Genomic DNA, 57,671 nt, shown 5'->3' with positions numbered 1-57,671 from the left:
ACCAGGGACAACTTCGATTACCTTGGTAATTTCAAATTTCTTCAGCATTTTCTTTAAGAAGGGTATCCAGCTTTCAATACATACGACAATTATGCCATCTACATCTGGATGCACATCAAATAATTCCAAGGTATAGATAATAATCGGTTTACCATGAAGCTCCAGAAATTGTTTTGGACGAGAAACCGTATTCATACGTTTTCCTGCTCCTCCCGCAAATATTACAGCTACATTTTTCATTAAGCGATTCCTCCGTATATTTCGTCCTTTCCTAAGATATTCCTAATTGTCTTAGACATTGCTATCTTACGATACAATAACAGTAACAAGTATTTAGGATGATAAGCTGACATACGATATGGTGTTATGTAATCATGTCCTATAAAATTAAATTTCTTGGCAACACGATGATATAAACCAGGTAACTGTTTTAATTTTTGATCTACAGCAAGGATATCTTTGCGATACTTAAAGCCATCAATCAACATATACATATAGAAATAGCGAAGGTACCGCTCTTCTACAACATTTTTTAGAATAGGAAACATTGGGAGTGTGTAATCTACTGTAAGATAGTCATCGACTAAATCATTTACAATGATTTTAAACGAGTCGAAATTTCTTCGTAAACCTACTGCACTTGTTGACTGTTCGTCTTTTCCGATATAATATACATAAAATGGCTCATCGACAAATCTTACAATCTGCACATGTTTCATTGGGAAATAACAAAACTCACTATCTGTGTAGAATATATTCTCATGCCAATGAAAATGAATATCTCTAAGCAACTGAGTACGATAAGTCATACTCATCACCACCATGTTATATGTTAAATTTGGTATCTGCCACAATCCCTTCGAACTATCAACATCAATATTTACAGGAACCTGAGGTGGCAAAGGATAATGTATCGACTTTGAATCACCCTCATAATATTTTATTTTTTCTGTAACAATCAGATCGGCCTTCGTTTCTTTAATCGCCAATAGTAATTGTACCAGTCCCCTCATCTTTACGGTATCATCAGAATCTAATGTTCTGAAATATTTTCCTTGAGCCATCGATAAGCCGATATTCATACAAGAACCATAATTACCATTTTCTTTATCTATCACACGGAATGTGCATGGGTATGCCCTCTCATAAGAATGAGCTATTTCAGACGTATGATCCGTTGATCCGTCGTTGACAACTAAAACTTCTAACTCATCCATGTATTTCTGCTCTAAAACCAAAGAATCTAGACAGCGTGCGATATCGTTCTCGGCATTATAAGCTGGCACTACAATTGTTAGGAGTTTTGAATAATCTGTATTCATATTGATGCTAATTGATAATGTTTTAATGACAAAGGTTCACTCCAGAAGGAGGCTGGACTACACCTTCTTTTTTTTGTAACTCTTCATTTATTTCTGTTCCATACCAATCAATTTCAGCGTCAGATGCAATATCGCATACAGCACTCGAATAGCAAGTAACCAATCGTCGTGGTTTCCATCCCTGCCATGTCAGGAGCTGGGTTGGTATTGGCTTGTTATATATCATAATATGCGGGAATAACGAGCGATAATCAAACTGATCCCGATAATGCACTTTTAACATAATCTGATCAGCAGGATAATTGCTCACTATTTTTTGATAGATTTGGGTATGAATTTCCGTAGAAACCATATCTTTATACAAAGACTGAGTCAGTATTACGATTGGCTTACTATTCAACTTTTGTATATCTTCCTCCTTTAAATCAAAAATTTGATTGATTATCGCTTGTTTCTCAGCAGGAGAATTGCGCCAAATCTTTTGAATATTTATAATCTCTCGCTGTTTGTCTTGAATATAAGGAGCAGGATCATCAATCGTAAGTATTATCTTCTTGATAAAAGGAGAATTTCCCCATTTATAAAGATAGCCCTTTCCAAAAAGATAATTTCTAAACTTGATATTTTTACTGGCTGGTTTCTCTTTTTTATCAGCGCCCTTAGAATATCTCACGGAAAAATTCATGGGACTATCCTCAAACAATGTAAATTCTCGCCCGCAAATATAAGGCGATAGATAAAGGTGGTCTTGAGCAAAAACAACTTCGTCTCCTTCAAATTTTGGGACATAATAATCATAGGTTCTTCTGCAATACCATGCTTCTATCCTACTTCGGAATTTTCCATGCGTATGATTCACTAGATACTGATAGATTTTTCCTTGATACTTTTGATTATTAACTATAATTGCCTGACCTATAAGTTTGTCGGAAATACTATCTGGCATACTACCTTGGTCTATGATAAATAGAGTTTGTCTGATTTCATCTTCTGAAGAGTACAGCAGATACAACATCAGTACATATATGGTAGCAACATAACATACCCGATTATAATCTTTCTTTTTATATTTCATAATACCAACTGCTTATGGTATGTCATAGAAATCTTTATAATTTAGATTTCTAACATGAGCTAATATCTTTTTTGTTGTTTTATAGTATAACTCTGCAGAATTTGAACGATAATATGGAGTATCTATTTGTTTGTTTTTGTGCTGAATAACAAACATCAGAGCTTCCTTGATTAGAGACGTCTGACAGGCTACATCTATGATACTATTGCCTTTAACCCTTCCTGTTTGTCGATTACCTATGTTTATGGTATAGCTGCCCAGAGATGGAACCTCTATAATTCCTGAACTTGAATTTCCAACCAATGCTAAAGACTTTTTGACAAGTTCATGATAAGCATCAGGATGAAGATTTTCTACATACATTGCTTTTTTATGCGCCTTGCAAAAAGTTTTTATCTCCTGACGAATCTGATCTGAACCAGTATCAGCATTAGAACCTATAAAATAAAAATCGTATCTATCGATATAGCTCTCTACTGCTGATAAGACTTGTTGTACCTGTTTCCATGGAGACTGCTCATTGAGCGTTTCTGGATGAAACAGTACTGTAAAACAAGTCTTAGGCTCAATTTTCTTAATGATATCAGGGATGTTAGCCTCATCTATAAACAAACAATTCTCCGCACCAAGAGCACCTAGATTAAAAACGGTAGAAGGAGATTCACCCAACTGAATGACCCGTTTTCGATATTCCTCTGTAGAAGTAAAATGATAACGGCTCATCTTGGTAATACTATGACGAATGAATTCATCATAATTGGCCAAAGTAACTTCCCCTCCATGAATATGCAATATAGACTGATGATGCATAGCTGCTGCTATTGCTACAGAGAATATTTCATATCGATCACCCAATATGATAACCAAATCATATTGGTGATTCTGGAAATAATCACCAAAGGCTTCAAGAACATCGGCCATCACATGTGTTGTATCACTCAATTTTTCATTCCTAAGATGTACTTGATAGGCATAATCTATCTTAAATCCATCCTGAATGATAAGATCTTCTGCATGTCCATACTTTTCTGATAACAGAGCTCCAGTAGCAAGAATGGCAAAATCAATATTCTCATCTAAGTTTAAAAGAGCTATATAACGACGCACGATGCCGTAATCTGCTCTCGAACCTGCTACAAAACAAACTTTATATTTTTCCATGCAATCTCTTGTTCATAATGATTTTTGCCAACTCATAATCGAGCGCATGATCTATATCCACACTATCCACATCACTCATCATATAAGCAATACTTCGAGCTCCAAAAAAATGTTTCTGCTTCAGATAAGCTTCTGGTTTGGCCATAAAGAAGGCTCCATTCGGAGAGTAATCATGGTAAGCCTGTCGACGATAATTCGAAAAATCTTTATCAAAATATTTTAACGACATATCGTCATCTATCATATTCACTAAATCCTTTACATGTTCAGCTTGCTTCACCGAAACAAGAAAGTCAAAATCATCCCAATTAGATTCAAATAATGAAACAGCTTCATGAATATGCTTCACTGTACGCATTGGTGATGTCGGCTGAAGCAAAACAAGTTCATCTGGCATATTGACCTGTCGGTGTAATACATCAGCGATCACCTCAAAAGAAGTGGCGGTATCCGATGCTAATTCTGCACTACGCATAATGACTGATGAACCATATCGTCTAGCGATATCTGCATAATGTTCTGAATCAGTAGACACAATCACTTGATCAAAAAGCCCACTTTCAATGGCTGGTTCTATCGAATAGGCCATCAACGGTTTCCCGCAAAGATCAATGATGTTTTTATCTTTGAGCCCCTTACTCCCAGAACGAGCTGGGATTAATGCCATTCTTTTCATTTCATCTTCCTTTCTATGAGACTTTTTAGCAGTTCGTATCCTTGAGTACTTAGATGCAAGCCATCTACGACATACTCAACCTTAATATCCCCACGCTGATCTTGGAAAGCCTCATTAGTAATCAGTTCTACACCCTTTGGCAAATGTTGACGGATCACACGGTTAACACGTTCTATTTTTGAATTATCACGATCAAGTCTTCCCCGAACGGGTAAAATCTCTACCAGTATGATATGAGCATCCGGTTGAGCATGCTGTATTGTGTTAATAATAGTGTTGATATCATCACAGATTTCATGGTCTGCTAATGGATATATGATATCATTAGTACCTAAAATGAGTACATATTCTTTCTGTGACAAATCCAGCAAACCTGGTTTCAGTATCATATTGATATATTGGCGAGTAGATATGCCATTGATACCTGCATTTTTCACAACTCTTGTTCCGAGATGTTCAATAGACCACTTATCAAATTGAGAATGTCCTATCAAACAGATTTTTTCAGGATCATCATCCTGTAGAATATATTTTTTTTCATCAATTCTCGCCTGTATAGTGTTAACAAGACCTGCTAGCTTTTTCTTTTTTTCCGAGATTAGTATATGCGGATCTATTTCGTTTGACATTACCTGTTCACTCATACTAATGAGTTCATCTTCTTCAAAATTACGGATTGCTTGTGTTCCAAGTACGTCAAACCAATGCATCGGACTGATGCCATTACCTGGTCGCTTGCAAGTTATATTATCTTCAGACAATACTTCACCCTTCTTGATTGCCTTTCTGGCTACAATAGACTTGCGTGCAATCGTTATATTTTTGCGTTCTGACTCCGTAACCTTCTTTCCACCCTCACCTTTGATAATCTCAATTCTACGAACATTATCTACCAATGCTTTCATTTCTTGTGGTGTAGCAGAAGCTTTATGATCAGGTCCTGCCATATTTTTATCAAGCGTAAAATGCTTCTCTATAAGCACGATATCTTTCATAACAGCTCCTATAGCAGCCACATATCCTACTGAATGATCAGAAAAACCGATACGAATGTCAGGAAACTCTTCATGAAGCGTATCTATAGCACTTAAATTTACATCCTCATCAGGTGTAGGATATTCTGTATTACAATGCAGAATTATCAGTTCTTCCCGACTTCCGAAACGAGTCAATAGATTCACGGCAGTCTTGACTTCTTCAATCGTAGCCATACCTGTCGAGAGTATCATCTGTTTATTTTTGCATTTGATTTGCGCAATTCTATCTAAATAGGGTAAATTGGTGATTTCACCAGAAGGAATTTTCCAGATATTCTGACCTTCCTTTTCTAGGAATTCTATCGATTCCAAGTCAAAAGGAGTAGAAAATGTTTCAAGATTCAAACTTTTGGCATAGTCTCGCAACTGAATAAAGTCATTGTGAGATAGTTCTAGCTTACGCGTCATTTCCAACTGATTACCTTCCGCACCTGTCGTTATCTTTTGATAGTCTGCCTTTGGTGCGAACTTGGAAATAAGCTCAGATGAATTAAATGTTTGAAACTTAACGGCGTCAACTCCACAAGCCTTAGCCTCTTTTACCATTTTCTTAGCAAGAGCAGGGTCTCCATTATGGTTGCAACCGATTTCAGCGATAATAAACGTATGATGTGCACTCATAGATGATGCAATAAGTCATTGTTTTTATAATGCATTATATTTTTGCCGAGTAGAAGAGATTTCTTTTGCAGGCACACCCACCACGGTTGTTTTAGGATATATATCATGCAAAACCACAGCACCAGAACCGACCAATGACCAAGCTCCGATAGTCAACTGTCCATTAACCACAGATGAACTACCAACGAAACATCCTTCTTCAGCGACAACGTCACCGTTCAATGTTGCATTCGTTGAAATATTCACATGATTGTGTATGATGCATCCATGTTCCACAAGAGCACGGGTATTGATGACACAATTATTTTCCACCGAGCTGCCATGATTAAGTATTGCCAACTTTCCTATAAAACATCCCTCACCAATTGTTGCACTATGTGATACTAAAGCCGTTCGGTCTATAACATTAATCAGCGAGAGACCTGCTGTTTTCAGTTGGTCATACCATAGTTTCCGCTTGGCGTTATTGCCGATAGCAATGAAATATACATAATGAGAAGGTTGGTCTACATCACTGATATCATTTCCAAGCACCTTATATCCTTGATGCTCAGCACCTACCGGTTTGATATCATCCAAGAATCCAACCATGCGAAAATTAGTATAGTCATAGGAGTCAAGTACCGATTTGGCGTAGCCACCAGCTCCCACAATAATCAAATCTTTCATAGATTTTTACTTGATGAGTATTTAATTCAATCTAAGCTGTAAATGCCTTTCTGTATAAAATAACAGAACGACACAGAACGTATTTTTCATCGTATCCAGCATTTTTAGCTACCTAATATGCAAATAAAAATATAACAGATAAATGCACAAAAAACCCTTTCCCATCATAACGACATTTTAAGCGAATATAATAGGTGCAAGGACTGACTAAATCCCTAACTATCAAAGGGTTTCCACATAAAGTCTTTCGACCGCAGATACAAAAATCAATAGTTTCTTATATGATTGTAAAATTTTACAAGGCAAATATAAGAAAAAAACATCAATTTCCGAAGGGATTATGAGCAAATTATTTCGCAAATTTAGCCTTTAACTCATTGAATTTCAGATAAGCTAAAGCCAAATAATAACTATAGGCTACATAGCGATTGAATCGAGTATTAGGAACTATTTTAAAATGATGCTTTTGAGGAATATCACGATAAACTTTTTTGGTATCTTGATAAAGTTTTAAATTACAAGACAAAACGGCATCGTATAACAACTGAAAGGCATAACGATCGAGATAATGCTCAGCTAAGTCTACATAACGATGTCCCTTGTCATATAAAAATTGATATAGTTGATAAAGAGATTGAAAATCTTGCAAATGTCTAATACGTTGTTTATCAACACCTTCCTCATTCATATATGATTGTTCGTTAGTACAATCATAATGATAAATACGTTGATGTAGGCAAATACTTGAATGCGCATAATATACAAGTTGAGGCACCACTTGCCAGTCCTCACCGATATTCGTTCCTTCCAAGGCTTTTATACCATGTTCCGTATATAAGGATCTACGTATTAGTCGCGACCATATGACATGTTGCAACGTAGGTTTGATATAAGCTAATATTTCGTCTTCTTTTGTATCAAATTCATTTACGTTTACTGTCTCTATATGATCGGAAAAATGACGCCAAGAATTACCTGTAACGATATCTGCATTAGTCATCACTTGCTTTTGTACAAGCCACTCAATAGCTTGTGGTTCCATCCAGTCATCCGAATCTACATGTACAACAAACTCACCTCTTGCGGCAGCTACCGCAGTATTACGTGCTGCAGCCAACCCGCGATTACGCTCATGGCGTAATATCTTAATTTGTCCGTTTCTTTCTGGATAATCTAATATGATTTTTTTTAATAATTCAATACTATTATCTGGCGAACAATCATCCACAAAAATATATTCTAAATTATGGTAAGTCTGATTAAAAAGACTTCTTCCGCAACGTTCGATATAGTTTTCTACTCGAAACACAGGTATCAAAATAGATACGAGATAAGGCTCTTGTAACATGGAGGCGTTATTATTTATTTTCGCTTAACATCTTGCCTCAATATCTTGGTTTTAAATTCATATTTAGGCAGCCAGTAGAAATAGTAAATCCAAGTATACCACTTGGGATATTTTAAACGCAGTCGTTCATCTTCGGGAAGCCAACTTCCTTCAAAATGGTGAATAGCTACCGTTTTATCTGAGAATTGAGAAGGCTTATTGTCCCAGCACAACGGACAGAATACTGTTTTAGGATACACTGTCATTTCATGTGTTATATCTTGGTGTGTATTATCTGCACGCAAACCATACGCCATAAAATACTTCGTTAAGCGCTTTACATTAGTCAGCAAATTCTTTCGACCATCCGGCAATATGAACTGACTATGTAGGTATACTTCTAAATTGTCTTTAACCCAGGTCGTCCCCTTTTCACTTGCCAAAATAGCTGTACCGAGCTCATTTCTGCTCTCATAGCCACAGAAGCCTACATGATACAAGAAAGAATCTAATGGCTTCTTGAGTTCCACATCAATATCCATATAAATTCCTCCTTCATAATAAAGAGCATAAAGCCTCACCACATCAGAAACAAAGGCATAAAACTTATGATCATAAGCCTCCCTTACATAAGGACAAAAATCCAAATCAAAGTTTGATTCGTTCCATTCCTTGATCACATAGTCCGGACACATTTTCTTCCATGTCCGAATACACTTTTTAACAGAACGAGGCAAAACTTTTCCACCAAACCAGCAATAATGTATGACCTTAGGTATCATATGAATATATCTAATATGTTATTGCAAATATAATTAAAAAACTATAACTTCAATACTTTAATCACAAAAAGTTTACCTAAAAAGATACAACCACTTATCATAAAACCCTAAAAGCTGATTGGAAAGAAATTCATACCCTATAGAAACTAAAAAATTTGACAAGAATCGTGTTGAGGATGGGGTATTTGAATTTAAGTATGCCAGAATATCTCAAATACGCAATTCTTGCAGCATATTATTATTCGCTTGAATATGTATTTACCCATCACTGACGATGCCTTTGCGTGAAACTTTTTAACGTTAATATTTTATTTTACAAACCACTCCACATAGACTGTAAAAATCGGCAGACATTCGATAATTATTGCTGTGGCCAAATAATCATAATTAAGAAATATTAACCACAAATAATTATAATAAGGTGAATTTCTTTGTACTTTTGCAGCAAGATTAAACTTATTAATAAGTAGTATACATATTAAAGATTTACTTTTTATACATGAAGAAGAGTTATTTTGTGGATGGAGCTATGGCTTTAGCCTTGGCCTGCACATTAGTAGGATGCTCTAAAGACGACTTAAGTAGTGGTGAAGTTTCAACTAATTCAAGCATTGATGCAGCTTCAGATCAGAATTGGCAAATGCTCAATACTGGCAAAGTTAATATTGGTATTAACAAAGATGCTGGTGAAAGTTATAGTGTTAAATTATACGCAAACGATCCGTTCGTAAATAATGAAGGTACAGTTCTAGCAGAAGGTACTGTAACAAGTGGTAATACCTTTACTTCTACATTTACATATCCAACAGCCGATACCACTTTCTATGCGGCTTACAAGGATAGTAAAGGTTATACTTACGTTAAAGCCGTACGTGTAGACAATAATGCTATCACCACCTCATTTGGTACGGAAAGCAGCGCTAATGCTAAAAGTAATATTTCAAGAGCAACATCATCATCAGAAATGTTACCAGGTGTTGAAACTCCTAATTTTGCATCTTATAAGACAGGTACCGTTGAATTAACCAATAGCAACGCAACTGTAGACTGGGATGGCGACGCTAACTATACTACTAAAATTAAGATTTCTAGTGGTAAATCTTGGTCTGGTGCAATTGATATTCTTGGCCAAGAAGGTGATCACGCTCGAACATTATACATTGAAGGTACTTGGAACTTAGGTAGTGCATTTCAGAAATTAGGTAGCAACGGTGTTATCGTTGTTGCTAATGGTGGCGAAATTGTAATTCCTTCCGGAGCTACTCTTCTAGGTTATGGAGAAGCAAGAATCTATGTCGCTCCAGGTGGCAAGATTTCTGGTAACGGTAATCTTACTTTTGCTAATGGAACTAATTATAGCTACAATGCAGGTGATATTTCTGTAACAACAATCAATAACAATGGTGGACAGTTCTATAACTATGGCACAATGACTTCTGCCAACTTAGAAGGCAGTTCTACAGGTAGCATTTTCGAAAACCATGGTAAGATGTTTATAGAGAACTGTGGTAACAATGCATATAATTCAGAAATCAGAAATGCTTGCTGGTTGGAATGCACCAATATGAAAGCTGTGAACCTATATCTTGGTCCAAATTCATATACACATGGAGAGAACCTTGAAATGGGTAATGGTACAGCAAATATCAGTAGCAATGCCATTCTTGATATGACAGGTAATATCAGCCTTAACAATACGACAATATCGGGCCCTACCTCAGAAGATTTTGCTTTGATACAATTTGGAACTATTTCCTATTGCTACGGAAGTTTAGTAAAAAATAACGTTCATATCAGTGTAGAAGAAGGTAAAACTGATACTCCATATACACCATATTGGAATTTTACTAGTGGCTTTAATCACTATTCTGGGTCAACTGATGTTATTGGTACTGGTAATGCAGATATCATACAGAAGGGTCAGGCACAAGTTGTTATTCCTGGTGGTGAGTACTCTGATGGCAACTGTTCTGTAGGCTATAACTACAATTCCAAAAAGAATGAAGCAGACTATACCCCTGCTACAGAAATTGAGGAAAACAAGCAGACTTATACCTATGCATTCGAGGATACTCAAAACAACACGGATTACGACTTGAACGATGTTGTTATTACCATCAAGGATAACGAACAGAATTCAAACAAGCTGGATATTTCCCTTGTTGCCTTAGGCGGTACAAAGTTTGTTAAAATGTACTTAGGTGGCAATGTTCTTTTCAATGATAAAGAGTTACATTCGGTCTTCGGTGTAAGTCAGGATGTCATGGTCAACACGGGTGCAGAAGGCGGTGTAACGAAATCTGCTGTAACTACAACTATTGACAAGCCTAGTAATTTCGATTTTTCAAACCCAGGTTTAGTGCTATACGCATCAACTACAGGTAACATTTCTTTGGCTACACAAGGACAAGACCCACATGCTATCGCAGTTCCTGGAATATGGGCATGGCCTTTGGAAAAAATTATCATCACTAAAGCTTATGCTAACTTTGAAACATTTGCAAAAGATGGAAGTCATCAGACAGCTAAAGACTGGTACAACTATCCAACGACTGGCAAAGTATATACAGAATAAGTTTAATTTCAAAATATACTAAAAAATCAGCACCTATTTATATGTGAAGTATAAATAGGTGCATTTTTTTTACTATCTTTGCCAACAAGTTAAAATCGACTTATGAAAAAGAAATATAACATAGCTGTAGCTGGTACAGGCTACGTGGGCTTAAGCATCGCAACCTTATTAAGCCAGCACCAACACGTGGTAGCTGTTGATGTCGTTCCACAAAAGGTGGAAATGCTGAAAAGACACATCTCACCTATTCAGGATGAATATATCGAGAAATACTTAGCAGAAAAAGATTTGGATATCGATTTCACAACTGATGGTTCTGTCGCCTATAAGGATGCAGATTTCGTTGTTATCGCAACTCCAACTAATTATGATTCTGAAAAAAACTATTTCGACACACAGCATGTAGAAGAGGTTATCGAATTGGTGATGGATGTTAATCCGAATGCTATTATGGTCATCAAATCAACAATACCTGTAGGATACACCGAGAACATCCGCAAAAAATACAATTCAGACAATATCATCTTTGCACCAGAATTTCTGCGTGAAAGTAAGGCGTTATACGACAATCTTTATCCTAGCCGCATTATCATAGGTCGACCTGAAGATGACGAAAGGATAAATAATGTAGCTCATATCTTTGGCAAACTTTTGAAAGAGGGAGCCATCAAAGAGGATATTGAGACCTTATATATGGGGCTTACTGAAGCAGAAGCCGTAAAACTATTTGCAAATACATATTTGGCTCTTCGAGTTAGTTATTTCAATGAACTCGACACCTATGCTGAAGTAAAAGGCTTGGATACGACGAGTATTATTCAGGGGGTATGCCTTGATCCACGAATTGGAAGTTTTTATAATAACCCTTCATTTGGATATGGTGGTTACTGCTTGCCTAAAGATACCAAGCAACTATTAGCCAACTATAGTGACGTGCCAGAAAATCTGATTCAAGCTATCGTAGACAGTAACCGCACTCGTAAAGATTTTATCGCCGACCAAGTTCTTCATATGGCCGGATATTATGACTATTACCATCGAGGTGATTATGATATCAATGAAGAAAAACATTGTATCATCGGTGTGTATCGACTTACTATGAAAAGTAATAGCGACAACTTTAGACAGAGCAGTATCCAAGGGGTAATGAAACGTATCAAGGCCAAAGGTGCTGAGGTAATCGTCTATGAACCAACTCTGAAAAATGGAGAAACCTTCTTTGGGAGTAAAATTGTTAACGACCTGAAAGTATTCAAATCTCATTCACAAGCCATTATTGCTAATCGCTATGACAAAGTACTCGACGATGTCAAAGAAAAAGTTTATACTCGCGATATTTTCAGAAGAGATTAAAACAATATAAAAATAGCAGAATTTCAAAAGATTCTGCTATTTTTATATTGTTAATAAACAAAAGTAAGTATTTTTATCAAAAAAATTACGATTTATTTGTTTAGTTTGATAAAAATACCTAATTTTGCAACCAACACAGACAGACTAGCAAAGGGGTGCTCGGAGAATTCTCCAGCTGAGAACAGACCCTACCATAACCTGATACGGGTAATGCCGTCGAAGGGATTGCGTAGTTATACTTTCATATTTTTCGACATAGCATCTCCCCTCTTTTTCATAAAACTTCAAAGAAAATTTGATTACACAAGTAGTAATATATATAAGCTAATTCAAACCAAGATCACATACCTTACTGAACTTCTATATATATAAATCTATCCCATGAAAACACGAAAGCAGGGGGCTATTCGTGCATCGGATTGCCATATACTTTAAATGCATATTCTACAAAAGGCAACGAAGCACGCTCTCCCTGCTATTTTTATTATTCCACACGATACTTATCGAAGTCACGATTGCCATTCAAGAAATCCTTAATCAACATTCGCTTCTTTCCAGGCATTTGTAACTCTAATATTTCTAACCAGCTATCAGCAGTAGCAACATATAGGTGAGACTTATCCACCTTAATTGTTCCCACAGGATCATGAACAGGCTGATCAGTCTTTGCAGTTTTAAAAATTTTCAAAACCAAAGCTTTAGCATCCTCATTAGACACCTCTTTCAGATTAGTCCAAGTACCAGGATATGGAGAAAGACCACGTATGAAATCATAAATACGCTTAGCAGGCTGATTCCAATTGATTTCACAAGTCTCCTTAAAGATCTTAGGAGCATGCTTCAATTCAATTTCGCCTTCAGCAGGCTGTGGCATAGACTCAATTTCACCATTGCAAGCTATTATCTGATCAATCGTTTCAATAGCAATATCCGCACCTAAATGCATCAAACCATCATAAACATATTCCACATCAGCCTGATCAGGAATAGGAAAATGTTTTTGCATAATGATGCGCCCAGTATCTATGTCATGATCCAAGAAGAATGTTGTAACACCAGTCTCTGTCTCACCGTTAATTACAGCCCAATTAATCGGAGCTGCCCCACGATACTGAGGCAATAAAGCTGCATGCACATTAAAAGTACCCAATCGAGGCATACCCCACACTATCTCTGGTAACATACGGAAGGCGACGACAACTTGGAGATCAGCCTTATACGAACGAAGTTCTTCTACAAAAGCAGGATCTTTCATCTTCACAGGTTGCAATACGGGTAATCCTACACTAAGTGCATACTGTTTTACCTGAGAAGCCTGCAATACATCCTGATGGCGACCAACAGGCTTATCTGGCTGTGTTACTACAGCCACCACATTATACCCTCCCTCTACGAGAGCTCGAAGAGATTCCACCGCAAATTCCGGTGTTCCCATAAAAACGATACGTAAATCTTCTTTAGTCATAGAACGCAAAGTTATTAAAATTTTGATTTATATTACCGATTAAGGTATAAAAAACAAGAAAAATTTCTCATTTTTTGGAATTTTAGAAAAATTTAGCTACATTTGCTAATCTGATATAATAAAATAATATGACGCAAGAAGAAGATATTAAAAACGCCGTCGCTGTAATGCGTAAAGGCGGTGTTATTCTCTATCCAACAGATACTGTTTGGGGTATTGGCTGTGACGCAACAAATGCAGAAGCTGTTGCTAAGGTATATAAGATAAAAAAAAGGGATGATTCTAAAGCTCTCATTTGCTTAGTTGATAGCGACAATCGTCTACAACGCTATTTCAGAGACATTCCTAACGTCGCATGGGATTTATTTGAATCGATTTCAGAAAACACGAAACCTACTACTGTTATTCTTGACAATGCGAATGGCGTTGCCAGCAACTTGGTAGCAGAAGACGGAAGTCTTGCTGTTCGTATCACGAAGGAAAAATTTAGTCACGAACTCTGCTACCGATTCCAAAAACCAATAGTAAGCACAAGTGCTAATATCAGCGGACAGCCTGCTGCGTCTAACTATCGTGACATTGATCCTGTTTTGCTCGAAGCTGTAGACTATGTTTGCGCATCTCGTCGCAATGAACATAAGCCACATACTCCTAGCAGTATTGTGAAGCTGTCACAAAACGGAGAAATCCAGATTATCAGAAAATAGTAATTTATTATATTTTGCCAACTAGTAAGAGAAAGAGATTACGTGGAAGAGATTAAAGATAATAGTTTAAGCGGAAAAATTATAACTTGGAGACAGGAGCATATTACCGACAGACAGATGACACTTATTTTGTCTTTCGTCATCGGTTTTTTAGCTTCCGTAGCTGCTTATATTCTTCATTCTATTACCCACGAGATTCGACACCTGCTGACGGCTAACTTTAGTGAAGATTCTTTCAACTGGCTTTACCTTTTATTTCCAGTTATAGGTATTTACCTTACATCACTTTTCATTAAATATGTTGTAAGGGATAATATATCACATGGTATCACACGAGTACTTTATGCAATGTCGACCAAGCGTGCCCGACTAAAAGCTCATAACTGCTGGTCGTCTGTTATAGCTTCTGGCATCACCATCGGATTTGGTGGTTCCGTAGGAGCCGAGGCTCCTATTGTTCTCACCGGATCTGCTATCGGTAGTACTCTTGGTCAATTGTGTAAGTTAGACAACAAGACTCTAATGCTTCTGGTTGGATGTGGTGCAAGCGCCGCTATTGCCGGTATCTTCAAAACACCAATAGCCGGATTAGTATTTACATTGGAAATTCTAATGGTAGACTTGAATATGGCCTCACTATTGCCTATTCTAATTAGCTGCGTAACAGCCACACTGTTTTCTTATGTGTTTGTTGGCACAGAGTCTCTCTTCGATTTTACCTTGAATAATCCTTGGGAAATGAATCGTACACCAGCATGTATTCTCTTGGGTATCTGCTGTGGATTTGTTGGCTTATATTTTATGCGTGCCATGTCTTCGTGTGAAGGCATGTTTGCAAAAATGAGCAATCGACCATATCTTAAACTAGCATGTGGCGGATTACTCCTAAGCAGCTTAATTTTCTTTTTCCCATCACTCTATGGTGAAGGATATAGTGACATCAATATATTTCTCTCAGGCAATACTGCAGCAGATTGGGGAACAATAATGAATGGGAGTTTATTCGCTGGCCATAGCAATCTGCTCTTATTATATGTAGGTATCGTATGCTTTACAAAAGTCTTCGCCACATCAGCAACAAATGGTAGTGGTGGCTGTGGTGGTACCTTTGCTCCTTCCCTTTTCATTGGAGGATTCTTTGGTTTCTTCTTTTCACACTTGTGGAACACAGAACAATTTGGTGTTTATATTCCAGAAAAGAACTTTACTCTAATGGGCATGGCAGGTGTTATGACTGCCGTAATGCACGCACCCCTTACTGGAATATTTCTGATTGCCGAATTAACAGGTGGCTATCAGCTTTTCATTCCACTAATGATTGTCTGCATTTCAGCCTATCTTACTACCAACATTTTTGAGACCCATAGTATTTATGCTCTCCGCCTTGCACGTGAAGGTAAATTATTGACTCATCATACAGACCAGGCTGCCCTTACTCTGATGAGTATGCACAGTGTTATCGAGAAAGACTATAGCTATGTTGGTCCAGACTTACCCATGGGCAAATTGGTCAATGCCATTAGTCGAAGTCATACCAACTTTTTGCCTGTACTTGATCAAGACAAGACCTTACTTGGTATCATCGATGTGGCTCAGTTGCGCCATATTATCTTCCGCACAGAACTCTATCAGAAATTTACTGTGCGACAATTAATGATGGAACCTGCAGCAACACTCCACGAACACGAAGCAATGACCGATGTCATGAAACAGTTTGATGCAACCGATGCCCAACAATTACCAGTAGTAGATAATGACGAGAAACTTATTGGCTATATCAGCCGTATGCGCATGTATTCAATGTATCGAAAAATTATCACAGACCTTTCGGCAGAATAAAGAAAATATATCATATTACTAAGGCTTGGTAACATCATTACCAAAAAAATTGGGCATACCATTACGGCATGCCCAATTTCTATAGTATATGATTTACGCATTATATATCCCAACCCACAGCAGAAGCGCCAAGAACAGCAGCACTGCTACCATCAAGGGTAGAAATAAGGAACTTCGCTTTACCCTTGAAAATCTTCATGACATGCTCATCATATGATCGCTTAACATGATTCATAAGGAGATCGCCAGCTTTGGTCAAACCACCAAAGAATACGAAAGCCTCAGGACTACAAAAAGCAGCAAAGTCAGCACAAGCCTCACCAAGCATGTTACCTGTGAACTCATATACACGCAATGCTAAAGCATCACCCTTAGCAGCTGCCAAACTAACCTCAAGACTGGTAATATTCTCTGGCTTTAAAGCACGAAGCAATGAATCTTCATCACTGTTGGCCAAAAATTCACGAGCAGTACGCGCTACACCAGTAGCAGAACAATAGGCCTCAAGACAACCGGTATGGCCACAGCCGCAAGTACGACCCTCTTTACCACGAACCATAGTAACATGGCCCAACTCGCCAGCAAAACCATCACAACCATACACCAACTGACCATTGATGACAATACCAGAACCAACACCTGTACCTAATGTTATATCAATAAAGTTTTTCATGCCACGAGCTACGCCATAAGTCATTTCACCTAAAGCAGCAGCATTTGCATCGTTAGTCAATGCTACAGGAAGACCACCTAAAGCCTTAGAGAAGAGATCTGCTAAAGGAACGATACCATCGTGCGCCCACTCCAAATTTGGAGCAAATTCAATTGTACCTTTATAATAATTACCGTTTGGAGCACCAATACCCATAGCCTTAATGGTGTCCATACCACCAACAGAATCAATAATCGGCATAAGAGCCTCTATACTTGCTTTTACATAATCATTTACATCTTTAAAGCCTTGTGTCTTAATTGCTGTAGTTGCCTTAATCTCGCCACGAGCGTCTACGATTCCAAAGACTGAGTTTGTACCACCCAGATCCAAGCCGATTACATACGGCTTCATAGATTGTTCATTCATCAATTACAAATTTATTAGTTAGAATTATATAAAGCAAAGATAAATAAAAAAAAGGAAAAGAAACAAGAAGATTTCGCTATTTTTTCAAATAACCACTGCGTTATTGTCGCATATCAATTAAATTTTGTAATTTTGCAAATTGAAAAAATATAAATATGCCATTTCAATTTCATATAGATATTCTGGAACTGATTATTAAAGGCATCATTATAGGTGTCGCCGCTTCAGCTCCAATGGGACCTGTTGGCATTCTTTGTGTTCAACGAACCCAGAAAAAAGGCCGTTGGTTCGGTTTCGTAACCGGCATCGGTGCCGCAGCAAGCGATCTCCTTTATGCCCTTTTAACAGGTGCAGGAATGAGTTTCGTGGTCGATCTTATTAATAACCCGGTTAATAAATTCTATCTTCAGTTAGTAGGTGGAATCATGCTCCTTGTGTTTGGACTACTCAGTTTCTTCAGCAATCCTTTAAAAAAAGCACATCAAGGAGGTCAAAAAAAACTGGGTACACTGTGGCATAATGGTGTAACCGGATTTTTAATCACGCTATCCAATCCTCTGATTATGCTTCTATTTATGGCGCTTTTTGCTCAGTTTAATTTTGTGCACCCTCATGAACCTTCACTCATGATCTTAGGGTATGCAGCCATGCTTTTCGGAGCTTTGCTATGGTGGTATGGATTAACATGGCTTATCGATAAGATTCGTACAAAGTTCGACCAGACAGGTGTGATTATCATCAACCGCATTATTGGTAGTTGTGTCATCATTTTCAGTATCGTATCTCTAGTAGGTACAATATTTAATATTTATCTGTTCCCAACTAGTATTTAACACGTTTTTAAAAGGAAATATATGTTTATTGCTCAAGAATTAAGAAAGAAATCTATTGCAGAGTATATGCTCTACATGTGGCAAATCGAAGATACCATACGTGCGATGGGATGCAGTCTGCCAGTGATAAAGAAAATGTATATTTCGAAATTCACAAACCTTACCGAAGAGCAGATGGATGAAGAAATCGACTGGTTCGGTAACCTCATCCGCATGATGAACGAGGAAGGTAAACGTGATTTCGGACACCTAAACGTGAATAATGTGATTATGCAGGATATTATCGACTTGCACAATCGTATGTTGCAGTCTACACGATTCCCTGTTTACAACGCTGAATACTATAAGGTGTTACCATACATCGTGGAATTAAGACACAAGGGCGAAGAGGATGTAAACGAAATCGAAACTTGCTTTAATGCTCTCTATGGTAAAATGATGTTGCAGCTCCAGAAAAAAAGTATTTCGCCAGAAACAGAACATGCCTTCCAAGAGATTACACTCTTCATCGGCATGCTAAGCGATTATTATATTAAGGACAACACTGAAGGTCTTGACTTTGGTGACAATGAATAAACACATAAAAGTAGTCAAAAAATGAATATATTAGTAACAGGCGCCAACGGACAGTTGGGTAACGAAATCAGATTAGTAAGCCAACAATCAACTCAAGATCATTATATCTTTACAGATGTAATAGCATTGGAAGGTGTTGAAACAACTATTCTCGACATCACAAAGTTGGAAGATGTTCGAAAAATTGTAAAAGAACAGGATGTAAAATGCATCATCAACTGTGCAGCCTGGACTAATGTAGACAAAGCTGAGACTGCTGGTGATATTGTTGAGACTCTCAATGCTACAGCTCCAGAAAATCTGGCCAAGGCAATGAAGGAAGTTGATGGGGAACTGGTACATATTAGTACCGACTATGTATTCGGTGGTGATCCTTATAATACGCCATGCAAGGAAGACCAGAAAGGTACCCCTACAGGTGTATACGGCATGACTAAACTACATGGAGAACAGAAAATTCAGGCCTCGGGCGTAAATTATCTTATCATCCGTACAGCATGGCTTTATAGTGAATTTGGTCACAACTTCGTAAAGACTATGCTTAACCTTACCGCAAGCAAACCACAACTGAAAGTGGTATTCGACCAGACAGGTACACCAACATACGCTGGTGATTTAGCTACAGCAATCTTTGATATTATCGAAAATAGAAAATATGAAGGTAATACTGGTGTATATCATTATAGCAATGAAGGCGTATGCAGCTGGTATGACTTTACTGTAAAGATTGCCGAACTAGCAGGTAATACAAACTGCGATATCCAACCTTGTCACAGCAACGAGTTTCCGAGTCCAGTGACACGTCCGGCCTACTCTGTACTTGATAAGACCAAAATAAAAGAAACATTTGGCATTCACGTGCCATACTGGGTAGATTCACTGAAAACCTGTATGCGTAACATGAATGTAATCAAAGCATAATATTAAAACCGTAAAAAGAGAGGCGCGAGCCCCCGTATTTAGTATGACTGAAATAGAAAGACGTCGCACCTTTGCGATTATATCACACCCGGATGCGGGTAAGACAACTTTAACCGAAAAGTTCTTGCTCTTCGGTGGACAAATTCAAGTAGCTGGTGCTGTAAAGAACAACAAGATTAAGAAAACGGCTACTTCTGACTGGATGGATATAGAGAAACAACGTGGTATCTCTGTATCTACCTCTGTCATGGAGTTCGATTATAACGGCTATAAGGTTAATATTCTGGATACTCCTGGTCACCAAGACTTCGCTGAAGATACTTATCGTACTCTTACTGCTGTAGATTCTGCTATCATCGTGGTAGACTCTGCTAAAGGTGTGGAGGCTCAAACGCGTAAATTGATGGAGGTTTGCCGTATGCGCAATACCCCTGTGATTATATTTATAAACAAGATGGACCGTGAAGGACGCGATCCTTTCGACTTGTTGGATGAACTAGAAGAAGAACTGAACATCCATGTTCGTCCGCTCAGCTGGCCTATCAACCAAGGTCAGCGTTTCAAAGGTGTATACAATATCTACGAACAGAAACTAAACTTGTTTACACCTAACAAACAGCGAGTAACAGAAAAGGTAGAAATCGATATTAACAGCAATAACCTTGACGAGCAAGTAGGTGCAGAAAATGCCAGCCAACTTCGTGACGATCTTGAACTTGTAAATGGAGTATATCCGGAATTTGATATCGAAAGCTATCGTAATGCTGAAGTTGCACCTGTATTCTTTGGATCTGCACTCAATAACTTCGGTGTACAAGAGCTACTCGATTGTTTCGTACAGATAGCACCAAGTCCAAAGCCAACCAAGGCTGAAGAACGAATGGTAGAACCAACAGAACCTAAGTTCACTGGTTTCATCTTTAAGATTACTGCTAATATTGACCCTAATCACCGTAGCTGTATTGCATTCTGCAAAGTTTGCTCGGGTAAGTTCGTTCGTAATGCCCCTTATCACCATATCCGTCTGGATAAGACGGTACGATTCAGCAGTCCTACTCAGTTTATGGCTCAACGCAAGAGTACCGTAGACGAAGCATACCCTGGTGATATTGTAGGTTTACCGGATAATGGCATTTTCAAAATTGGTGATACATTGACTGAAGGCGAGAATATTCACTTCCGTGGTCTTCCTTCTTTCTCTCCTCTTTTGTTTAAATACATCGAAAATGACGACCCTATGAAGAGCAAACAGTTCCAAAAGGGTATTGAACAGTTGATGAATGAGGGTGTAGCCCAAATGTTTGTTAATCAGTTTAATAATCGTCGAATCATTGGTACAGTAGGTCAGTTGCAGTTTGAGGTTATCCAGTATCGTCTGGAGCATGAATACAATGCTAAGTGTCGCTGGGAACCTGTTCACTTGCACAAAGCGTGCTGGATAGAAAGTGACGATGAACAGGAGCTAGAGAATTTCAAGAAGCGTAAGTACCAATATATGGCTAAGGATATCGAAGGCCGTGATGTATTCTTGGCTGACTCAGGCTACGTTCTGAGCATGGCAGAACAGGATTTCAAGCATATTAAATTCCACTTTACCTCAGAATTCTAATCGATGAAAATCGACTAAGCATAATCGAAAAACGCCATCATACTATTATAAGTAAGATGGCGTTTTTTATTGACGACTTTAAAAATCTGCAATTATGCCTCCAGCCAGTTATTAATCATACGCTTACCTTCTGGTGTAAGAACAGATTCTGGATGGAACTGAATACCATGAATATTATAGTGCTTATGCTTAAGTCCCATAATTTCTCCATCATCACTTACAGCAGTAATTTCTAGAGAATCAGGAAAATCCTCCTTGTCAACCACCCAACTATGATAACGGCCTATCTTAAAATGACGGTCAATTCCCTTAAAGATCACATCATTATCATAATGCACGCAATCTGTAGCTACACCATGATACACTTCCTTCAGATTAATAAGTTTTCCACCAAAAGCCTCCCCTATAGCTTGATGTCCAAGACAAACACCTAACATAGGTTTAAGACCTGCATAAGAATGAATTACATCAAGCAACAAGCCAGCCTCTGAAGGAATACCAGGACCAGGACTCAATATAATCTTATCAAACGGTTCCAACTGATTCAAGGTAAACTGATCATTACGGAATACCGTAACATCAACTCCCATCTCACGAACAAGATGAACCAAATTATATGTAAACGAATCGTAATTATCGATAATAACAACTTTCATATTTCTTTTACTTTATTGAGGAATCAGAGGTTTTCTGCCATATGAATAGCTTTAACCAAAGCGCCCAACTTATTATTACTTTCTTCCAACTCGTAATCGTCATTACTCTTCACGGTAATACCACTACCTGCCTGAAACCAAAGTTCATTGTTACGACTTATAAATGTGCGGATAACAATAGCCTGATTCAAATCACCATTGAGTCCGATAAAACCAATACATCCACCATATGCTCCACGATTATGAGGCTCCATCTCACTAATTAACTGCATGGCACGAACCTTAGGGGCACCACTCAGCGTACCAGCTGGGAATGTATCAATAAACTCCTTGATACGATCAGCGCCCTCATTCAGTTCACCACTGACACGGCTAACCAAGTGGATAACATGACTATAAAACTGCATGTCCTTATAGAAATCTACCTTAACATTATGACAGTTACGACTTAAGTCATTTCTAGCCAAATCTACCAACATAACGTGTTCAGCATTCTCTTTCGGGTCATTACGCAAGAATTCAGCATTCTTACGATCCTGTTCTGGATTACCAGTACGCTTGGTCGTTCCCGCTATCGGATCAATAAAAGCACGATTGCCTACAATTCGATTATGTGTTTCTGGTGAAGAACCGAATATACGGAAACCACCGAAATCAAAATAGAACAAATATGGACTTGGATTAATACTACGAAGCGCACGATAAAGTTTAAAATCATCACCTTCAAACTTTTGAACAAAACGACGACTGATAACAATCTGAAAGACATCACCACGTTGACAATGCTTGACACATCGTCGGATATTCTCCTTATGTTCTTCGTCTGTCAGTGTAGAAGTTGTATCACCAACAGGATGAAAATCATAAGGTTTAACCGACGCACGATTCATATTCTTCTCCAAAGCTATCAATGTCTCCTCGCCCACAGACTGATGCCCTTGCGGAACAAGCGTGATCAACTGCAAAGTATTATCATAATGATCAAAAACAATAAGATCTTGATACAAAATATACATCAAGTCAGCAGCATCATTTTTACTCATCGTAGTATCCTTAACTGGAATATCCTCAAAGTAACGAATGGCATTAGAAGACGTATACCCATATAAGCCCATATAACTAGCACCTTCACCTATTACTGCAAAATGACTGATAAAATCATTAACAGCAGCAGCAACCTTTTCCTTAGCATTACCTTTAATAATAGGATCTTGAGAATTCGGAGCATACCCCGCAATCTCTTCGGTTTCTACTGTACCATCAGGATAAGTCTTAGTAATAATACCATGCCCCACTTGTATATTTGCAATCGGATGAATACCAATAAAAGAGCGCGAGTTATCATTACCATGATAATCAGAACTCTCCATCAGAGCAGATTGTGGATATAAGTCACGAAGACGCATATACACACCTACAGGAGTATAAAGATCACCAAGAATTTTCTTGGTAACTGTCGTATATTCAAATTGCTTCATACCTTTCATAATTAAAAATTACCATATTCCTTAGCCAATGGCTTATTATTGAGATAAGTCTCAACATCTTTGTCACCACGACCAGAAACAGTAAGTACAACAACATCCTCAGGCTTAAATTTCAACTTCTTTAAAGCGGCAATGGCATGGGCACTCTCAATAGCAGGAATAATACCCTCCATACGAGTTAACTCATAACCTGCATAAATAGCCTCATCGTCATTTACAGCCAACACTTGCTCACGACCCTTAGATGCCAAATCGGCATGCATAGGACCAATACCTGGATAATCCAAACCAGCTGATATCGTGAAGGCTTCCTGAATCTGACCATCTTCGGTCTGCATGACAAGTGTACGAGAACCATGAACGATACCTTCTGTACCTACCTGGATGGTTGCTGCTGTATGATCGGTATCAATACCTTGACCTCCAGCTTCAGCCAAAACAATCTTCACACGCTCATCATCTATATAATGATAGATAGTACCAGCAGCATTTGAACCTCCGCCTACACAAGCGATAAGATAGTCTGGATAATCACGTCCAATCTTTTCCTGTAATTGCTCTTTTAACTCCCTACTGATAACACTCTGCATCTTAGCAACGATATCAGGATAAGGGTGAGGTCCCATAGTACTACCTACGATATAGAAAGTATCCTCTGGATGACAGCACCAGTCACGAATAGCTTCAGAACAAGCATCGCTTAATGTCATGTTTCCAGTAGTTACCGGATGAACTGTAGCACCAAGCATCTTCATACGTTCCACATTCGTATGCTGACGCTCCACGTCTGTTTTGCCCATAAAGATTTCACACTGCATATTCATCAAGGCACAAACGGTAGCAGTAGCAACACCATGCTGACCAGCACCTGTCTCAGCTATGATACGAGTTTTACCCATCTTCTTGGCCATCAGAATCTGCCCTACGGTGTTATTGATTTTATGAGCACCTGTATGGTTCAAGTCTTCACGCTTCAAATAGAGCTGACAGTTATACTTCTCACTCATACGCTTTGCATAATAAAGAGGAGAAGGACGACCTACATAATCTCTTAACAAAGCATAATACTCATCTTGAAACTCCTTAGACTGAATAATAGGCAAATACTGAGCCTGCAAATCATGAACACATTTATACAAGATTTCTGGAACATAAGCACCACCAAACTGTCCAAAGAATCCTTTTTCGTCTACACTATATTTTTTAGTCATCTTATTTTCTCCTTATTTCTTTAAAGCTTCATACAACAAATCTATCGCCTTATCAGGATTCTTTGTTTCATTCAAAAGCGCAACAAACTTAGACCCGATAATAGCGCCAGCAGCATTATCCTGAGCACTTTCAAGGGTCTGCTTATTACTGATACCAAAACCTATCATACGAGGATTTTTCAAATTCATGGCATTGATATGGTTAAAATAAGCTACTTTCGCTTCATTAAAGTTACTCTGTGCACCTGTAATGCTGGCAGAGCTTACCATATAGATAAAACCATCGGTATTATCATCGATAAAACGAATACGCTCATCGCTAGTTTCAGGAGTAATCATCATGATGACACGAATATCATACTTATCAGCAATCGGCTTAACTACCTTTTGATAGTCATCAAATGGTAGGTCTGGTATAATAGCACCTGAAGCCCCACATTCAACACAACTTTGGAAGAATTTCTCAAAACCATAGTGCATGATAACATTAAGATAACCCATCATAACCAGCGGAATATGAACTTCATTCTTAATCGCTTTCAACTGGTCGAATAATTTTTGAAGGGTCATGCCATTCTTTAAGGCTACTGTACCTGCAGCCTGTATAACAGGGCCATCTGCCAAGGGATCACTGAAAGGAATTCCTACTTCTATCATATCGATACCACGACGTTCTAAGGTCTTAATAATTTCGCCTGTACCCTCCAACGTAGGACATCCTGCACAGAAATAGAGCGATAGCAACTTGCGGTCTTGACGCTCACTGAAAAGTTGATTAATTTTGTTCATATCTAGTTTCTTATTTTTTCAATAAATTCTTGTAATTGCTTGATATTTTTCAAGGCTGGTTCAGTTTCAAAGCAACTGTTTACATCTATGCCTGCCCACTTGGGATGATGAAACGATTTGAGCTGCTGCACATCGTCCGGCCCAATACCACCACTCAAAAGGAATGGAGTATCACCTTGATAAGCCTGAAGTACACTCCAATCAAACTGATGTCCACTACCTCCCACTGTAATACATTTCGTATCAAAAAGAAAGAGATCAACATGTCCTTCATAAGCTTTACATTTCATAATATCTGCAACATTAGATATAGAAATGGCTTTTATAATCTTGAGCCCAGGATGAATATCAGGATCTACCGAACGGCGGAGATTATCTATCATGACAGGAGACTCATTTCCATGCAACTGTACATAATCAAGATCATAATTATAAATTTGTGTTATGATATTTTGCGGCATATCGTCTACAAAAACACCTACTTTCTTAATATGTTTCGGAAATATGAAATTAGGCTTTCCACCTTGATCAACAGCATAGACAAAACGCTCAGGACTATAATCGGGTATGATACCTGCACGACTACTGAGCATGCTGACGTAACGTTTACTCTTCGGATAGAAGATAAAGCCCATCAAATTGATATCCAACTGCGATGCCTCACGAATATTTTCGGCTTCACGCATACCACAAACCTTGATAATCATATCGAAATTATTTTGCTAGTTCAGAAATAAACTGTTGAAGAGCCATACCAGGATTATCTTCTTTCATAAAATATTCACCCATCAAAAAGCCACGGAAGCCTACCTCGCGTAACTGCTTGACCGTTTCGACTTTTCCGATACCACTCTCGCTAACCTTACACACATCTGCAGGAAGTTTCTCTGCCAAACGGAAACTGTTTTCTACTTGGGTTACAAAACTACCTAAATTGCGATTATTAATACCATACATATCTGGACCGAGTTCAGCATATTCAAAATCACGGTCATTGTGCATTTCTAACAGCACCTCCAAACCTAATTCATGTGCCAACTTCAACAGATGTGCACATTCTTCCTTACATAAGTCTGCAGCAATCAACAAAACTGCAGAAGCTCCACAATAACGAGCCTGAAAAAGCTGATACTCATCGATCACAAAATTCTTATATAATATAGGTATGGTGACTCCATTCGCACGAGCCTGTTGAATATACTCATCATAACCACCAAAATACTCGGTATCGGTAAGAATGCTGAGAGCAGATGCACCAGCCTCTTGATAAGCCTTGGTTACAACCTCAGCTTTGGCATCACGATGAATCCAACCTTTACTTGGACTTTTACGCTTAAACTCTGCAATAATTCCAGAATCAGACTTCATCAATGCTTGACGCATAGAGGGTACCGATGTGTCAAGCATATTCTCTACCATCGGATAAAGTTTACTAGGAGATATAAAAGCCTTGCGCTCTTCGATTTCTATACGCTTATGTGCAACAATTTCTTCTAAAATATCAGCCATGACAAACTAGGAATTGATTTCAACAAACTTCTTAAATGTAGCTAAAGCCCTACCACTATCAATACTTTCACGAGCTATTTCAATACACTCTTCGATAGATTTCTGTCCCTTCTCTAATACCTGAATAGCAAAAGCAGCATTAGCTAATACGATATTCTTTTGAGCAGGAAGAGCCTTATTTGCCAAAACATTATCAAAAATTTCTGCTGCTTCTTCTTCAGTGGCACCACCTTTCAATTCTTCTGGTTTGGCTATTTCGAAACCAAGATCAGATGGTTTGAATATCTTTTCATAGTTATTTGTTGTCACCTTGAAATCACCAGTCAAACTGATTTCATCATAACCATCAATACTATTGACAATACCAAAATCAATACCAATCTTTTGATAAACTTGTTTATACAGACGCATCCGATCTAAATTAGCAACTCCAAGAAGCTGACAAGAAGGCTGTGCTGGATTTACTAAAGGACCAAGCAGATTAAATACAGTAGGGAACTGAAGAGCTTTACGAATAGGCGCAACAAACTTCATAGCACTCGCAAAAAGCTGAGCATGAAGATAAACGATACCAGCCTCATTAATAGAACGATTTAAAGTATCCAAGTCTGCCGTAAAGTTTACACCATGATTCTTGATGACATTAGAAGCACCACTAACAGAAGTAGCAGCATAATTACCATGCTTAGCCACCTTATAGCCTGCACCAGCAATTACAAAACAAGAAGTAGTAGAAATATTGAAAGTATTCTTACGGTCACCACCTGTACCTACGACATCGATATAACGATCACAATCAAGTAACGCAGGAACACCAGTTGCCAAAATTCCATCACGAAAACCTAAAAGTTCATCAACTGAGACACCTCTCATTTGTAGACCAGTTAGCAGAGCGGTAATTTGTTCTTCTGGAATTTCACCTTGAGTAATAGCAACAATAATCTGCTTCGTTTCCTCACGAGTCAATTCCTCATGATTTAGCATTCTATTCAAAATTTCTTTCATTCCCATTGTATTAGTCTCCTATATTTTTATGTTGTTATAATCTTGAAAAGTGATAAAAAAGGAAAGAGGCCTGTCGTAAGAACGGCAGGCCTCTTTGTGTTATTTTCTAAGTTCAGATATCCACATGGCTTAGCGACTCACGACTTATTTAAATCTTGAGCAACGCCACCACCAAATGTTAAATACTGAATTCATCATTTCTTGCTATTTTGTTTAATTTTTACTTTTGCAAAGATACGGTCTTTTTTGAAATTACCAAAAGATTTAAAGAAAAAAAGAAAAAAAAGTTTTAACCTGCTTATATTTCTTGAGCAAATATATCGTTTTGACATCATTCACATTATTATAATAACGAAAAGAAATATTTCAAATTTATCTCCTTATACCTCATCCACTTACCTCTATAAACATCTTAACTGACGAAGTACACGATTTAACCAATACAAAATCATCTAAAAATTAAAATACGATCACCAAAAAACGAATTCTAATACAAATGGAAACAGTTTTTGCATTTTATTGTATTTTGAGTGTTAAAAAATTTGGAGAAAACAAACTTTTCTTTTACCTTTGCCATTATAAACCTCATTTATGAACAACAAAATTTAGAGCCTATTGATTTAATTCTACCTCAAAAACTCAAAACAATAAAGCAAATGAAAAATCTATCTGATATGACCGACGAAGAGTTGGCCCTATCCTACATCAATGGAAATAATAAGGCTTTTGATTTGTTGTTAACACGCAACCAAACCAAAATATTTTCATATATCATGTTCGTTGTTCACGACCATGACTTGGCTGATGACATCTTTCAAGAAACCTTTATGAAAGTCGTTACTCGATTACAGCAGGGAAAATATATTAACAATGGAAAATTCTCTGCTTGGTGCACACGTATCGCCCATAATATTATTATGGATTGGTATCGTGAACAAAAAAGCAACAAAGTAATAGAATCGGGACAAGAAAATGATTTGTCAAATATAGGTTCAGAGAATACCATCGTAACCAATATAGAAAACGAATACGTCAACAGCCAAGTACTAAGAGACGTTAAAAACATGATGAACCAACTTCCAGCAAGCCAGCGTGAAGTAGTCTACATGCGTTATTATCAGGAATTATCGTTTAAGGAAATTGCTGAAATAACAAATGTCAGCATCAATACCAGTCTGGGACGTATGCGTTATGCTATCCTTAACCTCCGCCGTATGGCAAAGGATAATGACATACAGTTACAACTCCTTTAAATGATGTATTACATCTTCTGGGGTTTGAGCCTTAAAGACATAACTACCACTGACAAGCACATCAGCTCCAGCTTTTACTAGACGAGGAGCCGTCTCGCCATTGACCCCACCGTCAATTTCAATTAGGGCCTTACTACCACTTTTATCTATAAGTTCACGAAGTCGTTTTAATTTACCTATGGTATTTTCGATAAATTTCTGTCCACCAAAACCAGGATTGACACTCATCAATAATACCAAATCCACATCTGTAATAATATCTTCTAAGACTGATACAGGAGTGGCAGGATTCAAAGTTACACCAGCTTTCATACCAGCATCATGAATCTGCTGAATAGTACGATGCAAATGTGTACAAGCTTCATAATGCACATTCATCAACATAGCACCGCTTTTAGCAACTTGATCAATATAATTTTCAGGATGTACGATCATCAAATGCACATCCAGCGGTTTTTGACAATACTTTCCTACAGCTTCAAGGACAGGGAATCCGAAACTGATATTAGGTACGAATACCCCATCCATAATGTCCATATGAAGCCAATCGGCCTCACTGCGATTGATCATTTCCACATCGCTTTTCAAATCAATAAAGTTAGCAGAAAGCAATGATGGAGAAACAATTGTTTTCATTTATTCTTCTTTTTCTTAATTATTTAATTCAAACATGATACTCTTTCGCCATTGTTCATACGCACAACGCGATAAGTATGAGCAAACTGCTTAATTATCCTAATTGTAAGATCAGAAGGCTTCATTTCATCAAGAGTAAACTTCTTCATAGGCAATTATTATTATCCAAGTAACATTCTTTTTATAGATAACGCAATACAGAAGCAAATATTACTTTTAAATCAAACTTTTTGGAGAATACAATCGAAAGAGGTTGGCGCAGGATGCACCAACCTCGGAAAAGGGGATTTCAAAAAATGTGAAATCACCTAAATATTTCGCAAATATAAACTATAATTTATAAAAAAGCAAGTCTTTATCCTAAAAAAACATTTTTTTAACATTGATAGCGCACACAATATCTCCAGCTTTACGTTACTATAATAGCCCCGAGAAAGACTTCATCAAAAACTGGTTTTCCGCCATTTGATAAAAATTCCTATAAAAGCGATGATTTGTACAAAACTATTTCGATAAATAATCGTATATTTGGGGACTATTTTGAAACTAATAACTCAAAACAATAAAGTAAGTAAAAAATGAAGAAATCTTTATGGACTCTTCTATTTGCCCTACTTCTTCCAGCCAGCATGTTTGCTTCAGGATGGAACGAACAGGAGTACAAGCAGATAGAACAAAGTGTGAAGTTACCACAAATCAAAGGTAAGGATTATGTAGTAACCAAGTATGGAGCCTCAGAAAAGGCATCGGCTGCCGCTAATCAAAAGGCCATCAATCGTGTTATCGCAATGGCTTCAAAAAAAGGTGGCGGTAATGTTATCATTCCTAAAGGAACTTACTCTACAGGCGCAATTACTATGTTGAGCCATGTAAACTTGGTTGTAGAAGAAGGTGCTACGCTGCACTTCGCTTTCGAACCAAAACTATATCCTCTTGTACGTACTTCATGGGAAGGTTTGGCATGCTGGAACTATTCTCCATGTATCTATGCCTACAAAGCTACTGACATTGCCATCACAGGTAAAGGTACTATCGATGGTGGTGGTTCTAACGATACTTGGTGGCCTATGAACGGTAATCCAAAATTCGGATACAAACCTGGTATTACTAAAGAATCTCAGAAATTAGGTTCCAGAGCAAAACTCATGAAGATGGCTGAGAATGATGTTCCTTTCGATGAACGTAAGTTTGGTATGGGTCAGGGACTTCGTCCTCAACTTATCAACTTTGTACGTTCTGAGAATATTCTCATCAAGGATGTCACTCTACTCCGCTCTCCATTCTGGGTTATCCACCCTCTTTTGTGTAAAAATATCACAGTAGACGGTGTTCAGATTTGGAACGAAGGTCCTAATGGTGATGGTTGCGACCCTGAGGCTTGTGAGAATGTCATTATTCAGAATACCCTCTTCCATACAGGAGATGATTGCATCGCCATCAAGAGTGGACGTAATAACGATGGCCGTTTCTGGGGTAAACCAAGCAAGAATATCATTATCCGCAACTGTAAAATGGAAGACGGTCATGGCGGTGTCGTAATCGGCTCCGAAATTTCTGGCGGTTGCGAAAATGTATATGCCGAAAACTGCTACATGGACTCTCCTAATTTGGAACGTGTACTTCGTATCAAGACGAACAATTGTCGTGGTGGCTTAATACAAAATATCAACATGCGCAATGTGAAGGTGGGTCAGTGTAAAGAAGCTGTTTTAAAAATCAATCTTGATTACGAAAACAATGAAGATTGCTATCGTGGCTTCGAACCTACTGTTCGTAACGTAAACATGGAGAACGTTACTTGCGAAAAAAGCGAGTACGGTGTACTCATGATTGGATTGGATAATGTGGATAACATCTACGATATCAACCTCAAGAACTGTACATTCAATGGTGTTATCAAACAGCCTGTTAAGGTTACAGGAAGAACCAAAGATGTACATTACGATAATGTATTCATCAACAACAGTCTAGTACTGAACAAAGGTGAACAGCCTTACAAGAGTTACGCACAGTGGCTTACATACAGCGAAATGAAGCGTGTGCCTCACTCATATCTCCTTGATTTCTCTAAGAAGCCAAAATGGAGCTATGTAATGGGTATCGAAATGGAAGGTATGCTCGATACCTATCTGAAATATGGTGGTGAAGACATCATCAACTATCTCAAGGAATATCCTGAGACCATGATTGATGAAAAAGGAAATGTCATTGGCTATGCGTATGAAGATTTCAATCTAGACAATATCCGTACAGCCAAATATATTCTTCGTATGCAGAACCTTTTCCCTCGCAAGGGAAACGAGAAAGCACTAAAGACTTTCTTCAAACAATTGCAGAACCAACCTCGTACCAAAGAAGGGGTATACTGGCATAAAGCCATCTATGCGAACCAGGTATGGCTCGATGGTATCTTCATGGGATTACCTTTCTACTGTAATTATGCTGTACAGACCCTGAAACCTAAGAAAGCAAAAAAATATCTTGATGATGCTGTAGACCAGATGATTAAGACCGACAAGCGCACTTATGATGAGAAAACGGGGCTTTGGAAACACGCTTGGGACGAGACTCATTCTCAATTCTGGGCTGACAAAGAAAACGGAAAGAGCAAGCATACTTGGGCTCGTGCCTTAGGATGGTATGTAATGGCTATGGCTGAATGCCTCGATGCAATGCCAGAAAATTACGAGCGCCGTGGTGAGGTTATCAACCTTCTGAAAAAGGCTATGGATGCTGTTATCAAGAATCAGGATAAGACTACTGGTGTATGGTATGATGTCATGGATGTAAAGAGTGACAAGAATTACTTGGAATCTACAGCTTCTAGCATGTTCGCATACGTTCTCTTAAAAGGCTACAATAAGGGCTATCTTGGAGAAAAATACAAGAATGCTGGTATCAAAGCTTACAACGGCATCATCAATCAGTTTATTCAGGTTAATGCAGATAAGACCATCAGCCTTACTAAATGCTGTAGCGTAAGTGGCCTTGGCCCTGGTCCTGGTCCATATGTAAAGAAGCCAAACTACAAACGTGATGGTAGCTTCGAATATTACATCAGTGAACCTATTCGTGATAACGACGCTAAAGGTGTTGGTCCTTTCATTTGGGCAACCCTTGAATTGGAGAAGATCCAAACTAGCAAATAAAAAAAGATTTTCAAAATTTTAATGAACAAATGCAATTAAAATCAATATTGACTATGGCTGCCGTTGCTGCAAGTACGGCGGCCATGGCTCAAGCACCAGCTTTCCCAGGAGCAGAAGGACACGGAAGATACGTAACTGGTGGACGTGGTGGCAAAGTGATTCATGTAACTAACCTTAATGATAAAGGCGAAGGCTCTTTCCGTGCAGCTGTTACTACAAGTGGTAAAAAAATTATTGTCTTTGATGTAGCAGGTGTTATCCCCTTGGCATCTGACGTAAAAATATCTGCTAACACAACCATTCTTGGCCAGACTGCACCTTATCCTGGTATTACTCTAAGATATTATACCGTTACTTTAGGAGGCAACAATACAATAGTTCGTTTCCTTCGCTTTCGTCGTGGACAAGAGAAAAATGTCAATGATGGAGCCGACACTTTTTGGGGACGTAACCTGACAGGAGCTATTATAGATCACTGTTCTATGAGTTGGAGTATTGACGAAATCGGTTCTTTCTACGACAACAACAACTTCACCATGCAATGGTGTGTCTATGGAGAAAGTCTAAATAATGCCGGCCATGATAAAGGAGCACACGGCTATGGTGGTATCTGGGGTGGTAAACTAGCCAGCTTCCACCACAATATGATAGCTCACACCAGTAACCGAGCTCCACGCTTTAACGGAGCACGCTATAACTGGACTGGTTATACCAGCAATTCCTCATACAATGATTACAAATGGGAAAATGCTGTACAAGCTGAAAATGTAGACTTCCGCAACTGTCTTATCTTTGACTGGGGAAGTGGTGGATGCTATGGTGGGCCTGGTGGTGGTTATATCAACATGGTGAACAACTATTATAAATCTACTCCTGAAACAAATAACAAAAACCGTATTACCCAAGTTTCTATCGCTAACAGCACGACTTCTTCTGATGAAAATGCATTCATGGATATGACAAGTCGCTACTTCATCAGTGGTAACTATGTAAATGGATATGGAGCAAACTATGACTGGAGTGGTGTAAAATACGACAGCGGTATTCCAACCATCAATGGTGAGTATTATACCCTCGATTCTCTTTATGCTTACGGTAAAGCAGTAGAACATGTCAATAATTCCAAAGGAATTCCATGTGTAAAGATTAAACTCGACGAAGCCAAGGCACCAATCGGAGAGGTTACTACCCATTCTGCAGAAAATGCATATCAGAAAATTCTTACTTACGGTGGCGCATCACTTTTCCGTGATGATGTAGATGCTCGTTACATGACAGAAACACAAAACGGTTCTTCTACTTATACAGGATCGGTTACTAAAGTAAAAGGACGTATCGATGTCGTTGCTGATTGCGATGGTTACACTGAGAAGAATTTCCCTACAGGTGAACGTGAAAAAGGGTTTGACACTGATAACGACGGTATGCCGGATGTATGGGAAAATGCAAATGGCCTCAACCCAAATGATGCTTCTGATGCACTGACTTATACGCTAGATTCAAAAGGATATTACACCAATCTGGAAGTATATGCCAACGCTTTGGTTGAAGATATTATGAAGGGGGAAAATACCGATGCTGAGTCTTCTGTGGATGAATACTACCCTACTGTCAACAAGGTAGATGGTATCGACTATTACACCGGACGCGAAGTCGAACGAGTAGATCCTGCTGATACTTCTGTCGTTATCGATGGTGCTAAGGGCAGTATTACATGGCCTTTAACTTCTGGCAATATCGAAACGGCAACAATAGCTGACAATATTACCGCCGGAATTCAAACAACGAGTATGTCACTCGGTAGTGGCATTACTTTGAATTCTACTAAAAATGTCAATGGTACAACAGAAACTTTGTTTCAAGCTGAAACAATAGAGACAAGTGCTACAGAAAATAATTATGCCGCATTCACGATAACACCTGAAGAAGGCTTCAGCTTCCAACCTACCAATATTGCTTTTAGAGCTTCTAAGATTGGTACAAACAAAGGAACATTGAAAATCGCATATCTCGAAGCTGATGGTACCGAAACAGATATCGCTACCATCGAGCCAAACAGAAACGAGGAGGCAAGTAGCTGGTATACTGATTTTGACCAGACAATTCTGTGTAATGCTAACGAAAAAGCACACCAGTTCAAATTCTATTTCTACAATTTGGGAAATCTTAAAGATGACAATAGTATAAACTACAAACAAATCGGTCTAAGCAACCTTGTCATTACAGGTACGGTAGTGAATACAACCACGGGGATTTCTCAGCAAGTATCTGTCTCTACTAGTCCTATTCAGACCATATATTATAATATGAGCGGACAAAGAATCAGCGCTCCTGTAACTGGACAAATTACAATTGCCAAAACCCTATATGAGAATGGAACTGTAAAAACCAGAAAGATTATCCAGTAAGAAGTTTATACAAAAAATAAGAGTATAACAAACTTAAACTTTTTTTATAGTAAAAGGCCTCGACATGTTTCGAGGCCTTTTTTATAATACATCACTCAATGTCAAACCACACAAATACATCTCATCTTGCAAAACAGCAAGCAGCTACAATATGATTTTTTGCATAATATTATAGGATATTTTATCCAATAAAATGAATATAGGTAAAAAGCTGAAGCATATTTGAAATTTAATTTTACCTTTGCAAGGAACAAGAATAAATGTAAGTTAAGAAACAACAAACAAATCAAAAGGAAGACCTAAAAGGAATACCTAATAAAATAATTTAATATTTTTTTAACTAACCTCTGTAATAATGAAAAAAAGTTTACTTAGAACAGGCATGTTATGTCTAATGATGCTTTTTGCCCTTATCGCAAAAGCCCAAGACATAACAGCATTATGGGATTTTAAAAATGGAAATCCTTCGACCCTGAAATCACTCAGCATTGAGAAAACTACAGGAACTGTAGCATCAACCATTCCTGGTATCGAACTCTATGTCGATGCTACCAATGGTAAATTAAAACAACGTGATTCAGATGCTCAGTTCAACAACGGAACAATTATCCGAGTTCCTGTAAAATCTACTAAAGACGTCGTCACGGTAACAAGTTACAGCACGAACTACACAATAGGTGGCGTAGCTGCTGACAACCAAACCAGTGACCACAAAGCAACTTCAGCCGAAGTTGTTGCAGGCTATGTAGATATTGTTGCTACAGGTAGTGAATACCTCTACTCTATCCAAGTAGTTCAAGCAGGAACCCTACAAGAGAAGCTTTTGTATTCTACAACCTTCACAGACTGGACTAGTGCTAAAGCTAATGCAACAGAAGCTATCAGCGTAACACAAAATACCAAGTACAGCCACGAAACTTTAAACTTCTCTGTTTTCGATACACAGATTAGCAATTATAATGCTAATAGTAGCAAATTTCCTAACTGGACTGGTGGCTATCTGATGGCCAATAAATCAGCTGATCCATACATTCTAACATCTACTTTATCAAACATAAGCAAAGTTCACTTTATCCACGGAGCAACAGGTAGCAACCGTGGTTGGAAACTGGAAGCAAAAGGTGATGGCGACGAAGACTGGGTTGTACTCAGTTCGTCTGTAGCTAATCCACAAACTGGCGCAGAAGTTACCGTAAATGTAAACAAGACAAACTGCCAGTTACGATTCACCAACTTGAATACAAGTCAGAATGCATATCTCTTCCAGCTGGATATCTATGGCAACGTAGATATGAGTAAGACCCCTGCACTAGGATCTCTGGAAGTAAATGGTACTAAATACATGGCGGCAGATATCTTCAACGAAATATCTGATGATATACAGGCTGCAACTATCGAAATCTCTAAAACAGAGACTGCGATCTCCGAAAATAATCCTATTACAAATATAGTAGCTGATAATGGTGAAATCGGCACTGTTACATATAGCACAAAGAATGACACAACAGTAGTAACAATCCCTGTAACAGCTAACGATCAGACCATAAATTATGTTGCTAACATCGTATTAAAACCAGACTTTATCCTGACTTATTACAATACCGATGGCTCTGTTATTGGTACACAGAATGTAGAAAAAGATGCTACTATCAGCACCTTCAAATACGAAGAAAAAGATGTTATAGTAGCCGACGGATCTAAGTTCCGTGGCTGGTTTGTTCATGCAAATGGTTCTGGCAATCGCAAGTATACCACAGAAGAAACCATCACAGGTAACACAGCACTCTATGCAGTAGCAACAGAAGTTGAGACCTATAGCACCAACAAGCGCTATACCTTTACCCTTAACGATCAGTATTTCTATGCAGAAGATCACGAAGCATTCGATTCAAAAGGCAATGGCAAGTTCCACGATAGTACACATGGTTGGACTTTCTCAACTAACGATGAAGTAAAGATTCTCGTAGGCGGCAACGCATACATTATACCTTCTCTCTGTCAATATAGCAGTGGAACCATCACGATCAGTAATTCTAAGGGTGAAGTGATCAGCACTTTAGATGCTAAAGCTACAAAGGACGGTGCTACGGCATCTTACTACTATGAAGGTACTGCAGATGAACTTACCCTTACTTTCAGCGGTAGTATCTATTTACACAAACTTACAGTAGCCAACGTTGCATCAGCACCAGTTGCTAAGAACGAAGCTGGTTATTATGTAGTAGCTAAAGGTGATGCTGGTAACTTACTGACAACCATCGAAGTAGCCAATGCTAACGCTAGCAGCGATGCACGCACATATATATTCGTACCAAAGGGTACATACGACCTTGGTGAAACCGTTCTTACTCCAATCTCTGGTAACAACATTTCTATCATCGGCGAAGATGCAAACTCAACCATCATCGTTAATGCTCCACAGGTAAAGAACGAGGGTATTGGTACTACTGCCACATTCCTGATTACAGGTAGCAACACATACATCCAAGACGTTACCCTTCAGAACGCTCTCGATTACTATTCAAGCGGTGCTGCAGGTCGTGCAGTTGTTATCCAGGATAAAGGTAATCGCACTATCTGCAAGAATGTGAAAATGCTTTCTTACCAGGATACTTATTATAGTAATGCGGATGGACAATACTACTTCGAAGGAGGTGAAATTCACGGTACAGTAGACTATCTCTGTGGTAGCGGTGATGTATTCTACAACAAGGTAAAACTTGTTAATGAATCTCGCGCTAAAGACAGCAAATATGGTGAAGACGTGATTGCAGCACCTTACCCAGGTGAAAGTTGCAAGTATGGATATGTATTTGATAGCTGTACCATTGTAAACAACGCAGCCTCTTTCAGCCTAGGCCGTTCTTGGGGTGGAAATTCTAAGTTGACATACTTGAACACGATCATCGAACAGCCTTCAGAAATAAAATCTACACGATTCACACCAGATGGTATGAACACTGTAGCTTACCAGTTTAAAGAGTACAACTCTATGGATACAGAAGGTAACATTGTTACCCCTGCAACAAACGTTGTATATTTCAAAAAGGATGCAAATACCAATACGCATAACACAACCATGTCTGCAGACTCTGCTGCTCTGTTCAGCATAGCAAACATATTCGGCACATGGGCACCAGACCAGCTCGCAGCTCAGGTTACAGTAAGCAATGCAAAAGTAATAGGCAATACCCTTACATGGGATGCTATCGAAAACTCTCCAGCTTATGCTGTATATGCGAACGGTGAATTTATTGGTATAACAAACACCAATTCTTACACTATCGACGATGATACTCAGAAGTATTCTGTAAAGGCCGCTAACACGATGGGTGGTTTCGGCAAAGCCGTTGAGTTGAACAGCACTTCAACAGGAATCACCAACATCAATGAAAGCGCTACAGAAGTTGCTTCAGAGGAATACTTCACAGCTGATGGAATACAAATCGCTACACCTAAAAGAGGTGTAAACATTATCGTAAAACATTTCGCTAATGGTGATACCCAAACCAGCAAATATATTGTAAAATAAGCATAACAATCTTTCAAAAATGGCAGATTTCAGATTTGAAATCTGCCATTTTTGTTTTTTAACATACAACTTAAAACGCTAAAAATCAGCTAGTTGATAATTTTTCATGTAAGATTGTCAATTCTTAACTACATCTATTATAATAAATATAGTATTTTTGCTCCACTAAATCAATAGGAATTATATATTTTTTACTAATCTAATAAAATAAAATGTATGTCTGGTAATTTGAATTACGTTCGAATTGCGCTCGTATCATCCATGATCACAGTAGCTGGAAATGTATGCGCGCAGACAGTCAAAGGTAACGTTAAGGACAATACAGGTGAGCCAATCATTGGTGCTACTGTCATTGAAGACGGTGCCAGTGGTAACGGTGCAGTCACCGATATTGACGGAAACTTTACCATCAATCTGAAAGGGAAAAGCAACAAGGTGAAAATTTCATACGTCGGTATGAAAACTAAAACAATCAATGTTGCAGGTAAGAGTAACATCGATGTCAAACTCGAGGATGACGCACAGAACCTGAACGACGTTGTCGTTATCGGTTACGGTACAGTACGCAAGAAGGACTTGACCGGTTCTGTTTCTTCTATCAGTGCTGATGACATTGCAGGTGTTCCTGTATCAAATGTTGGTGAAGCTATGACTGGTAAATTGGCTGGTGTAAACATCACAACAACAGAAGGTTCTCCTGATGCAGATGTTAAGATTCGTGTCCGTGGTGGTGGTTCTTTGTCACAGGATAACTCTCCACTCTACATCGTTGATGGATTCCCAGTTTCTTCTATCAGCGATATCGCTCCTTCTGAAATCGAAAGCATCGACGTATTGAAAGATGCTTCTTCTACAGCCATCTATGGTGCCCGTGGTGCTAATGGTGTTGTTATCATTACAACCAAGAGTGGTAAAGAAGGTAAAGTTCAGGTTAACTTCAATGCTTCTTTAGGCTTCAAGAAATTGACCAAAGAGTTGAAGGTTATGGATCCTTACAACTATGCTTTATACCAATACGAGATGGATGCTACCGAATATGGTAACTATCAGGATATGGATATATGGAAGTCTGTAGAAGGCACTAACTATCAGGATGAAATTTTTGGTCGTACTGGTGTTCAGCGTCAGTATAATGCAAATATCAGTGGTGGTTCAAAGGACTTGAAATATAACATCGGTTTCGCTCACAACGATGAGGATGCTATTATGAAAGGGTCTGGCTACTCTAAGAATAACGTAAATGCCAAAATCAACTCTAACTTGAACAAGTGGTTGAGTTTGGATTTCAACGCACGTTTGCAGTACACCAAAATTGATGGTCTTAGTGGTGGTGCAGATACCAACGAAAGTAATGCTGCTAACAGTGTCGTTGCCAACACATTGCGTTGGCGACCAATAGAGCCGCTTTCAGCTTCAAATGATGATGAGAATAGTTCTACCTCTACACAACGTAGCCCTATTCAGCGTATTGATGCAACCTACAAACAGAAGACTCGTTTCCGTCAGAACTACAATGCCGGTTTGAACTGGAAACCTTGGAAGAACTGGACTTTCCGTTCCGAACTTGGTTATAGCTGGAGCTATGATAAGACCGATAATGTTTGGGCAAGTGATGCTGTTACCAATTCTAAATATGGTAACAATGGTTTACCACAGCTTCGTTACGAAAGAGATGATACTAAAACATTCCGCAACGCAAATACCGTAACTTACGACAACAAGAAATTGTTTGGCGGACGTGACCATATCAACGTATTGTTGGGTCAGGAATGGAGTATCGAAAAGGAAACAGAACGTTACAACACATCTGTAGCTTTCCCAGCCTCATTCTCCATCGAAGATGTCTTGGCTAACCCTGGTTTCGGTACTGCACTTTCTAATGAAGGTACTATTGCAGCAGACAACAATATGGCTTCATTCTTCGGCCGTGTAAACTACACTTTGGCTGAGAAATATTTGGCAACCTTCACCCTCCGTGCCGATGGTTCTTCTAAATTCGGTGATGGTCATCAGTGGGGTGTATTCCCATCTTTGGCATTAGCTTGGCGTATGTCAGACGAGGAGTGGTTGAAGAATGTAAAATGGTTGTCAAACTTGAAAGCTCGTTTGAGTTTCGGTACTGCAGGTAATAACCGTATTCCTTCAGGTTTGCTTACAACGACCTACTCTGTTGCTGAAGCAAGTAGCAAACATGCTGCTTTCGACGAAACAGCTGCAACTCAGTTGGAACGTAAAACCTATCTATACAACCCAGATTTGAAGTGGGAAACAACCATCACTCGTAACTTCGGTATCGATTATGGTTTCTGGAAAGGACGTATCAATGGTACATTAGATTTCTACTGGAATACTACTAAAGACCTATTGATGAAAGTTGAGATTCCTTCTTCGACTGGTTACAGCTATCAGTACCAGAACTTTGGTAAGACCGAAAATATCGGTGTAGAACTTGCTTTGAATGCAGCTCTTGTTCAGAAGAAGAAATTCAACTTAGACGCAACCTTCAATATTTCTTATAACAAGAATAAGATTAAAGAGTTGAACACTCAGAATCCTTGGCAGAGCAGTAACTTTGCAGGTTCTACCTTTACTCCATACAACGACTTTAGAGTAGAAGAAGGTGGTAGCCTTGGTGAAGTTTGGGGTTACGAGAACAATGGTTTCTATACCGTATACGATTCTGAGTTAAATCCTAATGGTGAGTTGGTACTCAATGGTACAAGTTGGGTACTTCGTGATGGCATCAAGGATAACAGCTATAGCCTTACTGGTGGTCAGTTGTATCCAGGTGGTATCAAATTCACAGTTGATGAGAATGGTGATCCTATCAAGAAGAAATTGGGCAACACCGTACCTAAGGTTACTGGTGGTTTTGGCTTGAATGGTAACTGGGGTAATTTCGACTTCAATTTATATTTTAACTATTCATTGGGCAACAAGGTAGTTAATGGTACTAAGTTGGCTAATTCTTTCTTTAGCAATACCTCAAAGAACTACAATCTGATAGCAGATTTCAATCTTGAGAACCGCTATTCATGGATTGATCCAGAAACAGGTGACAACCTAGTTAAGTCACTTAGCGCAGATTTCATTGCAGCTCACGGTGGTGCAGAAGCTATCATGAGAAGACTTTGTGAAATCAATGCAGGTGCTAACATCTGGAATCCTGTTGCCGTGACCAAGTCACCTATCACCAGCTATGCAGTAGAAGACGCTTCTTTCTTACGTCTAAATACTGTAACAGTAGGTTACACCCTCCCAAAGACATGGCTTAAGAATATCTATATTAATAATGTACGCGTATACTTCTCTGCATACAACGTCTTCTGCATCACAGGATATGATGGCTATGACCCAGAAGTAGATACCAGCAGCAAGAAGAACCCAATGACACCAGGTATCGACTATGCCGCTTATCCAAAGAGTCGTACATTCGTGGGTGGTATTAACGTAACATTCTAAAAAAGAAACCAAACAATGAAAAAAAGTATAACAATATGTGCACTTGCTGCCGGTGCTCTTGCTTTGAGTTCTTGTTCAGACTTCTTGGACCAGAATTCACCATCTGAATTGAGTCAGGAGCACGTATTCAACAATGAATATTATACAAGTGCAGTTATCAACCAAATTTATGGTGATTTAACCAATGACCGTACCTATTCTCAGGACTGGGCTATCCTTTACGGACTGGGCACAGACTGCGAACTTGTAGATGGTATTGGTTCTACAGCTACAGCTGCCAGCGAACGTGGTTATTTCAACTACAACTTCGATGGTGAATATTCTAACACCAACGATATGTGGACCAAGATGTATGCCACTATTGAAGATGCGAACTTAGCTGTAGAAGGTATCGAGAATAGTCCAATCAAGAACAACAAAAATATGCAAATATACTTGGCTGAGGCAAAATGTCTTCGTGCCATGGTATACCTTGACTTGATTCGTGCGTTCGGTGATATCCCGATGAAGTTTGAAACATCAAAGTCTGATTTGAGTAATGCTTACCAAGGCAAGACCGATCGTGACGTTATCCTCGATTCACTTATCAACCAGGTAGAAAGTTCTATCGATGCTCTTCCATGGGCAGGTATGAGCAACTATACTACAGAGCATGTTACTAAAGGTTATGCTCATGCTTTGGTTGCTCAGTTGGCTATGACTCGTGCTGGATATGCTATACGTGAACAGGCTAAATCAGGTTACGAGACAGCTTCATACTCAGATCCAACCTACCCTACACAGCGTCCAGACGCAGAAACACGTAAAGCTCTTTACGAGAAGGCTTTGAATCATCTTGCTGTTATCATTAACAGTGGCGTACACAAGTTGAATCCTTCTTTTGAAAACGAGTGGTATCTTCTCAATCAGCTTACTTTAGATACACAGTATAAGGAAAACCTCTTTGAAATTCCTATGCAGCAAAATGTAAGTGGCGAATTGGGATATACAGCAGGTTATCGTTTGAACGGTGTAACTACTCAGTATGGTTTCACCAATTCATCTGGTAAATTGAAGTTGACAGCTTCTTTGTTTTATTCTTATGATTCTACCGATGTTCGTCGCGACATCACCTGTGCAACTACACAGATCGTTGCAGAGAAGCGTGTTCACTCTGATACTACAAAGGTTACTTTGGCAGATGGTTCAGTTGAAGAAAAAATCGAAAAGACTACTGATACACAGTGTGCTGTTGAATCAGCATTAGGTAATGCTCCATTCGGTCTGTACTGCGGTAAGTGGGACCCACGTATGGAGAATGCTAACTGGTTAGATCAAAATATCAAGGCTTCTGCTAAGCATCTTACTGGTATTAACGTGGTTAAAGTACGCTATTCGCAGATTTTGCTTTGGTATGCTGAAATCATGAACGAACTGGTTGGCCCTGACGCTTACTATAATGGTAGCGCTAACTTGACTGCAAGAGAAGCCCTTGCATTAGTACACAAACGTGCAAGCAAGAACCTTGCTGTAGCTAACGAGTACATCAACAACATCCCAGCAAACAAGGAGGATTTCTTCAATGCTATCGTTCAGGAAAATGCTTGGGAGCTCGCTGGTGAGGGTGCCCGTAAATGGGACTTGATTCGTTGGAATCTCCTTGCTCAGAAGATCTATGAAATGAAGCAGGACTATCTGAATAACATTGTAAGTGTTAAACCAGAGAAGGTTTACTTCAACTATGTTAAGGGTACAACCTATCCAGAAACCAAAATTGATATGAGCAGCATCACTTGGTATGGTCTACCAGAAGGCAAGACCAGCAAGGATTACGATGGCAGCTTCACCGGTTTTGGTAAATTAGATACGAAGCAAACAGAAACCAACCTGAACTCTATTGCAGGTGGCCTCGTAGGTACAGATGCTAAGGTGTTCGGTCATGGCGCTGTTATCAACCGCTATTTGATTCCAATTGGCAGCAAGATTATCGATGCTTCGAATTCTTACCTCCAGAACTCTTATAATTTCAAGAACTAATCGTACGAAACAATGATGAATTCAATCAAAAATATCATTCGTACCTCTGCAATGATGTGTATGGGCGTTGTCGCCCTCACATCTTGTACAGATGGTAACGATTGGAGTATTGATAGTGCATTCGACCGTTTGTTTAGCGTTGGTCAGGATGATATCAAAGTTACTCCAGCAGCAACAACTGCCGAAGTAGAATTCTCAACCGTAAAGGATGCAGAATACTATGTTATCGAAGTAGATACTGACAGTTTATTCACAACACAGTCTGATCTTTACAGAACCTATCAAGTAAAGGAGGCCCCTGCAACAATCGATGAGTTGGAGAGTGCAACTAAATACTTCATTCGTATTAAGGCTATGTCTTCAGCTAAGGCAGAATCAAAGTGGACATTAAGCAGTAAGTCTTTCAAGACTGAAGCTGAAAATATCTTCTTTGACATCGATGTTGATAACGATATCACAGCAACAACAGCAACTTTGAAGTGGCCTGCAAACAGTAAAGTTACTTCTCTTACATATGGTGATGAAGTGATTACCTTGACAACAGAGCAGATTTCTACTGGTAGCATTACCTTAACAGGTCTTACCCCTGAGACAAGCTACACTGTACGTTTGTTCAATGGAGAGAAGCAAAGAGGTGAGGCTAAAATCAAGACTGCTATCGACCTCGGAGGTGCTACACTGGTTAAGGCTGGTGAAAGTTTAGAAGCTGCTATTGAAGCTGCAGAAGATGGTGCTACTCTTGCTTTGATGCCAGGTACTTATGTAATAGCTAACGAAGAGGGATTGGCTTCTTCTACCACAATCAGCAAGAACATCTCTATCAAGTCTGTAAAGAGTGGTGACCGTGCTATCATCAAGGGTGGTTTCGATTTGACCAACAATGCTAGCCTTCTTCTCTCTCAGGTTGTTCTCGATGGTGACAACCAGGGTGTATATCCTGTTCGTGTCAACGAAGCTGGTACATACCAAAATATTACTATCGATGACTGCGAGTTGAGAAACTTCAAGAAAGATCTTCTCTATATCAATGTTAAAGCTTATGTAGGTACTATTACCATCAACAACAGTGTGATTCATGGCTTTAGCACTTCTTCAGAATTCATTGATATCAGAACAGCTGGTGTTAAGAACATAAAATTAACCAACTCTACATGGTATGACAACGGTATGAAGGACTTCTTACGCATTGATAATGCTTCAGCTAATTTCACAGACTGGGCTACTTCAACCAATATTACCATCAACCACAACACCTTCGATGGTATTGGTTCTTCAGCTAAAGGTTATCTCTATGTACGCTATCCTGCAGTTATCTCATTCACAAACAACATCATGAGCAACTGTAAGTGTTACTGGGCAAGCCAAAAGACGACAGCTGTACCAACCTTCAACAATAACAACTACTATAATTCTGAATTAATGGTTACAGAGTCTACATCAAGCAAGTTCTTTGATGAAAGCGGTACAAAAGAGAATCCTCAGTATACAAGCGAGACTGATTTCACTGTTGGTAACGCATCTGTAAAAGCTGCTAACCAGGGTGACCCAAGATGGATTCAGTAATCTAGACATACAATATACTCTATAAAAAAAGGTTCGCTCGATATGAGCGAACCTTTTTTTATATGGAGTTAATAAGATTATCAATCTGCTAAATTCTCTTCTTGAGGAGTTGCTTTTTTAGAAGAAGCCTTTTTGGTAGCAGACTTCTTTTCTACTGTTTTCTTCGAACCAGTTAGACGCTCACGCAACTTTGCTGCTTCTGCTTCCAACTTATCTATTTTGGCCTGTAAACGCGTTATTTCAAGATCCTTAGTTTCTATCTCCTTATCTTGATTTGTAATCGTGGTAAGCAAGCTATTGAGTTCCTCGTTGTCAATATCCTCAGGATATAAACTATTCACACGATTGATGAAGTCGCCAAGAATATTCATATAGTTCGTAAAGGCATCAAAAGGACCATTATAAATACCTCTGTCAAGACCAACATTACTTGGTTTAGTGGTCATAAAACGGAAGTTATTAGAAGCCTGCAAATAGTCCCAGTCCTGATTGATACGAGGATCATTACAAATATGAACACGCTCAGCCACACTGTATAATTTTTCAAATGCTTCTCGCTGCATGGCATTACCTAACCAGCAACTCACATCACGCTCCTCGTCTACCCAACTTAAAGTATCCGGTACACTCAGCACATCAACGACCTTCACCTTCTGACAAAGTTCACTTGGTGTTGAGAATGTTATACCTTTGGCCTTAGCACAAGCTGGCAAAGCTTTCAAAAATTCAAGAATATTACTCTCTAAAGGTTGAGCTATACCCAATGCTGTCAGCTCCATGAAAATATTAATAATTTCTTCTTCCTTAGGAAGAGAAGCGATCTTATTAATATAGGTATCTGCAAAAAGTGGATATTGATCCCAATTGGAATCATTAAAACGTAAAGAGATATCATCAGAGAGTTCTACATCACGAAGTAATAACTTTAATTTATGAGCCTGAGCGCAACTATATAGATAATGTGGAGACTTCCAACCCAACACGTGTTTAGCACCCTCTGTGAGCATACCTTTAAAGCCCATCTGTGATGCCTGGCTACCAATATCATCACTATATATCAATGATGAGTTGCGGAGCACTTTTGGCTCTTGTCCAAAATACTCTTTAATCTTTTCAGCCTGACGTCTTACCTCATTGGCAAAACCATCTGGAGTAATCAAAGATGCAAGACCATGAGAATATGGCTCTGCTAAGAACTCTACACATCCTGTTTTACTCAAATCCTGCAACTTGCGGAGTACTTCCGGAGCGTGCAATTCCAACTGCTCCATACCCACACCACTCAACGAGAAAGCTACCTTAAAATAATTACCATTTTCCTGAATCATCTGCTCGATAGCATTCAGAGCTGGCATATAACTATGGTCACGGATATAAGAGATAGAATTATCATTCTCATAATCGTCATAGTAATAATGATCGGTACCTATATCGAAAAAACGATACCGTTTTAGATGAGTTATCTGATGTATTTCGAAATAAAGACAAATCGTTTTCATGTGTTTTTAACTTTGATTTTGATTATTTGTAAACTTCAGTTTCAATTACTTCCAACCTAAAGTTCGCATATACAACTCACGAATCCATGTACCTACCTTTTCCCAGGTTATCTGATCCACTTCGTTCTTCCCTTCTTCAGAGAGATACTTAAAGAGACTCTCATTGTTACAGATACTGTACATGTAATCAGCCATCGCATTAATATCCCAGTAATCCACTTTAATACAATTACTCAGAATCTCAGCACAACCACTCTGTTTAGATATGATAGATGGCATACCACACTGCATGGCCTCCAAAGGAGAAATACCAAACGGTTCACTTACTGACGGCATAACATATACATCAGAGGCCTTCAAACATTCATATACTTGTTTGCCTCGCATAAATCCAGGAAAATGGAAACGATCAGCAATACCTCGTTCGGCTACCATATTGATACACTGCTCCATCATATCACCAGAACCTGCCATACAGAAACGAATATTATGAGTACGATGAAGCACCAAATTAGCGGCTTCGATAAAATACTCAGGGCCCTTCTGCATCGTCAGACGACCTAAGAAAGTTACCACTTTTTCCTTATCTGTATGATTTGGACGTGGAATATCTTGCAGTTCCTGAGCCAATGGATATACGGCATTATGTACCGTAAAACACTTACGAGGATCTTGGTGATACTGATGGATAACCGTCTGTCGCGTTAACTCAGATACACACATAATACAGTCTGCATGGTCCATTCCATCTTTCTCGATACCATATACCACAGGATTTACGTGACCACGGCTACGGTCGAAATCTGTAGCATGCACATGAATACATAATGGCTTTCCTGTAACCTGCTTAGCATGAATGCCAGCAGGGAATGTCAACCAGTCATGTGCATGAATGATATCAAAATCAAAGCTGCGCGCTACGACTCCAGCGATGACAGAATAGTTATTAATCTCCTCATTCAAATTAGCTGGATAACCTCCAGCAAACTCCATACACCCCAAATCATTGACATGCATGTAGTTAAAGTCACCATAAATATGATCACGCAATCTGTAATACAATTCCGGATCCATAATATTGCCTACTCTATCCTTGACATAATCATAATTTACATCACGATAGGCAATAGGCACACAATTCATCGCCACAATATTGGCATAAGTACGGTCTTCATCTCCAAAAGGGTGTGGCAAACACAAAATAGTCTCGATATCACCCTGCGCATGAAGACCTTCTGATATACCAAAATTAGCAGTTGCAAGTCCACCAAAAACATGAGGGGGATACTCCCAGCCAAACATTAAAACTTTCATATAGCCTCCTCCTGATTATAGTCGATATTTTTCTAATAACTGTGAAGCCTCTAATATCTCTGCTACATTTGCAGCAAAAGAGACGGCTCCTCTACTCTTGAATGGTGGGTTACCATCATACAATTCACTGATTGTACCCACACAGTGCTGAGTCATTTCGTCTTCGAAACCCACCATCAGGCGTTCTAAGAAACTAAGACGAGACTGCTTGTATAATTTCAAACAAGCCTTGGCATAAAAACCAAACAACCATGGCCATGCTGTACCTTGATGATAGGCTAAGTCGCGCTGACTCTGAGGACCAGCATAGATTGGGCGATAACCATCACTCTTTGGAGACAAGCTACGCAACCCCTTTGGAGTAAGCAATTCTCGGGTCACCATATCTAAAATATTCTTCTGCTGTTCATTGGTCAAAGGAGAATAGTCAAAGGCAACAGGGAAAAGCATATTTGGGCGAACACTCCAATCTACTTTCTCACCATCCACATAATCAAAGAGATAACCACACTGATTCAGGAATGTACTACCAAAAGACGCTTTACATCTCTCAGCAAAACCTGCCAATTTAGCACGGGCTTCTTCATCTTCATTATATTCGGCCAATTCTGCACAGAAGCAAAGGGCATTATACCATAAAGCATTCACTTCTACGATGTAGCCATTACGTGGAACAACAGGGCGACCTCCTGATACTGAGTTCCTCCAAGTCATCGGTGTCTGATCACCACCTTCTACACACAACAGTCCATTCTCCATAAACTTCACATATGGATGTCTGTTCTCTAGATAGAAGTCAATGATAGCACGGGCCAGTTCCTTATATTTCTTTAAAAAGATATCTCTGCCTAAATCGTAAGCAAACTGTTGTAAGCTCCAAATAGCCCAAAGCAATACATCAGGTTTGTCCATTTCATAGATCTTAACCGATAAAGGGCGACCCTCGATAAAATCCATGATGCCCTTAGCTGCAGTATCCATGACTTTTTCAAAGTAATCATGCTCTTCTATACCTAAAGTCAAACCAGGTAAAGCGATAAATGTATCACGGGCTCTTACTTTAAACCAAGGATAGCCCGCTAACAGATAAGTTTCACCACTAACTTTATCCTCTAAATGAAATTGGTGAGCGGCATTAATCAAACAATGGAAAAAATTATCACGAGGACTTCTTATTTGCTTTTCCTCATCAAACATTTTCTTGAGTTTGCTCGATTTTATCTCAGAAGTTGAAGCAGAGAATACGATAGATTCGCCTTTACGGATATTCATTTCAAAATAGCCCGGCACATAGAGGTCTTCATTAAAATAATAACCTCTTTCTTGCTCCTTGGGATATTCCACTCCACGATACCAATCAGGTTGGAATACAAACTCATTTTTCTTGTTAAACTGCATGTAAAGTTCAGGATAACCTGGATACATACATGTCTTAATGCCATTGTCCACTTCCGAATAGTCACGATTTGCATAGCCATTTTCATGTGTAAATTCGCGTACACTTCTGAAAGCCAGGAAAGGACGGAAACGTAAAGTTGTTGAAGAATGAGCATCGAGTAAAGTATATTTCAACAGAATGCGATCTTCATAATGTTGAAAAAGGACTTCCTTTTTCAATAGGACACCACCCACTCTGTATATTGTAGTAGGCACGGTATCGCAATCAAATTCCTTGATATACTTATGCCCATTAGGACTAAAGTGATTGCCTTGATACTTATGCAGGCCAAGATTAAACTCAGCGCCATGCTGAATAACTGTAACATCTAATGAAGAAAGCAAGACATGATTATCTTCATCCAGTTCTGGTATCGGAACCACAAGAAGACCGTGATACTTTCTGATATTGCAGTCTACGATAGTCGTGCACGAGTATGCTCCCGAACGATTGGTACGAAGCACCTCCTTCGGCAACGATTCTTGCAAATTAGTCATCAAAGCTTTTTCAAAACGCAGATAACTCATAGACTTATATTAAGGTTTCTAATTTATGTTGATTTTTTAGAATGTATGATGTGAGTAAAGTTGCATGAACAGCTACATCAACTCTAATTGCACTCAAAGTTAATATATTTTTTACTCATAACAAAGTAAAAAAAAGATTATTTTCAAAATCGAATTCAGAAATTTACGAATAAAACATATTTTTAGCAAAAAATAGATGCATTTCATTTATTTTATGTACTTTTGCATACAGAAAGGTAAAAAAGATCTGTACATGGCGGCTAAAATAAACCAAGAAAAAGGCAAAGTAATTGAAGATATCGTGTCTCAATGGGGCACTTTATCAGCAGAACATTTGGCTCTTCTTAAAGATAATCTAACGATTACTCACTACAAGAAAAACGATATTATTTATAAAGATTTTGAAAATCCGAAGAATACTTTTTGCCTCATTAGTGGAAAAGTAAAAATTTTTAAAGACGGTATAGGTAGAAATCAAATTGTTAGGGCTATCAAACCTATTGAATTCTTTGGTTATCGTGCGCATTTCGCTCAAGAAGATTATCGAACTTCTGCCATGGCTATAGAGGCTTGTACGATTGCTTCCTTTCCGATTACAATACTGGAAAAATTGATGGAAGAAAATCATCAGATTTGCCTGTACCTTATACATAGTCTTGCACGAGAATTGGGCAATTCTGACGAACGAACTGTTAATCTTACTCAAAAACATATTCGAGGAAGACTGGCTGAAGCTCTTATCTTCTTGAAAGACAATTACGGATTGGAAGAAGATGGCTATACGCTCAGCATATACTTGAGTCGAGAAGATCTGGCTAGCATGTCAAATATGACTACCAGTAATGCTATTCGTACATTGTCGGCATTCGCTACCGAGCAACTCATCGCTATTGATGGTCGAAAAATAAAAATCATCAAAGAAGAGGAATTACGAAAGATATCAACTATGGGTTAACAACCAATAGTATGAGAATACATGAAAAAAATCATCAATTTCCTTATTCAGGTATAAGGAAATTGATGATTTCTTGTTCTACGGTTATTTTATAAGAACCTATTGGGGTCTTCATAAGTCTACCATCAATAGTAACAAGTGCTTGATTGGAATTAACCACCTCTACCTCTCTTGTACGATAAGGGTGTACACTCTTATGATTCAAAAATTTATTTTTTACTAAGAGATAAAAGCCCTCAAACAGTTGGGTCACTTTTGGCTGATATACTACTGACACATCAAGTAGACCATTATAAGGCACTGCATTAGGAGTTTGACCATAGCCTGAACTATTACCAATACAAACTGTCATTACACGCCTTTTGATCTCGTCCATATTAATCTTCAAATGCATTTTATAATCCAACCGCTGGAATGTCATCAGAAGAAAAGAGAAAAAGAATGACAATGTACGTGATCCCATAAATATATGGCGAGTACGGTTACGAAGGTCGGTCACTGTAGAAAGCAGACCGATATTGACACAATTTAAGAAATAACGGTGACAGTTATCATGATCACGATTTACATATCTGATACACCCTAGATCTACTTTTCGAATACGTCCGGCTTTCAACCACTTAATGGTCTGTTCATAATCTACTTCGTCAAACCCCCAAAAATGTGCAAAATCATTCATCGTACCATTAGGTATCACTCCTAAGGCAACAGAATCTCTTACCTGAGCATCGACAGACATCAGACAGTTTACCGCATCATTCAATGCAGAATCCCCCCCCACGATGATAATCGTTTTATACGAATTATTAATCATCATCTTAACCAGACGATCTACACTGTCTGTATTTTCACTCTGAACATAGTCGAAGTCGATGGCGTTATCATGAAGGCAATCTTTTATTTTTTTCCATCGTTTATGATTACGATAACCTCCTTTTGGACAATAGATTACGCCCCATTTATTTTCCGTTATTGCCATATTGCATGAGTCGTTTTATTTCATTGACTTTATCTTCTATTGGTAGTAAAGCATCTATCCAATGTATGGTAAATCCTCTGCGTTCCATTCCTCTAAACCAAGTCATCTGTCGCTTGGCAAATTGATGAATGGCAATTTCAAGTTGTCGGAACATCTCTTTGTAAGATAATTTCCCGATAATATATTCTGTAATATATTTATATTCAAGACCATAGTAGATTAAATCTTCTGCAGGTATTCCTCTCTCCAATAAACCTTTGATTTCATCTACCATTCCATGTTCCAAACGGTCTTTTAATCTTCTAGTAATTTTTTCTCTTCTTGCTTCCCGGTCTATATTCACACCGATTACCAGTGAATCAATAGAAGGAAATTCTCTTTCCGGAGTAGGATGTTCCAGATTATAAGTTTCGATTTCAATAGCTCGAATAGCTCTCTGTACACTGTCTACATCTGTCTTATTGTGCATATTACTACCTGTTTTAGTCTTCAGTGCACGTAGTTGTTCTGTCAGTTCCTCTAAAGACTTATCTGCAAGTGCATCTCGCAAAGCCTGATTCTGTGGCACAGGCGATAACATATACCCTTTCAATACAGACTCAATATACAGTCCTGTACCTCCGCAAAGTATCGGAGTAGCCTTTCTCGCCAAAATATCTTCATAAGCCTTCAGAAAATCTGCTTGATAGCGAAAAAGATTATATTTCGTACCAGGTTCACATATATCAATAAGATGATAAGGCACCAAATGCCCATCGATAGTATAATCTTCCAGATCCTTGCCTGTACCGATATCCATACCTCGATATACCTGCCGACTATCTGCACTGATGATTTCACCACCAATGTCATGTGCCAAGGCTGCAGCCAAAGAAGTTTTTCCACTAGCCGTAGGACCAAGAATAGTAATCATTTTAGATGTTTCCAAATCGTCTTGCATAGAATACTGCTTCATATTCTCATCTCTCATTCCGCAAATATAATCAATTTTTAGTACACCTGCAAAAAAGAGTATAAAAAAACCGCTCAGCCATAAAGCTGAGCGGCTATATGATGTATAATCAAGTGCTAAACTTGGATTAAGCCAACTCTGCGAAGTACTTGATTGTACGAACCATCTGAGAAGTATAAGAGTTCTCATTGTCGTACCAAGAAACTACCTGTACCTGGTATGTATCATCATCGATCTTAGATACCATAGTCTGAGTAGCGTCGAAGAGTGAACCGAAACGCATACCGATGATATCAGAAGAAACGATCAGATCCTCGTTGTAACCGAAAGACTCAGTAGCAGCAGCCTTCATTGCAGCGTTGATACCCTCAACAGTTACATCCTTACCCTTAACAACAGCGATCAAGATTGTAGTAGAACCTGTTGGAGTTGGAACACGCTGTGCTGAACCGATCAACTTACCGTTCAACTCAGGAATAACGAGACCGATAGCCTTAGCAGCACCAGTTGAGTTAGGAACGATGTTGCAAGCACCTGCACGTGAACGACGGAGGTCACCCTTACGCTGTGGACCGTCAAGAATCATCTGGTCACCTGTATAAGCGTGAATTGTAGACATAATACCGCTCTGGATTGGAGCATATGCGTTCAAAGCAGCAGCCATAGGAGCCAAGCAGTTAGTTGTACAAGAAGCAGCAGAAATAATGTTATCGTTAGCTGTCAAAGTCTTGTGGTTTACATTGTAAACGATTGTTGGAAGATCGTTACCAGCTGGAGCAGAGATAACTACCTTCTTAGCACCTGCTGCAAGGTGAGCAGAAGCCTTCTCCTTAGATGTATAGAAACCTGTACATTCGAGAACTACGTCTACCTTGTTAGCAGCCCATGGGCAGTTAGCAGCGTCCTTCTCTGCAGAGATCTTAATCTCCTTACCGTCAACGATGATAGAGTTTTCTGTTGCCTCTACAGTGTGCTTACCTTCACCGTATTTACCAGCGAAACCACCCTGAGCGGTATCATACTTCAAAAGGTGAGCAAGCATCTTAGGGCTTGTCAAGTCGTTGATTGCTACAACTTCATAACCTTCAGCCTCAAACATCTGACGGAATGCGAGACGGCCGATACGACCGAAACCATTAATAGCTACATTTACCATTTCTTTTTATTTTTATTAAAGGTTTAAAAATATATCAAATCTTTTTGCCTTATTACAGTGCACCTTATTATATACGAAATACGTCTTAAGATAACACTATATCAGCATTTTTTAATTTTAACGGTAGCAAAGATACAATTTTTTTTCTATATTTGCATGGAGATTTCTCATTAAATTATCCAAAAAGATGGGTTTCTAACTTCTTTTTATGGCATTTTTTAATAGAAAGGTAGCTGACTGTTAAGTCTATGTTGCAAAACACGATTTCAAGTTTTTAAAATAAAAAAGTTATGGGAAAATTAATTCAAGAGTTTAAAGACTTTGCCGTAAAAGGTAATGCCGTCGATATGGCTGTCGGTGTTATCATCGGTGGTGCTTTCGGCAAGATTGTTACGAGTATTGTAGATGATATCATTATGCCTCCTATCGGATGGCTTATCGGTGGTGTAAACTTTAGCGATCTGAAGGTTACATTGCCTCAAGTTGAAATTCCAGGATTGGAAAAGTTAGCTCCTGCTACTATCAACTATGGCAATTTTATCCAGACTCTTATTGACTTTGTTATTATTGCCTTATGTGTTTTCCTTCTCGTTAAGGGCATAACTAAACTAACTCGCAAGAAGAAGGAAGAAGAGGCTGCAACTCCTCCTACTCCGCCAGAGCCTACTAAGGAAGAGTTACTACTCACTGAAATCAGAGATTTACTGAAAAATAAATAGGGAGACCCTCCCCGCCCTCCCTGCAAGGGAGGGGGAACAACTCTGCGTATGTCGGGGGGAGACCCTCCCCGCCCTCCCTGCAAGGGAGGGTGAACAACTCTGCATATGTCGGGGGGAGACCCTCCCCGCCCTCCCTGCAAGGGAGGGTGAACAACTCTGCATATGTCGGGGGGAGACCCTCCCCGCCCTCCCTGCAAGGGAGGGTGAACAACTCTGCATATGTCGGGGGGAGACCCTCCCCGCCCTCCCTGCAAGGGAGGGTGAACAACTCTGCATATGTCGGGGGGAGACCCTCCCCGCCCTCCCTGCAAGGGAGGGTGAACAACTCTGCATATGTCGGGGGGAGACCCTCCCCGCCCTCCCTGCAAGGGAGGGTGAACAACTCTGCATATGTCGGGGGGAGACCCTCCCCGCCCTCCCTGCAAGGGAGGGTGAACAACTCTGCATATGTCGGGGGTATTTCTAGGGGATATAAATATAAACAGAACAGCCGATGCTAATGGCATCGGCTGTTCTGTTTATATTTACCCCCTCCTTTTCTGTATGAACTCCCTCCCTTACAGGGAGGGCTGGAGTGGGTCTCCAAGTTTCCTTATTCCCACTCAATGGTCGAAGGTGGTTTTGATGAGATATCATAACAAACGCGGTTTACACCTTTTACCTTATTGATAATCTCATTGCTCACCTTAGCCATAAAATCGTATGGCAGATGTGCCCAGTCAGCAGTCATTGCATCTGTACTGGTAACAGCACGAAGTGCTACTGGATGCTCATAAGTACGCTCGTCACCCATCACTCCCACACTACGTATAGTAGAGAGTAACACGGTACCGGCCTGCCAAATATGATCATACAGACTAGTTCCATCAGGCATAGTATAATTATGCATATTCTCGATATAGATATCGTCTGCATCCTGAAGGATACGCACTTTCTCACGAGTAACATCACCTAAAATACGTACAGCAAGACCTGGACCAGGGAATGGATGACGCTTAATTAAGCGCTCTGGCATACCTAGTTCATAACCTACACGACGAACTTCATCTTTGAAGAGCCACTTCAGAGGTTCACAAAGCTGCAAGTGCATTTCCTTAGGCAGACCACCTACATTATGGTGACTCTTGATGACCATACCGGTTATACTCAAACTCTCAATACGGTCTGGATAGATCGTACCTTGAGCTAACCATTTAGCATCAGTAATCTTTTTAGCTTCTGCATTAAATACCTCAACGAAGTCACGACCAATAATCTTACGTTTTTGCTCTGGATCAGTTACACCTTCAAGATCCTTGAAGAACTTCTCACTAGCATCAACACCGATTACATTAAGGCCAAGACCATTGTAAGCTTCCATTACCTTCTTGAACTCATCTTTACGAAGCATACCATGATCTACAAAGATACAGGTAAGATTCTTGCCAATAGCCTTGTTCAACAAGGTAGCACAAACAGAAGAGTCTACACCACCTGAGAGTCCGAGAATTACACGGTCATTACCCACCTGTTCCTTCAGCTGTTGTACAGTAGTTTCCACGAAAGAAGCAGCACTCCATTCCTGACGACTACCACAGACATCAACAACAAAATTCTTCAGCAATTGTGTACCCTGAGTAGAATGGAAAACCTCTGGATGGAACTGTACACACCATACACGTTTATCTTCATTGGCATAGGCAGCATATTTTACATCATTAGTAGATGCCGTAACACGATACCCTTCAGGAATAGCAGTGATGGTATCACCATGGCTCATCCATACCTGAGAACCTTTTTCAAAGCCCTTGAAGATAGCAGTTTCAGTGTCAATAGTTTCCAGATTAG

44 protein-coding genes and 1 riboswitch (2 of these 45 cut by a window edge) are annotated in these 57,671 nt (G+C 39.0%); of the genes, 17 read left to right on the top strand and 27 right to left on the bottom strand.

Annotated features, from left to right (window positions below; translation table 11 throughout):
- The 9 genes from L6469_RS00700 to L6469_RS00655 all read right to left on the bottom strand — a co-directional run.
- Positions 1–240: the 5' portion of an IspD/TarI family cytidylyltransferase gene (locus tag L6469_RS00700; protein WP_006283477.1), read on the bottom strand. The gene continues 480 nt to the left of window position 1, outside the view; 240 of the gene's 720 nt are visible here — the first part of the coding sequence; its start codon is at positions 238–240; its stop codon lies off the left edge, out of view.
- Positions 240–1,322 (bottom strand): glycosyltransferase family 2 protein, encoded by a 1,083-nt coding sequence (locus L6469_RS00695; protein ID WP_006283476.1) that lies wholly within the window; start codon positions 1,320–1,322, stop codon positions 240–242. Before L6469_RS00695 ends, L6469_RS00700 begins: the two co-directional genes overlap by 1 nt.
- A gap of 22 nt (positions 1,323–1,344) precedes the next feature.
- Complete coding sequence (locus L6469_RS00690) at positions 1,345–2,397, bottom strand: glycosyltransferase family 52 (protein ID WP_006283475.1); 1,053 nt, start codon at positions 2,395–2,397, stop codon at positions 1,345–1,347.
- Positions 2,398–2,409: 12 nt separating this feature from the next.
- Positions 2,410–3,558 carry a UDP-N-acetylglucosamine 2-epimerase gene (gene neuC / locus L6469_RS00685; RefSeq protein WP_006283474.1) on the bottom strand — a complete coding sequence of 383 codons (1,149 nt, stop codon included), beginning with the start codon at positions 3,556–3,558 and terminating at the stop codon, positions 2,410–2,412.
- On the bottom strand, positions 3,545–4,225 hold the full coding sequence (locus tag L6469_RS00680; protein ID WP_223918703.1) for a cytidylyltransferase domain-containing protein: 681 nt from the start codon (positions 4,223–4,225) through the stop codon (positions 3,545–3,547). The genes neuC and L6469_RS00680 overlap by 14 nt, the downstream gene beginning before the upstream one ends.
- Before the next feature lie 5 nt (positions 4,226–4,230).
- Positions 4,231–5,892, bottom strand: a complete 1,662-nt coding sequence (gene neuB / locus L6469_RS14735) for an N-acetylneuraminate synthase (protein ID WP_006283472.1) — start codon at positions 5,890–5,892, stop codon at positions 4,231–4,233.
- A gap of 24 nt (positions 5,893–5,916) precedes the next feature.
- Positions 5,917–6,561, bottom strand: a complete 645-nt coding sequence (locus tag L6469_RS00665; RefSeq protein WP_006283471.1) for an acetyltransferase — start codon at positions 6,559–6,561, stop codon at positions 5,917–5,919.
- Positions 6,562–6,910: 349 nt separating this feature from the next.
- The gene (locus tag L6469_RS00660) at positions 6,911–7,909 is read right to left on the bottom strand and encodes a glycosyltransferase family 2 protein (protein ID WP_074802913.1); all 999 of its coding nucleotides are present in this window, start codon (positions 7,907–7,909) and stop codon (positions 6,911–6,913) included.
- A 14-nt stretch (positions 7,910–7,923) separates the two neighbouring features.
- Complete coding sequence (locus L6469_RS00655; RefSeq protein WP_006283469.1) at positions 7,924–8,670, bottom strand: glycosyltransferase family 32 protein; 747 nt, start codon at positions 8,668–8,670, stop codon at positions 7,924–7,926.
- Between the two features lie 499 nt (positions 8,671–9,169).
- On the opposite strand from L6469_RS00655, the gene L6469_RS00650 reads away from it, so the two are divergent.
- Together L6469_RS00650 and L6469_RS00645 are read left to right on the top strand one after the other, a co-directional pair.
- Entirely contained in the window at positions 9,170–11,245 is a 2,076-nt protein-coding gene (locus L6469_RS00650; protein ID WP_006283468.1) for a DUF4842 domain-containing protein, read from the top strand.
- A gap of 102 nt (positions 11,246–11,347) precedes the next feature.
- Positions 11,348–12,598, top strand: coding sequence for a nucleotide sugar dehydrogenase (locus L6469_RS00645; protein WP_006283467.1), 1,251 nt, complete (start codon positions 11,348–11,350; stop codon positions 12,596–12,598).
- 141 nt (positions 12,599–12,739) lie between these two features.
- Positions 12,740–12,840, top strand: a riboswitch (TPP riboswitch).
- A 242-nt stretch (positions 12,841–13,082) separates the two neighbouring features.
- Here L6469_RS00645 and fmt read toward each other — a convergent pair.
- On the bottom strand, positions 13,083–14,063 hold the full coding sequence (gene fmt / locus L6469_RS00640) for a methionyl-tRNA formyltransferase (protein WP_006283466.1): 981 nt from the start codon (positions 14,061–14,063) through the stop codon (positions 13,083–13,085).
- A gap of 128 nt (positions 14,064–14,191) precedes the next feature.
- Here fmt and L6469_RS00635 point away from each other — a divergent pair, with 128 nt between their 5' ends.
- Positions 14,192–14,770, top strand: a complete 579-nt coding sequence (locus tag L6469_RS00635; protein WP_006283465.1) for an L-threonylcarbamoyladenylate synthase — start codon at positions 14,192–14,194, stop codon at positions 14,768–14,770.
- 117 nt (positions 14,771–14,887) lie between these two features.
- Entirely contained in the window at positions 14,888–16,609 is a 1,722-nt protein-coding gene (locus tag L6469_RS00630) for a chloride channel protein (protein WP_050787964.1), read from the top strand.
- A gap of 100 nt (positions 16,610–16,709) precedes the next feature.
- Here L6469_RS00630 and L6469_RS00625 read toward each other — a convergent pair whose 3' ends face one another.
- The gene (locus tag L6469_RS00625; RefSeq protein WP_006283463.1) at positions 16,710–17,690 is read right to left on the bottom strand and encodes an ROK family protein; all 981 of its coding nucleotides are present in this window, start codon (positions 17,688–17,690) and stop codon (positions 16,710–16,712) included.
- 155 nt (positions 17,691–17,845) lie between these two features.
- Here L6469_RS00625 and L6469_RS00620 point away from each other — a divergent pair, with 155 nt between their 5' ends.
- From L6469_RS00620 to L6469_RS00605, 4 genes are read left to right on the top strand one after another with little or no spacing between them, the layout of a single operon-like run.
- The gene (locus L6469_RS00620) at positions 17,846–18,523 is read left to right on the top strand and encodes a LysE family translocator (protein ID WP_006283462.1); all 678 of its coding nucleotides are present in this window, start codon (positions 17,846–17,848) and stop codon (positions 18,521–18,523) included.
- A 21-nt stretch (positions 18,524–18,544) separates the two neighbouring features.
- Positions 18,545–19,099, top strand: coding sequence for a DUF4924 family protein (locus L6469_RS00615; RefSeq protein ID WP_006283461.1), 555 nt, complete (start codon positions 18,545–18,547; stop codon positions 19,097–19,099).
- A 21-nt stretch (positions 19,100–19,120) separates the two neighbouring features.
- Entirely contained in the window at positions 19,121–20,020 is a 900-nt protein-coding gene (gene rfbD, locus L6469_RS00610) for a dTDP-4-dehydrorhamnose reductase (RefSeq protein ID WP_006283460.1), read from the top strand.
- A gap of 43 nt (positions 20,021–20,063) precedes the next feature.
- The gene (locus tag L6469_RS00605) at positions 20,064–21,629 is read left to right on the top strand and encodes a peptide chain release factor 3 (RefSeq protein ID WP_006283459.1); all 1,566 of its coding nucleotides are present in this window, start codon (positions 20,064–20,066) and stop codon (positions 21,627–21,629) included.
- 92 nt (positions 21,630–21,721) lie between these two features.
- Here L6469_RS00605 and L6469_RS00600 read toward each other — a convergent pair whose 3' ends face one another.
- The 7 genes from L6469_RS00600 to trpD are packed head-to-tail and all read right to left on the bottom strand — an operon-like array spanning position 21,722 to position 28,286.
- Positions 21,722–22,285 (bottom strand): anthranilate synthase component II, encoded by a 564-nt coding sequence (locus L6469_RS00600; RefSeq protein WP_006283458.1) that lies wholly within the window; start codon positions 22,283–22,285, stop codon positions 21,722–21,724.
- A gap of 23 nt (positions 22,286–22,308) precedes the next feature.
- Positions 22,309–23,763, bottom strand: coding sequence for an anthranilate synthase component I family protein (locus L6469_RS00595; protein ID WP_039871161.1), 1,455 nt, complete (start codon positions 23,761–23,763; stop codon positions 22,309–22,311).
- Between the two features lie 11 nt (positions 23,764–23,774).
- Positions 23,775–24,983 (bottom strand): tryptophan synthase subunit beta, encoded by a 1,209-nt coding sequence (trpB, locus tag L6469_RS00590; RefSeq protein ID WP_006283456.1) that lies wholly within the window; start codon positions 24,981–24,983, stop codon positions 23,775–23,777.
- A gap of 12 nt (positions 24,984–24,995) precedes the next feature.
- Entirely contained in the window at positions 24,996–25,772 is a 777-nt protein-coding gene (trpA, locus tag L6469_RS00585; protein WP_006283455.1) for a tryptophan synthase subunit alpha, read from the bottom strand.
- Between the two features lie 2 nt (positions 25,773–25,774).
- The gene (locus L6469_RS00580; RefSeq protein WP_006283454.1) at positions 25,775–26,479 is read right to left on the bottom strand and encodes a phosphoribosylanthranilate isomerase; all 705 of its coding nucleotides are present in this window, start codon (positions 26,477–26,479) and stop codon (positions 25,775–25,777) included.
- Positions 26,480–26,486: 7 nt separating this feature from the next.
- The gene (gene trpC, locus L6469_RS00575; protein ID WP_006283453.1) at positions 26,487–27,281 is read right to left on the bottom strand and encodes an indole-3-glycerol phosphate synthase TrpC; all 795 of its coding nucleotides are present in this window, start codon (positions 27,279–27,281) and stop codon (positions 26,487–26,489) included.
- A 6-nt stretch (positions 27,282–27,287) separates the two neighbouring features.
- Positions 27,288–28,286, bottom strand: a complete 999-nt coding sequence (gene trpD / locus L6469_RS00570) for an anthranilate phosphoribosyltransferase (protein ID WP_036858300.1) — start codon at positions 28,284–28,286, stop codon at positions 27,288–27,290.
- Positions 28,287–28,942: 656 nt separating this feature from the next.
- On the opposite strand from trpD, the gene L6469_RS00565 reads away from it, so the two are divergent.
- Positions 28,943–29,539 carry an RNA polymerase sigma factor gene (locus L6469_RS00565; protein ID WP_006283451.1) on the top strand — a complete coding sequence of 199 codons (597 nt, stop codon included), beginning with the start codon at positions 28,943–28,945 and terminating at the stop codon, positions 29,537–29,539.
- On the opposite strand, the gene rpe is transcribed toward L6469_RS00565, so the two are convergent.
- Entirely contained in the window at positions 29,525–30,175 is a 651-nt protein-coding gene (gene rpe, locus L6469_RS00560; RefSeq protein ID WP_006283450.1) for a ribulose-phosphate 3-epimerase, read from the bottom strand. The two genes, L6469_RS00565 and rpe, sit on opposite strands and share 15 nt — an antisense overlap.
- Positions 30,176–30,198: 23 nt before the next feature.
- Complete coding sequence (locus L6469_RS14695; RefSeq protein WP_006283449.1) at positions 30,199–30,324, bottom strand: hypothetical protein; 126 nt, start codon at positions 30,322–30,324, stop codon at positions 30,199–30,201.
- A gap of 429 nt (positions 30,325–30,753) precedes the next feature.
- Between L6469_RS14695 and L6469_RS00555 the strand changes: the two genes are divergently transcribed.
- The 6 genes from L6469_RS00555 to L6469_RS00530 all read left to right on the top strand — a co-directional run bounded on the left by L6469_RS00555 (position 30,754) and on the right by L6469_RS00530 (position 46,305).
- Positions 30,754–33,324: a glycoside hydrolase family 88 protein gene (locus L6469_RS00555; RefSeq protein WP_006283448.1), complete on the top strand. Its 2,571-nt coding sequence runs from the start codon at positions 30,754–30,756 to the stop codon at positions 33,322–33,324.
- Positions 33,325–33,353: 29 nt separating this feature from the next.
- Positions 33,354–35,732: a pectate lyase gene (locus tag L6469_RS00550; RefSeq protein WP_223918704.1), complete on the top strand. Its 2,379-nt coding sequence runs from the start codon at positions 33,354–33,356 to the stop codon at positions 35,730–35,732.
- A gap of 355 nt (positions 35,733–36,087) precedes the next feature.
- On the top strand, positions 36,088–39,264 hold the full coding sequence (locus tag L6469_RS00545) for a pectin esterase (RefSeq protein WP_143067121.1): 3,177 nt from the start codon (positions 36,088–36,090) through the stop codon (positions 39,262–39,264).
- Positions 39,265–39,480: 216 nt separating this feature from the next.
- Positions 39,481–42,726, top strand: coding sequence for a SusC/RagA family TonB-linked outer membrane protein (locus L6469_RS00540; protein ID WP_039871142.1), 3,246 nt, complete (start codon positions 39,481–39,483; stop codon positions 42,724–42,726).
- Between the two features lie 15 nt (positions 42,727–42,741).
- On the top strand, positions 42,742–44,742 hold the full coding sequence (locus L6469_RS00535; RefSeq protein WP_006283444.1) for a RagB/SusD family nutrient uptake outer membrane protein: 2,001 nt from the start codon (positions 42,742–42,744) through the stop codon (positions 44,740–44,742).
- A 12-nt stretch (positions 44,743–44,754) separates the two neighbouring features.
- Positions 44,755–46,305, top strand: coding sequence for a DUF4957 domain-containing protein (locus L6469_RS00530; RefSeq protein WP_006283443.1), 1,551 nt, complete (start codon positions 44,755–44,757; stop codon positions 46,303–46,305).
- Between the two features lie 80 nt (positions 46,306–46,385).
- Here L6469_RS00530 and L6469_RS00525 read toward each other — a convergent pair whose 3' ends face one another.
- Genes L6469_RS00525 through L6469_RS00515 form a run of 3 tightly spaced genes read right to left on the bottom strand, consistent with a single transcriptional unit; the run spans position 46,386 to position 51,083 of the window.
- Complete coding sequence (locus L6469_RS00525) at positions 46,386–47,804, bottom strand: alpha-amylase (RefSeq protein ID WP_006283442.1); 1,419 nt, start codon at positions 47,802–47,804, stop codon at positions 46,386–46,388.
- 45 nt (positions 47,805–47,849) lie between these two features.
- Positions 47,850–49,118, bottom strand: a complete 1,269-nt coding sequence (locus L6469_RS00520; protein ID WP_237851096.1) for a glycosyltransferase family 4 protein — start codon at positions 49,116–49,118, stop codon at positions 47,850–47,852.
- Positions 49,119–49,133: 15 nt separating this feature from the next.
- Complete coding sequence (locus L6469_RS00515; protein WP_237851094.1) at positions 49,134–51,083, bottom strand: glycogen debranching enzyme N-terminal domain-containing protein; 1,950 nt, start codon at positions 51,081–51,083, stop codon at positions 49,134–49,136.
- A 253-nt stretch (positions 51,084–51,336) separates the two neighbouring features.
- Here L6469_RS00515 and L6469_RS00510 point away from each other — a divergent pair, with 253 nt between their 5' ends.
- A complete protein-coding gene (locus tag L6469_RS00510) occupies positions 51,337–52,038 on the top strand; it encodes a Crp/Fnr family transcriptional regulator (RefSeq protein WP_027454146.1) in 702 nt (233 codons plus the stop codon).
- Between the two features lie 43 nt (positions 52,039–52,081).
- On the opposite strand, the gene L6469_RS00505 is transcribed toward L6469_RS00510, so the two are convergent.
- The 3 genes from L6469_RS00505 to gap form a co-directional block, all read right to left on the bottom strand.
- Positions 52,082–53,017: a diacylglycerol/lipid kinase family protein gene (locus L6469_RS00505; RefSeq protein WP_006283438.1), complete on the bottom strand. Its 936-nt coding sequence runs from the start codon at positions 53,015–53,017 to the stop codon at positions 52,082–52,084.
- Positions 52,998–53,957 carry a tRNA (adenosine(37)-N6)-dimethylallyltransferase MiaA gene (miaA, locus tag L6469_RS00500; protein WP_006283437.1) on the bottom strand — a complete coding sequence of 320 codons (960 nt, stop codon included), beginning with the start codon at positions 53,955–53,957 and terminating at the stop codon, positions 52,998–53,000. The genes L6469_RS00505 and miaA overlap by 20 nt, the downstream gene beginning before the upstream one ends.
- Before the next feature lie 139 nt (positions 53,958–54,096).
- A complete protein-coding gene (gap, locus tag L6469_RS00495) occupies positions 54,097–55,125 on the bottom strand; it encodes a type I glyceraldehyde-3-phosphate dehydrogenase (RefSeq protein WP_006283436.1) in 1,029 nt (342 codons plus the stop codon).
- Between the two features lie 290 nt (positions 55,126–55,415).
- On the opposite strand from gap, the gene mscL reads away from it, so the two are divergent.
- On the top strand, positions 55,416–55,844 hold the full coding sequence (gene mscL, locus L6469_RS00490; RefSeq protein WP_006283435.1) for a large-conductance mechanosensitive channel protein MscL: 429 nt from the start codon (positions 55,416–55,418) through the stop codon (positions 55,842–55,844).
- A 592-nt stretch (positions 55,845–56,436) separates the two neighbouring features.
- On the opposite strand, the gene guaA is transcribed toward mscL, so the two are convergent.
- On the bottom strand, positions 56,437–57,671 hold the 3' portion of the coding sequence (gene guaA, locus L6469_RS00485) for a glutamine-hydrolyzing GMP synthase (RefSeq protein WP_006283434.1). Its footprint extends 310 nt past the window's final position; only the last 1,235 of its 1,545 coding nucleotides appear in the window; its start codon lies off the right edge, out of view; it ends in the stop codon at positions 56,437–56,439.

Source organism: Segatella baroniae B14 (assembly GCF_022024235.1).
Classification (GTDB): Bacteria; Bacteroidota; Bacteroidia; order Bacteroidales; family Bacteroidaceae; genus Prevotella; species Prevotella bryantii.
This window is presented reverse-complemented; position numbering and strand designations above follow the sequence as displayed.

Bases quoted from the DNA above. Each gene is read 5' to 3' on its own strand.
- L6469_RS00695 (WP_006283476.1), bottom strand. From the start codon at position 1,322: ATGAATACAGATTATTCAAAACTCCTAACAATTGTAGTGCCAGCTTAT.
- L6469_RS00690 (WP_006283475.1), bottom strand. From the start codon at position 2,397: ATGAAATATAAAAAGAAAGATTATAATCGGGTATGTTATGTTGCTACC.
- neuC (WP_006283474.1), bottom strand. From the start codon at position 3,558: ATGGAAAAATATAAAGTTTGTTTTGTAGCAGGTTCGAGAGCAGATTAC.
- L6469_RS00680 (WP_223918703.1), bottom strand. From the start codon at position 4,225: ATGGCATTAATCCCAGCTCGTTCTGGGAGTAAGGGGCTCAAAGATAAA.
- neuB (WP_006283472.1), bottom strand. From the start codon at position 5,892: ATGAGTGCACATCATACGTTTATTATCGCTGAAATCGGTTGCAACCAT.
- L6469_RS00665 (WP_006283471.1), bottom strand. From the start codon at position 6,561: ATGAAAGATTTGATTATTGTGGGAGCTGGTGGCTACGCCAAATCGGTA.
- L6469_RS00660 (WP_074802913.1), bottom strand. From the start codon at position 7,909: ATGTTACAAGAGCCTTATCTCGTATCTATTTTGATACCTGTGTTTCGA.
- L6469_RS00655 (WP_006283469.1), bottom strand. From the start codon at position 8,670: ATGATACCTAAGGTCATACATTATTGCTGGTTTGGTGGAAAAGTTTTG.
- L6469_RS00650 (WP_006283468.1), top strand. From the start codon at position 9,170: ATGAAGAAGAGTTATTTTGTGGATGGAGCTATGGCTTTAGCCTTGGCC.
- L6469_RS00645 (WP_006283467.1), top strand. From the start codon at position 11,348: ATGAAAAAGAAATATAACATAGCTGTAGCTGGTACAGGCTACGTGGGC.
- fmt (WP_006283466.1), bottom strand. From the start codon at position 14,063: ATGACTAAAGAAGATTTACGTATCGTTTTTATGGGAACACCGGAATTT.
- L6469_RS00635 (WP_006283465.1), top strand. From the start codon at position 14,192: ATGACGCAAGAAGAAGATATTAAAAACGCCGTCGCTGTAATGCGTAAA.
- L6469_RS00630 (WP_050787964.1), top strand. From the start codon at position 14,888: ATGACACTTATTTTGTCTTTCGTCATCGGTTTTTTAGCTTCCGTAGCT.
- L6469_RS00625 (WP_006283463.1), bottom strand. From the start codon at position 17,690: ATGAATGAACAATCTATGAAGCCGTATGTAATCGGCTTGGATCTGGGT.
- L6469_RS00620 (WP_006283462.1), top strand. From the start codon at position 17,846: ATGCCATTTCAATTTCATATAGATATTCTGGAACTGATTATTAAAGGC.
- L6469_RS00615 (WP_006283461.1), top strand. From the start codon at position 18,545: ATGTTTATTGCTCAAGAATTAAGAAAGAAATCTATTGCAGAGTATATG.
- rfbD (WP_006283460.1), top strand. From the start codon at position 19,121: ATGAATATATTAGTAACAGGCGCCAACGGACAGTTGGGTAACGAAATC.
- L6469_RS00605 (WP_006283459.1), top strand. From the start codon at position 20,064: ATGACTGAAATAGAAAGACGTCGCACCTTTGCGATTATATCACACCCG.
- L6469_RS00600 (WP_006283458.1), bottom strand. From the start codon at position 22,285: ATGAAAGTTGTTATTATCGATAATTACGATTCGTTTACATATAATTTG.
- L6469_RS00595 (WP_039871161.1), bottom strand. From the start codon at position 23,763: ATGAAGCAATTTGAATATACGACAGTTACCAAGAAAATTCTTGGTGAT.
- trpB (WP_006283456.1), bottom strand. From the start codon at position 24,983: ATGACTAAAAAATATAGTGTAGACGAAAAAGGATTCTTTGGACAGTTT.
- trpA (WP_006283455.1), bottom strand. From the start codon at position 25,772: ATGAACAAAATTAATCAACTTTTCAGTGAGCGTCAAGACCGCAAGTTG.
- L6469_RS00580 (WP_006283454.1), bottom strand. From the start codon at position 26,479: ATGATTATCAAGGTTTGTGGTATGCGTGAAGCCGAAAATATTCGTGAG.
- trpC (WP_006283453.1), bottom strand. From the start codon at position 27,281: ATGGCTGATATTTTAGAAGAAATTGTTGCACATAAGCGTATAGAAATC.
- trpD (WP_036858300.1), bottom strand. From the start codon at position 28,286: ATGAAAGAAATTTTGAATAGAATGCTAAATCATGAGGAATTGACTCGT.
- L6469_RS00565 (WP_006283451.1), top strand. From the start codon at position 28,943: ATGAAAAATCTATCTGATATGACCGACGAAGAGTTGGCCCTATCCTAC.
- rpe (WP_006283450.1), bottom strand. From the start codon at position 30,175: ATGAAAACAATTGTTTCTCCATCATTGCTTTCTGCTAACTTTATTGAT.
- L6469_RS14695 (WP_006283449.1), bottom strand. From the start codon at position 30,324: ATGAAGAAGTTTACTCTTGATGAAATGAAGCCTTCTGATCTTACAATT.
- L6469_RS00555 (WP_006283448.1), top strand. From the start codon at position 30,754: ATGAAGAAATCTTTATGGACTCTTCTATTTGCCCTACTTCTTCCAGCC.
- L6469_RS00550 (WP_223918704.1), top strand. From the start codon at position 33,354: ATGCAATTAAAATCAATATTGACTATGGCTGCCGTTGCTGCAAGTACG.
- L6469_RS00545 (WP_143067121.1), top strand. From the start codon at position 36,088: ATGAAAAAAAGTTTACTTAGAACAGGCATGTTATGTCTAATGATGCTT.
- L6469_RS00540 (WP_039871142.1), top strand. From the start codon at position 39,481: ATGTCTGGTAATTTGAATTACGTTCGAATTGCGCTCGTATCATCCATG.
- L6469_RS00535 (WP_006283444.1), top strand. From the start codon at position 42,742: ATGAAAAAAAGTATAACAATATGTGCACTTGCTGCCGGTGCTCTTGCT.
- L6469_RS00530 (WP_006283443.1), top strand. From the start codon at position 44,755: ATGATGAATTCAATCAAAAATATCATTCGTACCTCTGCAATGATGTGT.
- L6469_RS00525 (WP_006283442.1), bottom strand. From the start codon at position 47,804: ATGAAAACGATTTGTCTTTATTTCGAAATACATCAGATAACTCATCTA.
- L6469_RS00520 (WP_237851096.1), bottom strand. From the start codon at position 49,118: ATGAAAGTTTTAATGTTTGGCTGGGAGTATCCCCCTCATGTTTTTGGT.
- L6469_RS00515 (WP_237851094.1), bottom strand. From the start codon at position 51,083: ATGAGTTATCTGCGTTTTGAAAAAGCTTTGATGACTAATTTGCAAGAA.
- L6469_RS00510 (WP_027454146.1), top strand. From the start codon at position 51,337: ATGGCGGCTAAAATAAACCAAGAAAAAGGCAAAGTAATTGAAGATATC.
- L6469_RS00505 (WP_006283438.1), bottom strand. From the start codon at position 53,017: ATGGCAATAACGGAAAATAAATGGGGCGTAATCTATTGTCCAAAAGGA.
- miaA (WP_006283437.1), bottom strand. From the start codon at position 53,957: ATGCAAGACGATTTGGAAACATCTAAAATGATTACTATTCTTGGTCCT.
- gap (WP_006283436.1), bottom strand. From the start codon at position 55,125: ATGGTAAATGTAGCTATTAATGGTTTCGGTCGTATCGGCCGTCTCGCA.
- mscL (WP_006283435.1), top strand. From the start codon at position 55,416: ATGGGAAAATTAATTCAAGAGTTTAAAGACTTTGCCGTAAAAGGTAAT.